The organism is Mycobacterium sp. Root265 (assembly GCF_001428895.1).
Classification (GTDB): domain Bacteria; phylum Actinomycetota; class Actinomycetes; order Mycobacteriales; family Mycobacteriaceae; genus Mycobacterium.
This window is the reverse complement of the sequence record NZ_LMJA01000001.1, coordinates 1-57671: the sequence shown is the minus strand read 5'-3', so window position 1 is coordinate 57671 and position 57671 is coordinate 1. Positions and strand designations below refer to the sequence as shown.

The following is a 57671-nucleotide window of genomic DNA, read 5'->3' as shown; positions in this document are numbered from 1 at the left end:
TGAAGCGCTTCAGGTTCGGCAGAGTGGTGCCATGGCCATCAACCTGTCCGAACCGGTGACCGCCGATCTCACCATCCAGCAGGTGGCCCGGCGCACCGGGCTGAGCGAATCCGCGTTGCGCTACTACGAGCGCATCGGGCTGATCGCCCCGGTGCCCCGCGATGACAGCAGCGGCCATCGCCGGTTCCCACCGGACCTGGTGGCCACCGTGGAATCTCTGGCCTGCCTGCGCGGCACCGGAATGTCGGTGCAGGACATGCGGTCCTATGTGGCCAACATGCGGGACGGCGATGCGGTGGATGCGCAGCAGCGCCTTTTCGCCGACCACGCGCAGCGGCTGGGCGACGAGATCGCCCGGCTGCAGGTGCGGCGGCGCTATGTCGCGGCCAAGGCCGCGCTGTGGCAGGCCCGGTGCGACGGCGACGACGCCGAAGAACAACGCCTCATCCCGACCATCGTCGAGTTGGGCAACCGACTACTGAACCAGGAGGCCACCGATGGCCGATGACACTTCCCCCATTCTTGTCACCGGAGGGTCCGGATTCCTTGCCGCGCACACGATTCTGCAGCTTCTCGGGTCGGGTCAGCGGGTACGCACCACGGTGCGGTCGGCAGGCCGGCGCGATGAGCTCACCGAGGCACTGGTCGGGGCCGGTGCCGATGTCTCCGCGCTGAGCTTCGCGATCGCCGATCTGACGGCCGACGACGGCTGGGACGACGCGGTGTCCGGCGCCGAGTACGTGCTGCACATGGCCTCGCCCTTCCCGCCGAAGCAACCCGAGGATGCGGGGGAACTCATCGGACCTGCGCGGGACGGCACGCTGCGGGTGCTGCGCGCCGCGGCCCGGCACGGGGTGCGCAGGGTGGTCCTGACGTCGTCGTTCGCCGCGATCGGCTACAGCCCGAAACCGTCCGGACTGCCCTACGACGAATCGGATTGGACCGACCCGGCCCAGGACAACAGCCCCTACGTGCTGTCGAAGACGCTCGCCGAGCGGGCGGCGTGGGAGTTCGCGGCCGAGCACCCCGGTGCCCCCGAGCTGACGGTCATCAACCCCGTAGGGGTGTTCGGCCCCGCGCTCGGATCGAACCTGTCGAGTTCGGTCGGCATCATCGCGATGCTGCTGTCGGGCCGACCCTCACCGCTGCCGCGCGCCTCGTTCGCGGTCGTCGACGTCCGCGATGTGGCCGACCTGCATATCCGGGCCATGACCTCGCCGGTGGCGGCCGGGCAGCGCTATCTGGCCGCTGCCGGTGCGGCGATGACGCTGCCCGAGATCGCGGCCACCCTGCGCGAGCGCCTCGGTGACGCCGCCGCGCAGGTACCGGTCGCCGAGGCCTCCGACGACGAGATCCGGGCCGCCGCCGCCGAGCGGCCGGAGCTGGAGGTGTTCGCCGGTCTGCTCGGGCCACCCAAACAGGTGTCGGCCGCCAAGGCCGTCGAGCAACTCGGCTGGCGTCCGCGTCCGGCAGCCGATGCGGTGACCGCCACCGCGGCGAGCCTGCTCAGCCGCTGACCGCGGCCAGCTTCGTCGGCGACGAGGTGATCTCGTCGATGACGGTGTGGATGAAGCGCATCTTCTCCAGCACCGCCGCGGGCAGCACGAACGGGTACAGGTCATCGCGGCCCATCGAACGGTTCACCATGTTCAACGCCCAGGACAACGGCAACCACATCTCGATGATGGTGTCGAATCCGCTGGGGCCCAGCGCCCGCCGGTCGAAGGTGGCGCCGGCCGGGGCGAGGCTGAAGGCGGCTGCGGTGTCCAGCGTGTCGCGGATGTGCAGATAGTGCGCGAAGGTCTCGGCCCAGTCCTCGGCGGGGTGCATGGTCGCGTAGGAGGAGACGAAATCGCTCTTCCAGCCCGCCGGTGCACCCTCGGTGTAATGCCGGTCCAGCGCGGCCTGGTAATCGAGGTCGGGATCGCCGAACAGCTCGTTGAAGCGCGTGAGGTAGTCCTGCGACGGGCTGACCAGCCGGTAGAAGTAGTAGTGCCCCAGCTCGTGGCGGAAGTGCCCCAGCAGGGTGCGGTAGGGCTCCTCCATCGCGACGCGCAGCTGCTCGCGGTGCACGTCATCGCCTTCGGCGAGGTCGAGTGTGATCACACCGTCGGCGTGCCCGGTGAAGACCTTCTCCTGCACACTGCTCAGCAGGTCGAAGGCCAGCCCGAACTGTGGGTCCTCATCCCGGCCGATGATCGGCAGCTTCAGCTCGTGCAGCTCGGCGATCACCCGGCGCTTGGCTTTCTCCGCACTGGCGAACTTGGCCAACGCATCTCTGTCGTTGTCGTGCGGCCGGGTACGGGTCAGCGCGCACGATGCGCACAGCTTGACGATGGGCCCCTTCTCCACCAACCAGTTGCATTCGGCCAGATGGAGATTCGCGCACAGCCGGTACTGCTGCTCATCGACCGCACCCGCGTGCTCGCTCTCCTCCTCGGGCGCGATCACCAGCAGGGCCATATCGTCGAGCGAGAAACCCAGCCTGGAACCGCACGACAGGCACTTCGAATTCTCGAACGCCAACCGCTGTCCGCAATTTGGGCAGTTGAAATCCCGCATGTCCGTCTCTTCCCCTATAACGCGGCCAGATCCGCGACCGCTTGAACGTGCCCCGTGCGGCTCGCGGCTAAACCACGCTGGACGGCGGGCCGGTCACATACGGCGCGACGTCGACGGAGACCTCGATCACGCTACTCTCCGAGTCTGTATAGATGATGCCGCGCAGCGGCGGGACGTCGGCGTAGTCGCGGCCGAAACCGACCACGATATAGCGTTCGTCGACCATCTGGTCGTTGGTGGGATCCAGCCCCAGCCACTGGTTCTGCGGGGTCCACACCGAGGCCCAGGCGTGGGTGGCGTCCACCCCGACCATCCGCTCCCGTCCGGGCGGCGGGTCGGTGGCCAGGTAGCCCGACACATAGCTGGCGGCGAGTCCATTGGCACGCAGGCAGGCGATCGCCAGCCGGGCGAAGTCCTGGCAGACACCCTCCCGGGCGGCCAGCACCTCGGACACCCGGGTGGACACCGTGGTCGACCCGGAGCGGTAGGTGAAGTCGTTGTTGATGCGGGAGTTCAGATCGCGCAGCACCTCGATCAGCGGCCGCTCCGGGGTGAAACTCGGTGCCGCATAGTCGCGTACCGCGTCGGTGATCTCCGCGGACGCCAGGTCGAGGGTGAACTCGGTGGCCAGCGCGCCGTCCGCTCCCACCGGCCGGGCGATCTCCCACGGGGCGCGTGCCGAACCGCCGCCGTAGAGCTCGGGGGCCGGCGGGTCGACCTCGACGATCGACCGGCTGGTGACGATCAGCGTGCGGTGCCGCTCGGTGACGTGGAAGTAGGAGCTGAGATTTCCGTAGACGTCGCGGCTGGTGGTGCTGTCCGTGGTGTCCGGGTCGATCACCAGTTCGTGGGACAGGCAGCGTTGGGTGTCGGTTTCCCGCGGCGTCAGGAAGCCCCGGCCGTAGGAGCTGGTGACATCGTCGGAGTACCGGTAGGTGGTGCGGTGGGTGATCTCGTAGGTACGTGTCACGGCAGCAGCCTGCGCTCATCGGGGCCCCACAGCGGCTGGATGCCGGTCGGCAGGGACAGGTGGGCGGCGGTGATCAGGTTGGACAGCTCCCGCAGGTCGGCGTGCAGACGATCGAGCAGTTCCACGAGTTCGGTTCGGCGGCCGTCGGATCCGACGGTTTCCAGATCGGCCGGGTCGACGCGGCGTAAGGTGGCGGCGATCTCGTCGGCCCAGCGTTCCGGCCGTGAGGAACCCGACGACGACGGCAGCCGTTTCAGGTTCGCCCGCAGCCGTTCCAGTTGGAACACCAGCGATCTGGGGTTCTCCTCGTCGAAGAGCACCAGGTCCGCGATCGCCGACACGCTGACCTTGCCCAGCGTGCGGCGCCGGTAGATCACCGAGGATTCACAGGCCACCAGCATGGACTCGGTGACGGTCTGTTCGGCTCCTGGCCGTCGCACCGTGGTCAGCGTGGCCCGCAGCAGTGCGGTCAGCCCGAGTCCACGCTCGATCCGCTTGCCGACGTCCATCATGGTCCAGCCGATGTCCTGCACCATCGACTCGGCGGCCATCCCCGACAGCGCCAACATCCCGGCCAGCGTCTGGGACTGCGCGGTCAGCAGGTAGGCGTCCCCGGCCGCCTGCGATTCCGGTGGGGCGCCGTACCGCTGGACGACGGCGCGTTCCACGGCGGCCAGCACCATCCAGGTGTCGTTGGACATTTGGTCGCGGACACCCCTGGCCGCCAGACCCAGCCGTTCCACCGATTGCGCCAGCGAGCCGGGACGGCGCCGGTCGGCGGTCAGCGCCCAGAGTGTGCTGGGCGCCACCGCGATCGCCTCGTGGTCGTCATCGCTCGCGCCGGTATCGGTTCCGGTGATCGAGCCGATGGCACCCAACAGCACCGGCACGCACTGGCTCTCCTCCATGTCCTGGCGGTACCGGTATTCGTGGTAGCGCTCGCGGGTGACGGTGAGCAGTCGGGCCATGTGCTCGGCACGCTCGGCGTAGCGGCCCAGCCAGAACAGATCGGACAGCACACGCGGCGAGCTCACGGCACGGGTCGGGCTCGGCGTCATGACCGGCAGGTCGACCGCCGGGGTCGGGATCGCCTTGGCCCGGTCCGGGGTGCGCACCCAGACATCCTTGGCGGCAACGGTATCCAGGGTGTAGGCGGCGTTCCCGGGGGCGGGCAGGAACCCCAGCCCGCCGATCAGCGGCGCGTAACCGCCGCGCTGGGCGACGGTGAACAGCCGGATGCCGACATCGGCTGCCGACACCCCGCCGGGATAGTAATCGGTTGGCGCCGAGGAGAATTGCGGGAGTTCCTGGCCCACCCACCGCCACGGATGGGCACTGATCCGGGCGGCCAGCAGTTCACGGTCGGCCACGGTGAGCGTCGGACCGACGATCGTGTGACCACCGGTGGCCGGTTTGATCAGCAGCGTGGACAGGTTGGCCAGCAGATGGGAACGCTCCACATCGGTGCCGCCCCAGTAGGTCTGCGGGGACGCCAATGTCGGGGTCTCCCCCACCAGCATCTCGGTCAGCCGGGGCAGGAAATGAAGCAGCCCCGGGCTTTCCAGGATCCCGCTGCCCAGGGTGTTGACCACGGTGACGGCGCCGCGGCGCAGCACCTCGACGAGTCCGACCACGCCAAGGCGTGAGTCGGCGCGCAGATCGAGGGGGTCGACGTAGGCGGCGTCGACCCGGCGCAGCACCACATCGACGCGCTTCAGGGTGCCCAGCGACCGCATCCACAGGGTGCCGTCGCGCACCACCAGATCAGCGCTCTCCACCAACGGGAAGCCCAGCACATTGGCCAGATAGGCCTGGTCGAACGCGGTCTCGGACTGGGTGCCGGGACTCAGCACCACCACCACCGGCTCCTCGGCAGCCTCGGGCGCGGCATCGATGAGGGCCAGCCGCAGCGCCTGCGCCCACGGGGACACCGGGCGCGGCGCGATGCGCTCGTACAGATCGGGTGCGGCGTGCGCGATGACGCGCCGGCCGGCCAGGGCGTAGCCGGCACCGGAGGGCGCCTGGGTCCAGTCGGCGTTGGCGCGGAAGGTGCCGTCGGAGGCCCGGCTGACATCGCAGCCGTGCAGGAACAGCTGGTGGCGCCCCGGTACCTCGATACCGTGCGCGGCACGCACGTAGGCCGGGTGGGCGAACAGCAGCTGTGCGGGCAGCGCCCCGCTGGTGATCGACTTGCGTTCGCTGTAGAGGTCGGTCAGCACGGCGTCGAGCAGCCGGGAGCGCTGCACCAGGCCGGCTTCCAGGGTGTCCCAGTCTGCGGAGGACAGCAGCAGCGGCAGCCCGTCGAGGCGCCACGGCTCGGCCACCGCGTCATCGGTGAGTGCGTCCTGATCGACGTGTACGAAGGTGATGCCGTCGTCATCGACGAGGTTGCGGACCGTGCCGCGCAGCCGGTCCAGCCCGTCGGGACCCCGGTCCCCGACGCATTCGGCGAGCTCCTGCCACGCCGGGCGGATGGTGCCGGTGGCGTCGATGAACTCGTCGTACCCGGCCCCCCGCATGCCCCGGACATCGAACAGCGCCTGCTGGGTGCGCCTGGCCCGGTAGCCGGCGAGCACGTCGACGGTGCGCGGCGGCGCGCCGGAGAGCCCGGAGTTGGGCTCCATCGAGCCGGTGCGAAGAACCATCAACGCAGAACGGTACGCACCCGGCGCAGGTCCAGGATGCCGGGCGCGCCCGTGTCGGTCGACTGGCGCGCCTGCTTCTCCCGCAGATCCGACATATCCACACGTCCGGGTGTGAATCCCGTCGCCTCGAAGCGGCGCCCACGCCGGGACTCGGCCTCCACCGCGTTGACCGGCGGGCTGTCATAGGCCCGGCCCCCGGGGTGCGCGACGTGATAGGTGCAGCCACCGCGCGATGTGCCGGTCATGGTGTCGACGAGTTCGAAACGCAGCGGACCGTCGACGGTGATGGTCGGGTGCAGCGCGCTGGGCGGCTGCCAGGCCCGGTACCGCACGCCGCCGACCTGGATGTCGGTCTTGTCGGTGGCCAGCAGCGGTATCGGGTGACCGTTCGCGGTGACGATGTAGCGGTGCCGGTCGGCGCCGACGAGGCGCACCTGGATGCGCTCCACCGAGGAATCGACGTAGCGGGCGGTCCCGGTTCCGGCGGACTCCTCACCGAGCACGTTCCAGGGTTCGATGGCACCGCGCAGTTCGATCTCGACGCCGTCGAACACCGCGGTACCGATGCGCGGGAACCGGAACTCGGTGAACGGGTCCAGCCAGCTGGTATCGAACTTCACGCCGTGCGCCCGCAGGTCGGCCGCCACATCGGCGATGTCTTGAATGATGAAGTGCGGCAGAAGGTATCGCCCGTGCAGGTTGTCGCCGTGCCGAATCAGCGGCATCTTGAGCGGCTCGTCCCAGAACCACGAGATCAGCGAACGCACCAGCAGCGACTGCACCATCGCCATTTGATGATGCGGCGGCATCTCGAACCCGCGCAGTTCCAGCAGGCCGAGCCGGCCGGTGGGACTGTCCGGGCTGTAGAGCTTGTCGATGCAGAATTCGGCGCGGTGGGTGTTGCCGGTGATATCGGTGAGCAGATGGCGCAGCGCCCGGTCGGTGATCCAGGCGGTGTCGGCGTCTTCCTCTGCCAGCCGGGCGATCTCGGCGAACGCGATCTCCAACTCGTACAACGATTCCGCGCGACCCTCGTCCACCCGCGGGGCCTGGGAGGTGGTGCCGATGAAGCGGCCGGAGAACAGATACGACAGTGCGGGGTGGCGCTGCCAGTAGGTCAGCATCGACACCAGCAGGTCGGGACGGCGCAGCATCGGCGAATCGGCGGGTGTGACACCGCCCAGGGTGATGTGGTTGCCACCGCCGGTACCGCCGTGGGTGCCGTCCACGTCGAACGCCTCCGTGGACAGCCTGGCTTGCCGGGCCTCCTCGTAGAGCGTCTCCAGCTGCGCCTTCTGCTCGGCGAAGCTGCTGGTGGGCGCCACATTGACCTCGATGACGCCGGGGTCGGGGGTGACGCTCATCGACGTGATCCGCCCGTCGCGCGGCGGTCCGTAGCCCTCGATGACCACCGGCACGGCGATGGCGGCCGCGGCCTGCTCGATCCGGGACACCAGTTCGACGAAATGGTCCAGATCGGTGGTGGGCGGCAGATAGACGTAGAGCACCCCGTCGCGCACCTCGACGACCAGCGCGGTGGTCGGGGCCTCATCGGCGTCCTCCACGGGTGCCGGCGAGTCGGCGACCGCGCCGGTGCGCAGTGCGGCGCGCTGCGCGGTCGGATCGGCATCGAAGTCCGGCCGTGGCGCCCGCCAGCTGATCGAGTTCAGCGGCAGCCGCAGGCCGGCCGGGGAATCACCGGCCAGCAATACGATTCGTCCGCGGCGCAGCTGCCAGTCGGCGCTCGCCCACCCGGACTCGTCGTCCCTGCGGTGCAGCGGCAGGACGTAGGCGGCGGGCTCCTCGGTCGATTCGTCGAGCCGGGCGAGCAGCTTGGCGCGCCGCGCGGTGTCATCCTCGGTGAGGTCGTCGCCGGTGGCGACGGGATCCCCGGCGGGGCGACGCACCGCGGCGGCCAGACGCTCCAGCGGGTCCTCGTAGGCGGCCCGCACCTGGGTGGCGGGCAGTCCCAGCCCATCGGCGATGAACCCGAGCAGGCGGGCGCCGGCATCGGAGGGCGCGTCATCGGCCTTCGCCTCCGCCCAGGGGTCTGCCAGCAACGTCGGATCGTTCCAGAGCGGCTCACCGTCGGTGCGCCAGATCAGGCCGATCTGCCAGCGCGGCAACGGTTCTCCCGGGTACCACTTGCCCTGGCTGCGCTGCACCAGGCCGTTGGGCGCCCACACCTTGCGAAGCCGCTCGGCCAGCACCGAAGCGCGCTCACGCTTGTGCGGGCCATCGGCGGTGGTGAGCCATTCCGGGTCGGTCTGGTTGTCGATCGACACGAAAGTGGGTTCGCCGCCGACGGTCAGGCGTACGTCACCGGCAACCAGACGTTCGTCGATCTGCGCGCCGAGGGCGTTGATGGCCTTCCACGCTTCGGGCGTGTACGGCAGCGTGACCCGAGGATCCTCGTGGATACGGGTCACGATGTTGGCGAAGTCGAGCGTCGATTCGCACGGCCCGACAGCACCGGTGATGGGCGCCGCGGACGCGGGGTGCGGGGTCGCCGACAGCGGGATGTGGCCTTCGCCGGCGAACAGGGCCGACGTGGGATCCAGGCCGATCCAACCGGCGCCGGGAATGTAGACCTCGGTCCACGCGTGCAGGTCGGTGAAGTCGGCGGCCGGCCCGGAGGGGCCGTCGAGCGCCTCGACGTCCGAGGTCAGCTGCACCAGGTAGCCGGAGACGAAGCGCGCCGCCAGGCCGAGCTGGCGCAGGATGGAGACCATCAGCCACGCCGAGTCACGGCAGGAGCCGATCCCGGTCTGCAGCGTGAAATCCGGTGTCTGCACGCCGGGTTCCATCCGGACGCTGTAACCCACGTCGGCCCGGACGGCGGCGTTGAGCTTCACCAGGAAGTCGATCGTGCGGGTGCCCGGCGCGGTGGAGAAATGCTGCACCCAGGACCTGGTGAGGTCACCGGGACCGGACCCGACGCCGTCCTCGTCGACCGGCCGCAGGAAGGGCTCCAGGTCGGCGAGCAGGTCCTCGGGGTATTCGAAGGGGAACTTCTCCGCCCATTCCTCGATGAAGAAGTCGAACGGGTTGATCACCTTCAGGTCGGCGATCAGCCCGACGGTGATGCTGAGGCTGCGGGCGCGGTTCGGGAACACCAGCCGGGCCACGAAGTTACCGAAGGCGTCCTGCTGCCAGTTGACGAAATGGTCGGCCGGTTCGACCTGCAGCGAGTACGCCTCGATCGGGGTCCGTGAGTGCGGGGCCGGACGCAGCCGCACCACGTGCGGGTGCACGTCCACCAACCTGTCGAAGGTATAGGTGGTCCGGTGCTCCAGCGCCACTTTGATTCCCATAGCGTCCGATCCCATCACAGGTAGCGCGGGATCGCATTGTGCGTGGCCGCGGGCGCTACTCCATCTCCGCGGTCAGATCGAAATCATAGAAGGCTTCCTTGACCGATTGCATAAGGGCCTCTTTGGTATTCGGAGCGCCGGGCTCCCAGGACGCCACCGAGATGCATACCGCACCCCCGACGGTGCCCGCGGCGACCAGCATCCGGCCACCCATCCGCTCCAGGTCACCTGCGGTGAGCCCGGGCTCCGGCGAGCCCGCGACGAACAGGTCCGCGGGGGTCCCGTCCGGGCGGTTGACCTCGTCGGGCAGCGGGCCGCTGTTGGAGGACCCGATGGGCTTGCCGACCTTGAGAACCAGCTTCTCCAGGCGGCGCAGCAGGAATTTCGGGGAGTACGGGACCAGCGGCAGCGGGGCCAGCAGCCACTCGCGCTTGCCGGCCAGTTCGGTGAGCGCGGCCTTGATGCCGGCCCGGATCTCGCTGAAATCGTCCGGCGCCCGTCGCCCGTCGGCCATCACCGTGATGGTGTTGAGTGCGTTGCCCCGGGTGTCGCCGTCGACGCGTTCGCTGACCGGCAGCGAGAGCATGGCCTTGCCGTCCGCGTCGACTCGCCCGACGATGGCGCCGACGCGCGCGGCGATGCCGGCCAGCAGCACATTGCTGGACCCACCGAGCGCCTTGGCGCGGGCCTCCCACTCGGCCTGGTCGACGCGCACCGAGATGGTCGGCAGGTGCACCGCCTGCTGCGGGTGCCGTACCGAGGAGACGGGCGCGACGGCCTTCGCCGATTCGGACAGTTCCGCAGACTGCTCACGGGCGATCCGTACCGCTCCCAGCGCCGCGGCCGGAACGTCGCGCAGCGCCCGCACGGTGGTGCGGGCGTCCTGCCGCAGCGCCTGCGCGCGGGTGCGCGACCGCGGAGCGGGGTAGTCGAGATCCCGGCCGGTGCCGTTGACGGCGTGCGTGATCGATTCGATCAGGGCGCCGGCGTCGGCGACGGTGTGCGACACCACCAGGGTGACCACAGCGCCACCTTCCACGAGTGGCTGAACCCCGATATGCCACGGCGGGCCGTACTCGGGGTCCACCGGCACGTCGGCGCGCTCGTTGACGAAATCCCAGACCTCGTCGCGGCGGCGCTCGGCCGCGGAGATGTCGATACCGCCCGGCTCACCGGAGGACACCCAGTGGTGGCGCCCGAACGGGAGCGACGAGCGTTCGACCCGCCTGCCGAGCAGCCCGTTTGCGAGATTGCGGTGGAACCGCCGCAGCCCGTCCATGTCGACGCCGCGCTCGTAGATCCACACGTACTGGATCACCGGCCCGCGGCGAAGCGCCCGCAAACCCAGGTAGGAACCCTGGTCCATATATGCCAGCGTGTTGTCAGCCGGGTACGTCATATTGCCGGGGCCTCTCTTGACACGGAAATATCCGTCGCCATGTGCGGGCCCCCCCGTACACCTGATCGACGTAGCTGACGAATTTTAACGAATCTGTCAATATCGCGGGCGGCAATGCCTGGAAGTCGGCCGACAATAACCCGAAACCGTCGCCGGCGGGCGGCTACACCTGACCCGTCGCGGGTGCCCCGGCCCTGCGGACCAGGCGCATCCCCAACTCGGCAAAACCCACGGAATGCCCTTTTTCGCAAACGATCTCGACGTGGGCCTCGGCATCGCAGCCGAGGTGGGTCAGCTGCAGCCGGCCGTTGTAGGGCAGATGCCTGCGGCCCCATTCGAACATCGAGAAGACCACCGGCATGAAGTCGACGCCGGCCGGGGTGAGCACATACTCCTGGCGCTCCCGCTGCCCGGATTCCCGGTAGGGCCGCTTTTCCAGCAAACCCGCGCTCACGAGCTCGGACAGCCGCGCCGAGGTCGCGGCTTTGGTGATGCCGACCCGCTTGGAGAAATCGTCGAATCGGGTTGTGCCGTAATAGGCCTCCCGCATGATCAGCATCGCCGACTTCTGGCCCGCCACGGTCATCGTCTTCTCGATCGGACACTCCCCGATGGCCGACCACGCGTCACGATCGGCCAGCGGGCCCTGCAGCACTGTCATGTAGATCACTCCGAAGCTGGGTTGTTGTAACTAGACCTAGGTGTTACATCTAAGTATAGAGAGCAGTACTCAGCGACGAGTTATTGAGGAGCAGAAATGTCGGGATTCTCGGATCGTGACGCGGTCATCGTCGGTGCCGTCCGGACACCGGTCGGTAAGGGGAAGGCCAACGGTGCGTTGCACGGAGTGCTGCCCGCCGATCTGCTGGCCCACAGCCTCCGCGAGCTGATCGCACGGACCGGCGTCGACCCGGCCCTGGTCGACGACGTCATCGCAGGCGCGGTCACACAGGTCGGCGATCAGTCGGTGAACATTGCCCGGAATGCCCTGCTGGGCGCCGGATTCCCGGAGTCGGTGCCGGGCACCACGGTGGACCGCCAGTGCGGGAGCAGCCAGCAGGCCATCAGCTTCGCGGCCCAGGGTGTACTCGCCGGGGCCTACGACATCGTGATCGCTTCGGGTGTCGAGTCGATGTCGCGGGTGCCGATGGGCTCCTCGGTACTGCCCGGCAGCGACCCGTTCGGCCTGGACATGGCCGCCCGCTACCCCGACGGCCTGGTACCGCAGGGCATCAGCGCCGAACTGATCGCCGCCAAGTGGAACCTGTCGCGCGTTCAGCTCGACGAGTTCTCGGCGAGCAGCCACGAGAAGGCGGCGGCGGCCACCAAGGCCGGCTTGTTCAACGCCGAACTCGCACCGATCGCCGGGCTGAGCACCGATGAGATCATCCGTCCCGGCACCACCGTGGAGACCCTGGCCGGGCTGCGGCCGGCGTTCTACAACGAGGCGTACGCGGCTCGCTTCCCGCAGATCAACTGGGAGATCACCCCGGGCAACTCGTCGCCGCTGTCCGACGGCAGCGCCGCGGTGATGATCACCAGCGGCGCGACCGCCAAACGGCTGGGTCTGCGTCCGCTGGCCCGGATCCACACCACCACCGTGGTGGGCTCCGATCCGCTCTACATGCTGACCGGCGTCATCCCGGCCACCGAGAAGGTGCTGCGGCGTGCAGGCCTGACGCTGGCCGATATCGACCTGTTCGAGGTGAACGAGGCCTTCGCGCCGGTCGTGCTGAGCTGGGCCGCCGATACCGGTGCCGATCTGGCGAAGGTGAACGTCAACGGCGGCGCCATCGCCATCGGCCACCCGCTGGGGGCGAGCGGCGCGCGCATCATGACCACCTTGGTCAATGCACTGGAGCAGCGCGGGGCCCGCTACGGCCTGCAGACGATGTGTGAGGGCGGCGGCATGGCCAACGCCACCATCATCGAACGGCTCGGCTGACCCCGAGCGCCAGTCCATGTCGGCGATCGGCTGACCCAGTGCCCCCCGCCGGTCGATACTGAGCCCACACACCGGATCGGGGTTCAGGGAGATGGCACCGACAACGCAGAGCCACGAGCGTACGACGTCCACGTCGGCCGATCCCGATGTGGACGTCGTCATCGTGGGCGCCGGCGCCGCGGGAATATGCGCGGTGCACAGACTCCGGAACTGCGGGTTGTCCGTGCGGGTCCTCGACTCCGCCGACGATATCGGCGGCACCTGGTACTGGAATCGCTATCCGGGCGCACGAGTCGACATCCCGAGCGTGGACTACATGTACACCTTCGACCCCGACTGGCAGCACGACTGGCAGTGGTCGGAGAAGTACGCCACCCAGCCCGAGATCCTGCGGTACCTCCATCACGTCGCCAACAAGTTCGACCTCCGTCGCGACCTGCAGTTCAACACCCGTGTCGAGGCCGCGCGCTGGGATGAGCAGGCCGCGCTGTGGCACGTCCGCACCGACCGCGGCAGCATCTCCTGCCGCTTCCTGGTGATGGCTACGGGGTGTCTGTCGGTCCCGAAACAACCCGACATCGACGGCATCGACCGATTCCGCGGTGAGGTTCTGTTCACCCATCGGTGGCCGCATGACAACGTCGACTTCACCGACAAGCGGGTGGCAGTGATCGGCACCGGGTCCTCTGGCGTCCAGACCATCCCCCGCATTGCGGCTCAGGCCCGGGAATTGGTGGTTTTCCAGCGCACGCCGAATTTCTCGATGCCGGCACACAACGGTCCGCTGTCGTTCGAGAAGCTCAATCAACTCGCCGACGAGACGACCTACCGCGAAGCGGCCAGATTCTCACGCGGCGGGGTTCCCCAAGAGCGCAGCATCACCCCGACGTTCAGCGTGTCCGTCGAGGAGCGCGAGCAGCGCTACGAGCGAGCCTGGCAGATCGGCGAACTACTCGAGACACTCAACGTGTACGCCGACGTGATGAGTGATCCCGCGGCCAATCGCGAACTCGCCGAGTTCGTCCGAAACAAGATCCGGGCCGCCGTCGCCGACCCGCAGATCGCCGAGCTGCTGTGCCCCACGACGTATCCGATCGGCGCGAAACGGATGTGCCTGGACACCGGCTACTATGCCACGTTCAACCAGCCCAACGTGACGCTGGTGGACCTGCGGCAACAACCGCTACGCGGCCTCACCGAGAGCGGTATCGAAACGGCCACAACATCATTCGACTTCGACGTGATCGTCTTCGCCACGGGATTCGATGCAGTGACGGGCGCGATCGTGGCAGTGGATATCACCGGACGGGGCGGTCGGTCGCTGAGGGAAAAATGGTCCGCGGGGCCGTTGACCTATCTGGGGCTGACCACCGCCGGGTTTCCGAACCTGTTCCTGATCACCGGACCCGGCAGCCCATCGGTGTTGTCGAACATGATGGTCTCCATCGAGCAGCACGTGGACATGGTGACCGAACTGCTCTCCGGCTTGCGGGCGCAAGGTTTCGACACCATCGAACCCACCGAACTCGCCGAGGCTGGATGGATGCAGCACGTCCAGGACTGCGCGGACATCACGCTGTTTCCGCACGCCGACTCCTGGTACATGGGCGCGAACATCCCCGGCAAACCACGCACCTTTCTGCCATACGCGGCCGGAGTCGATTTCTATCGCACCGCCTGCGACGAGGTGCTTTCCCGAGACCTCTTGGGGTTCAACCGATCCGGACTGGTCGGCGAAGTCTGTGTGGATGGCGTGGTGCGGCGGTTGCAGCCCGACGTCCAGATGGTCCTCGAGGAGGTGGGCGCACTGAACGCGCCGGCGTTGGAGTCGCTGACCCCCGCACAGGCGCGCGCCGCAATCGCCGAGGCTGCGTCGGTGCGTCCGCCGGGTCCCGAGGTCGGTGAGATCGTCGACGGTCTGTTCCCCGGAGCAACAGGCGATTTGAGCTACCGGCTTTACCGACCCCCGACTCCTGGCCCACACCCGGTTCTGGTCTATTTCCACGGCGGCGGATGGGTGCTCGGCGGTGCGCAATCCGACGATCCGCTGTGCCGGGACCTGTGTGTGCGCACCGACGCGGTCATCGTCTCGGTGGACTATCGCCACGCGCCCGAGCACCCCTTCCCCGCCCCGGTCGAGGACGGCTTGGCCGCGGTGCGCTGGGTCGCCGACAGCGCAGCTCAACTCGGCGGCATCGCGGACCGTGTGATGGTCGGCGGCTGGAGCGCAGGTGCCGGGATAGCCGCCGTGGTGTGCCGGCTCGCGCACGAGGCGGCCGCACCTGCCATCCTCGGCCAGGTCCTGCTGGCGCCGGTGACCGACACCGACACCGACCGCGCCTCCTACTCCGACAACGGCCACGGTTACGACCTGGACGGGTCACTGATGCGGTGGTTCCTCGACCAGTACTCGGATCCATCGGACCGCAACGACCCGCGCATCTCGCCGCTGCGCGCGGTGGATCTGACCGGGCTTCCACCGGCGGTGGTGTTGACATGCGAGTTCGACGTATTGCGTGATGAGGGTGCCGCCTACGCCGCCGCCCTTGCTGCGGCGGGAGTGCCCACCGAACACATCCGCGCCCGAGGTCACACGCACTGCTCGCTGACCATGGTCGACATCGTGCTCTCCGGGGCCCCGGTACGCGAAGAACTCGCCGCCGCCGTGCGCCGGTTGATCACCGAGCCCGTACCCGCGTCGCGTTAACGCGCCACCGCCATCGACCGCCGATGTCGATGTTGACTGATCATGATCACCACTCGATCTTCGGCGCCAGCCCGAAATCGCCGAATGCCGCGGTGACGGCATCCGCCAGGGCAGGCGCCGAGTTCGGACCGCCGACCTTCCACGACGCGATGCTGATGGCGACGACGCCGTTGGTGATGGTGACCCCTAGTGCCAGGTGTCCACCGCGGCGTGCGAAAGCCGTTTCGGTGACCCCGTTCTCGATCATCCGACCGATGAAGAAGTCCGCCTCGGTACCGTCGATCCGGCTCAACGCGGGCGGCATGTCACCGGCATTCGAACAGCCGATCGGCTGACCTTCCTGCAACACCGCCTTTTCCACCTGTGCCATCAGGAACTTGGGCACGAACGGGATCAGCGGCAGCGGCGCCATCATGGCGTCCCGGGTCGCCTGCATCTCGACGAGGGCGTCCTTGACGGCCTTACGCATCGGCCCGAGATCGGTCACCACGGTGTTCGGATCCACGGTCATGACGTTCAGCGCGTTACCGCGGGTGTCCACACGGACTGCCCGACGGGGCCGCGCCGCAGGGCCCGCAGCGCGATGTACGACGCGTGGTCCATGTAGTCGACCATGTTCCGCGCGCCGGGTTTCCCGGCAAGACGGTTCCGCACAACAGCCCCCGCAAAGAGTCCGGCCGTCTGCGGTCTGGCAAGCGGCGCTCAGCAATATCGCAGGTGAGCGTACTGCACTACACAGCGGACACTCAGGGTTTGGCAAACTCCCCGATGCGCCGGATCAGGCGCGCACGAGCTCGAACAGCGGGATGGCCCGCGAGGTCTTGGCCTGGTACTCGGCGAACACCGGCGCCTTTTCGACGATCTTGGGATAGGTCGCGTCGCGCTCGTCGTCGGGCAGTTCCCGGGCGGTCACGTCGTAGGCGTCGGTGCCGATCTCGATGTGCGCCTTCGGATCGGCCCGCAGGTTGTGCACCCACGCCGGGTTGCTCGGGGCACCGGCGTAGGACCCGACGATGAGCACCTTGCCGTCGATCTCCAGGTAGGCCAGCGGCGAGAGCCGGGGCTGACCCGACTTGGCGCCGACGGTGTGCAGCAGGATCAGGGTGCCGCCCTCGAACGGTCCGCCCACCTTGCCGGCGTTCGCGCGGAACTCCTCGACCACGCCGCGGTTGAAGTCGTCGAGCACCGATGCGTCGGCGATCAGCTTTTCCTTGTCGAAGCCGTTTTCAGGTTCGGTCATGCCTTGTCCAGCTTCTCCGGCTTGGCGTCTATTCCCGCTTCTTTACGCTGCTGCGCGGTGATCGGGGCGGGCGCGTCGGTCAGCGGGTCCACCCCACCGCCGGACTTCGGGAACGCGATGACCTCGCGAATCGAGTCGACCCCGGCCAGTAGCGCGGTGATGCGGTCCCAGCCGAAGGCGATGCCGCCGTGCGGTGGCGCGCCGAAGGTGAAGGCGTCCAAGAGGAATCCGAACTTGTCCTGGGCTTCATCGTGATCGATGCCCATCATCGCGAAGACCCGCTCCTGGACGTCGCGGCGGTGGATACGGATCGACCCGCCGCCGATCTCGTTGCCGTTGCACACGATGTCGTAGGCATTGGCCAGAGCGGTGCCGGGCTCGGTGTCGAAGGTGGCCTCGTACTGCGGCTGGGGCGCAGTGAATGCGTGGTGCACGGCGGTCCAGGCACCGGAGCCGACGGCGACGTCACCGGAGGCCGTCGCGTCGTCGGCGGGCTCGAACAGCGGCCAGTCCACCACCCAGGTGAACGCCCAGGCGGCGGGATCGATCAGATCCAGCCGCTTGGCGATCTCGATGCGGGTCGCACCGAGCAGCGCCCGGCCCGCCTTCGCCGAACCCGCCGAGAAGAAGATGCAGTCCCCCGGCCGGGCGCCGACGTGAGCCGCCAGCCCGGCGCGCTCGGCGTCGGTCAGGTTCTTGGCGACCGGGCCGGCCAGTTCACCGTCCTCGCCGACCAGCACATAGGCCAGGCCCTTGTGTCCGCGCTGCTTGGCGAACTCCTGCCAGCCGTCCAGGGTGCGGCGCGGCTGGGACGCCCCGCCTGCCATCACGACGGCGCCGACGTAGTCGGCCTGGAACACCCGGAAGGTGGTGTCCTTGAAGTACTCGGTGCACTCCACGAGTTCCACCTCGAAGCGCAGATCGGGCTTGTCCGAGCCGAACCGGCGCATGGCGTCGGCGTAACTGATCCGCGGCAGCGGCGTCGGCAGGTCGTAGCCCACCAGCGCCCACAGCGCCTTGAGGATCTCTTCGGAGACCGCGATGACGTCATCGGCCTCGACGAAGCTCAGCTCCATGTCGAGCTGGGTGAACTCGGGCTGGCGGTCGGCCCGGAAGTCCTCGTCGCGGTAACAGCGCGCGATCTGGTAGTAACGCTCCATGCCCGCGACCATCAGCAACTGCTTGAACAGCTGCGGGCTCTGCGGCAGCGCGTAGAACGAGCCGGGCTGCAGGCGCGCGGGCACCAGGAAGTCGCGGGCGCCTTCGGGAGTCGACCGGGTGAGCGTCGGGGTCTCGATCTCCACGAAGTCATGCGCGGCCAGCACGCCGCGGGCGGCGGCATTCACCTTGGAGCGCAACCGGATTGCGTTACCCGGCCCCTCGCGGCGCAGATCCAGATAGCGGTAGCGCAGGCGAGCTTCCTCACCGGCGGTCTCATCGAGCTGGAACGGCAGCGGTGCGCTCTCCCCTAGCACCGTCAGCTCGGTGGCGTTGACCTCGATGTCACCGGTGGCGATATCGGTGTTCGCGTTGCCCTCGGGGCGCACCTCGACGACGCCCGTCACCGCGACGCAGAATTCGGCCCGCAACCGGTGCGCCTGCTCCAGCACCGCCGCGTCCCGGAAGACGACCTGAGCTGTCCCCTGCCAACTCCCCGAGTCGCTTCTCTCCTGCCCGCCGGCAGCGTCGCGCAGGTCGATGAAGATGACACCGCCGTGGTCGCGCCGGCGCGCCACCCAGCCCGCCAGGGTCACCGTCTGACCGGCGTCGGTGGACCGCAACGATCCGGCGGCATGGCTGCGCAGCACAAAAACTCCTCATGACGATGGGTGGAACGACAGCTCAGTCTAATGGGGTGGCTGCGGCGCCCGACGACCGCAGTCCGCGGCTGGTCACGGGCCCGGCTAGGGTCAGCGGGTGGCGAAAATGTACCCGTGCGAGCGCGTCGACCTGGATTTCATCTCCGATGCCCCGTTCCGCTTCGTCAGCACCGTCGACCTGGCCGTCACGCCCGAGCAGCTGTTCGAGGTGCTCTCCGATGCCGGGTCGTGGCCGCAGTGGGCCAGTGTCATCACCGACGTGGCCTGGACCAGTCCGCAGCCCTATGACATCGGCACCACCCGCACCGTCACGATGCGCGGCGGGATCATCGGTCACGAGGAGTTTCTCGCCTGGGAGCCCTACAGCCACATGGCTTTTTGCTTCAACGATGCGTCGACGACCAGCATCGCCGCCTTCGCCGAGGATTACTGGATCGTGCCGACCGACGAAGGTTGCCACCTGACCTGGGTGATGGCGATGAAGCCGAACGGCACCGCCGCGCGGCTGGGTATGTCAGCGGGAAAACCGTTGATGGCGTGGATGTTTCAGCGGTTCCTGAACAACCTCCGCCGATACACCGACACGCACTACGGCTAGTACACCCCGTCCCAGGCCGCGCGCCGGATCGCATCGGGATCCTCGACGGTGACATCGCGGGACGAGCGGATCACCAGGGTGCGCCGGTCCTTCGCGTCATAGCGCGGCCACTCGCTGAGTCCATCGGTGGCGAAGTCCAGCCAGGTGCGCTGCATCCGCCTGCCCACCGAGGGTTGCACCCGACGACCCAGTGGATGCAGCTTGCGACCGAGGTAGGAGCTATAGCTGTGCTGGATGTGCACGATCTCACTGCCGTGGGTCGCGCCGAGACCGAGCGCCTTCAGCGTCCACGTGGTGTGGTCGAAGCGGTACACGTGGGTGGGCGCATCGGCGCTGTAGGCATCGGCGAACGCCCAGGTGGGCGCGCCGAACATGGCGTCGGAACCGAAATCGACCAGCGCCCGCCTGCGCGGGAAACCCGGGTATGCGGCCAGTACCCGATCCCTGGCCTGCGGCGCCCGGCGCGCGAAGAAGCCGTCGATGCCTGCGGCCGTGGTGGGCAGCATGGGGGGCTTGCCCCAGGCGAACATCGACGCCTCATGGCTGTTGGTCCCGATGATCAATGGGATTGTGGCCACCCGCCCCAAACGCGCCGCGTCGATCGGATGGTGCGGTAGCAGGTCGACACCGTGGGTCAGTCCGTACGCCAGGGTGGGTGTCTGGGCCGCGCTCTCCAACTGGATCTGACCGGCGGCGCGGCGCAGCTTGCGCTGCGGCAGCGCCTTGATCTCGTCGATCCCGACGCCGAGTTCGGCGAGGAACGCATGCGACTGGCGGGCCCTGCTCTCCCGGTCGGCGATCAGCGGGAGCGCCGGACTCTGCGCGATGGCCCGGTCGAACAGGCCCTCGGCGGCCGGGCTGGCCAGCAACGCGAGCACCGACGTCGCACCCGCCGATTCACCGAACACCGTCACCTGTCCGGCATCTCCGCCGAACGCTCCGATGTTCTCCCTGATCCAGCGCAGCGCCGCGAGCTGATCACGCAGACACAGGTTGTCATCGAAACCGGGCCCGAGATCGCCGAGCTCGAATCCGCCGAAGACGCCGAGCCGATAGGTCACGTTGACCACGACGACGTTGCCGTTGGCCGCCAGCCGGGAGCCGTTGTAGAGCTGAAGTTGGCCGGCGCCGTATACGAACGCGCCACCGGGAATCCACACCATCACGGGCAACGATGCGGACACATCGGGTGACCAGATGGTGACGGTCAGGCAGGCCTCGTCGCGCATCTTCGGGTCGTCGCGGCCACCACCGACAAAGGAGCGACCCTGCGGCGGCAGCGGGCCGTGATCGATCGCGTCCCGCACCCCCGACCACGGCTGCAGCGGACGGGGCGCCATGAAGCGCAGATCGTCCACGGGTTGTTCGGCGTAAGCGACGCCGCGCCAGACGCCCACCCCGCCGTCGGTGGCACCTCGGAGCAGTCCATGGGTCGTCTCCACGATCGTCGTCAGTTCGGCGACAGGGGGCACCCCTGAATCGTAGTGTGGAAAGCTGAGCCCGGCTCGGACCAGGCGGCGGGTGCCGACACGCAGATGGGGTTGGTGGGGACGATGACCTTCAACGAAGGTATGCAGATCGACACGAGCACCACGTCGAGCAGTGGCGGCGGGCGGCGCGGCGGAGGCGGACGTGGCATCGCCGTCGGCGGCGGCCTCGGCGGACTGTTGCTCATCGTGGTCGCCCTCTTCCTGGGGGTGGATCCGGGCAGCGTGATGCCGCAGACCCAGGGCGGGGGCTATGACACCGAAGGGGTTTCCGCTCCGGGATTCGATCTGAGCCAGTGCAAGACCGGCGCGGACGCCAACGCGATCGTGCAGTGCCGGGTGATCGCCACCGGGAACTCGGTGGATGCCGTGTGGGCACAGCAGCTACAGGGTTATCAGCGGCCGCAGGTGCAATTGTTCACCGGATCGGCGGACACCGGTTGCGGCCCGGCCACCAGCGAGGTGGGCCCGTTCTACTGCCCGGCGGACCGCACGGCCTATTTCGACACCGACTTCTTCGATGTGCTGCGAGATCAATTCGGTTCCAGCGGTGGCCCGTTGGCCCAGGAGTACGTCGTCGCCCACGAGTTCGGCCACCACGTCCAGAATCTGCTCGGGGTACTCGGGCGTGCGCAGCAGGACCCGCAGGGCCCGACCGGCGGCGGGGTGCGCACCGAGCTGCAGGCCGACTGCTATGCCGGGGTGTGGGCGCACTACGCGGCGATCACCAAGCAGGAGGGCACCGACGTGACGTTCCTGGAACCGTTGAGCGACAAGGATATCGCCGATGCGCTCTCGGCCGCGTCGTCGGTCGGCGATGACCGTATCCAGAAGCAGGCCACCGGCCGGGTGAATCCCGAGGCCTGGACGCACGGCTCCTCCGAGCAGCGGCAGAAGTGGTTCACGCAGGGTTACCGGACCGGTGACCCGAACAAGTGCGACACCTTCGCCCCCGGCGCATTGTGACCGAGGAAATCGTCCCCGACGACAAGGACTGGACCTGGGTGCTGACCCGGGCCTGCCCGGACTGCGGTTTCGACCCCGCAACCGTGCGACCTACCGGTGTCGCCGGCCGCATCCGCCGCGACGCCGCGGCCTGGGTGACCAGACTGGCGCAGCCGGATGTCCGGGTCCGCCCGGCACCCGGGGTGTGGTCGCACCTGGAGTACGGCTGCCACATCCGGGATGTGCACCGCATCTTCGATCACCGCGTGCAGTTGATGTTGACCGAAGTGGAGCCGAAGTTCCCGAACTGGGACCAGGACGCCACCGCGATCGCCGATGACTACGCGTCCCAGGATCCTGGCGCCGTCGCCGGTGAACTGTGCGCTGCGGCGACAACCGTCGCCGACCGCTATGACCGGGTCCCCGATGACGGCTGGAATCGGCGCGGATTGCGCAGCAATGGAAGTGAATTCACCGTCGCCACCATCGCGGTCTACCACCTGCACGATATCGTCCACCACGCCTGGGACGTGTCTGGGACAGTTTCGCTGATTCACTGACCACGTTGCACACATCTGGTTAATGTGTTCAACATGGCGCGTCCCGGTTCCCGCTCACCGGCTCTGCTCGCCGCCACCGCGGACACCCTGCGCAGGCTGGGTCCCCGGCAGTTCAGCCTGACCGCCGTGGCCGAGGCCGCCGGAGTGTCACGCGGCACGGTGCACAACGCATACGGCAGCCGCGACCACGCTATCAAGGTCGCCCTCGACCACCTGGCAGCCGGTTTCGTCGATGCGATGGCCACCGAGGTGGACCGCCACGATCACCTGGCCGATCAGGTGGCGGCCGCGGCGGTACTCATCTGCGCACACCGCAGGCACTCGGATTCCATTGTCTCCAGCGGCATCAACGAGAGCATCCTGGTACTGCTGCTGCGCAATATCGGCGACGACCTGGTGACCCGCGCCGTGGCGCTGTGGCGGCAACGGGTCAAGGCTGCCCAGAGCTGCGGCGAGGTCGGCGCCGGAGTGGATCCCACCCGCGCCGGCGAATGGATCGTGCGGGTGCTCTTCAGTTTCGAGCTGCTTCCCCCGATGGGCGTCAATCTGGACAGCCCCCGGGCGGTGCGCACATTCGCGGCCGGCTTCATCATCGACGGACTGAACGGGAGACCCAGGTGAACGAGCCCGATCACGAGGTGGCCATCATCGGCGCCGGCCCCGGCGGGATCGCCTCGGCGCACTATCTGCGCCGCCAGGGCATCGATGACTTCGTCATCATCGAGCGCGGGGCAGATTTCGGCGGGACCTGGCGTGACAACCACTACCCCGGTCTGGCGGTCGACATCCCCAGCCTCTGGTATCAACTGTCCTTCGCACCGAACCCCGACTGGTCGCGCCTCTTCGCACCCGGACCCGAGCTCTACCGATACCTGCGCGACACCGCCACCCGGCTCGGTCTCTACGATCACCTGATCGCCGATGCCGAAGTCCTGCAACAACGCTGGGATGACACGGCCGGGTATTGGCGCCTCACCATCCGCGGTCGGCCCGAGCTCACCGCGCGCTTCCTGATCAGCTCGGTGGGCGGTTACGTCAACGCCAAACAGCGTGTCGACATCGACGGCACGGAGGACTTCGCGGGAACCATCCTGCGCCCCAATGCCTGGGACGACTCCTATGTCACCGCGGGTAAACGCATCGCGGTGATCGGCACCGGCTCCAGCGGGGTGCAGATCTCAGCCGCCCTGTCCGCCGAGGCCGGACAGCTGGACATCTACCAGCGCACCCCGGCATGGGTGCTGCCCAAGATCGACTTCGATCTGCCGCCGATACTGCGGCGGATCCTGCGGCTCCCCGGCGTGCTGGCGGGCGTGAACGCCGCCGGACGTCTGTTGATGGACATCGCGATGGTCGCGCCGATCGTGCACGTCTTCTCCCGGCTCCCGGACCGGATCCTGGTGCGGCTGATCCCGCTGTATGACGCCTACTGCCGGGGGCTGTACCGGCTGCTGTTGCGCTGCACCGTGCGTGACCCGGCGACCCGGGCGGCGCTGGTGCCCCGCTACGGCATCGTGGCCAAACGGCCGGTGATCTCCAGCGCGTTCTTCCGCGCGCTGAACAACCCGAACACCCGGTTGATCACCACCCCCATCGAGCGGATCACCCGCGACGGCGTGCAGACCGCCGACGGGGTGCACCGGCCCGCCGACCTGCTGGTGGCGGCCACCGGTTACGAACTGTGGACCGACCCCGAAACCTACCGTCCAGGAACGATTCTGGGCACCGACGGTTTCGACCTGGCCGAGTACTACCGCACCCACGGGATGGCCAGCTACGCAGGCACCGCCCATCCCCGGCTGCCCAACCGGTGGGAGATCGTCGGCCCGCACGGGTTCGTCGGCTTCGCCTGGTGCGATTTCGTCGAGACCATGGCCCGGCACGCGGCGCGGGTGATCGGGCAGACCCGGAGCCAGGGCTCCCAGGTCGCCGCGGTCACCCAGGAGGCGTTCACCCGCTGGAACGCCGATATGGCCCGGCGCGGCAAGACCGCGCACCTGTACTTCACCGACTGCAACCCGGGTTTGCGCACCTACTTCGTCAACTCCCGCCGCGAAACGGTCTATCACCGCCCGCAGACCATCACCGCGGCACGGCGGTTCGCCCGCCGCGGGCCGCTGGACGACTACCGATTCAGCCGGCGCAGTGCGCAGGCATTGACCGAGGAGCAGCCCGCATGACCGAATTGCCGCTGGCCGGACGCGTTGCCTATGTCACCGGAGCCGCGCGCGGGCAAGGCCGTTCGCACTGTGTCCGGCTGGCCCGGGCCGGCGCCGACATCGTCGCGATCGACGCGTGCGGGCCGGTCGCGACCGGCAATGGATATCCCCCGGCGACCGCCGCCGATCTCGCCGAGACCGTCGCCCTGGTCGAGGGCGAGGGCCGCAAGATCCTGGCTCGCGAAGTCGACGTCCGCGATTCCGACGGGCAGCAGCGGGTCGTGGCCGACGCCGTCGAGCAGTTCGGCCGGCTCGACATCGTGGTGGCCAATGCGGGTGTGCTGAATTGGGGCCGGCTGTGGGAGATCTCGCCGCAGCAGTGGCAGGACACCCTGGACATCAACCTCACCGGAGTGTGGAACACCATCCGGGCGGTCGTCCCACCGATGATCGAGGCCGGCAACGGCGGCTCGATCATCAACATCAGCTCGGCGGCCGGCATCAAGGCGGTACCCGGCTGCGGGCATTACTGCGCCACCAAGTTCGGGGTGGTGGCGCTGACCAACTCGCTGGCGATCGAACTCGGCCCGTACGGCATCCGGGTGAATTCGGTGCATCCCTATGGCACCGACACCCCGATGGGCAATGACGTGGCGATGTACCAGATGTTCGCCGACCACCAGACCTACATCCACAGCTTCTCGCCGGGCGCACTGCCGACCGATTCGCTGGCCGCACCCGACCTGGTGTCCGATATCGTGCTGTGGCTGGCCGGTGACGGCGCGTCACTGGTGACCGCGGCCCAGATCCCGGCGGACAAGGGCTATCTGAAGATCTGAGGCCTACTGGCGCGCCATCGCCAGGTTGAAACGCTGTTCGGCGGTGATGAGGTGGTCATGGTTGTCCTCGCCGATATCGAGTTGCACCCAGTCGATCTGACCGGTGAAGCGGTTGCCGGTCGGCCCGTAATCCGGTGAGGCCGGCGATCCGGTGTCCGATCCGACGTCGCAGGCTTCATCGGCGGAATAACCCATCGGGATGGTCTGCTCGACGCGCCCGGTGCCGACGGGCTTCCCGTCGTAGTACAGCGCCACGTCGCCACCCTTGGCCAGGCCGCCGCCGTCATAGGTGAACTCCATGCGCACCTGATGTTTTCCGGCCGGGATCGGTTCGTCGGCGGTCGTGATGTAATGCTCGATACCGAAGAAGTTGAAGCAGTACTTGAGCTTTCCCTCATGGGCGTACAGCGACCAGCCGCCCACGCTGCCGCCCTGGGTGATGATGACACCGTCGGCCCCGGACTCGGGAACCACGATGTTGGCCGTCACCGAGTACGACTTGTTCTTCAGGGTCAGCACCGCCCACTCGCTGACGCGCATGCCCTGGAACAACAATTGGGTGTTGCCGCGGATCAGCTGCGGGCGGCCGGCAATATCTGGGTTGATGCGTTCGAAGCCCCGGTCATCCAGTGGTACCACGTTGTACTTCACCGCTTCGATGAGCCAGAGACGTTGCAGTTCGGCAAGTTTCTGCGGATTCTCGGCGGCGAGATCGCGCGACTGCGTCCAGTCATCGGGCGCGTAGAGTTCCCACACGTCATCGTCGAACGGCGGCGGGGTGTCGGCCTTCCACGGTGTGCGGTGTTTTGTCACCGCGGTCCAGCCCTGGAAGTAGATGCCGCGGTTACCCATCATCTCGAAGTACTGGACCTCGTGGGTCTCTGGCGCCTCGGCGGACTGCAGCGTGCCCAACATGCTGACACCTTCCAGCGGCGCCTGCGCGATCCCGTTCACCTGCGTCGGCGCCGGAAGGCCCGCCGCCTCCAGGATGGTCGGCGCCACATCGATCACATGGTGGAACTGGGAACGGACCTGACCGGTGTCGGTGATCCCGTTGGGCCAGTGCACGATGGTGCCGTTGCGGGTGCCGCCCCAGTGCGAGGCCACCTGCTTGGTCCACTGGTACGGCGTGCACAGCCCGTGCGCCCAGCCCACCGCGTAGTGGTTGTAGGCCTCCGGGGTGCCGAAATCGTCGATCTTGGACAGCAGGAACTCGGGTGTCTCGATGCCGGGCATGCCGTTGAGCGTCGTCATCTCGTTGAAGCAACCGTTGATCGTGCCTTCGGCCGAGGCCCCGTTGTCGCCGATGATGTAGTAGATCAACGTGTCGTCGAGGAAGCCGAGTTCCTCGATGGCATCGACGACGCGGCCGACCTCGTGATCGGTCTGCTCCAGGAAGCCGGCGTAGATCTCCATCTGGCGCGCCAGCACCGGTTTCAGTTCCTCGGGCATGTCATCCCAGGCCGGGATCTCATCGTGCCGGGCGGTGAGCACGGCATCCCCGGGTACCACCCCTAGCTCCTTTTGTTCGGCGATGATTCGCTCCCGCAGCACATCCCAGCCGTCATCGAACTGGCCCTGGTACTTGTCCGACCACTCCTTGGACACCTGGTGCGGGGCATGCGTGGCGCCCGGTGCGAAGTACATGAAAAACGGTTTGTCGGGCAGCAGCGCCTTCTGCTGCCGCACCCAGGTGATCGCGCGGTCGGCGAGATCCTCGGTGAGCGTGTAGCCCTCCTCCGGCGAGCGGGGCGGCTCGACCGCTGTGGTGCCTTCGTAGAGTCCCGGGTAGTACTGGTTGGCCTCGCCGCCGACGAAACCGTAGAAGTACTCGAAACCCGAGCCGGTAGGCCACTGATGGAACGGGCCGACGGGGGTCACCTCCCAGCCGGGCACCTCATGACACTTGCCGAACTGCGCCGTCGAATACCCGTTGAGTTTCAGGGTTTCGGCGATCGGCGCCTTGTCCTTGGGCCGGATGCTGTTGTTACCCGGCGCCGAGGTCGCCATCTCGGTGATGGCCCCCATCCCCACCGAGTGGTGGTTACGTCCGGTCAGCAGCGCCTGACGCGTCGGCGAGCACAAGGCGGTGGTGTGGAAGCGGTTGAGCTTCACCCCACCGGCGGCCAGCCGCTCGGCCACCGGGGTGTGGCACGGGCCGCCGAATGCCGAGGACGCGCCGAATCCGACATCGTCGATGAGCACGATGAGCACATTCGGTGCCCCCGCCGGCGGCCGCAGCTCCCGGATGGGTGGGTACTTGGTGTTGGGATCCTTGGCGTCATAGGTGGTCAGCCCGACGTGCTTGGCGTCCGGGATGGGTAGTTGTTCGCGCGCCAGACTCATATCACCCATCCCATCAGCCGAACAGAACTGATGGGAACCCTACGTCCGTGACGCTCCGGCGTCTGCCGAAAGTCGCGCGCACCTACAGCCGGGACTGCTCCTTGATGCCGGTGTCGGTGGTACGGAGCGGGCGGATCAACCCGTCCTGGCTGAACGAGGCGAGCAGCTCGCCCTCTTCGGTGTGCACGGTGCCGCGCACATAGGACATCCCGGCACCGACCTGGGTGCTCTCATGGCCGTAGAGCAGCCAGCCCTGCCACTGCACGGGCTCGTGGAAGCTGACCGAGACGGCCATCGGTGCGGTCGACACCGTCAGGTGTGCCTGTGCGGTGCCGATGCCTTCGTGGGCGCGCATGGTGGTTGAAATCCCCAGGTGTCCGGTGAAATACGCAATCAGTGCCTTGGCCAGATCATCACGGGCCGGAATCGGATCGTAGTGCAACCAGGCGAACAACTCGGGTGGACCGACCTCGTCGGGGCTGTTGACGTCGACGACGTCCACCAGCCGCACCTGACGACCGTTCATCGCCATGATGCCCGGCTGGGCGTCGGCCGGAGCGACCACGTCCGCCTTGGGCAGCTGGTGGCGGATCACGTCACCGGAGGGCACATCGGTCAGCACGGTGATGGTGATGCACCGCTTGCCGTGCTGCGAGGCGGTCACCACCGCGGTCGCCGTCGAACGGCCCTCGGAGATGACGTCGATCTCGAGTTCCACCGGCGGGCCGACCAGCACGACGCGGGCGAAGACGGCAGATGCCGACCGCACCGACTTGTCCGGAAACCGTTTCGCCACCGCGACGATGGCCTGGGCCAGCACCTGGGTGCCTTCCACCACTTGACGATCGTCGGCACCGGCGAGGCCGGTCTGCGCGATGAAGCGGTTCTCGCCGTCGGGCTGCGGCTCTAAGAGCTCGAGCAGTCCCTCCAGCGTCCACAGCACCTGCTCCTGCGCCAGATCCGAAGTGGTCTTGTCCGATGTCGTCATGCGTCCCTTCCTGGTGGCTCTGCAAAAACGGTAACGTCATTCTCACGGGTTGCACAATGGTTCCGGTCCAGAGGGGGTCTGTAGATGGCCAAGTCGACGGCACGCACACCGGCAACCGCCGAGGAAGCCGAGTCGCGGCCCGCCCGGTTCATGAAATCGGCCCTGGAGATCCTCGGCGAGACCGGCCGTACCGATTTCACCGTGCTGGCCGTCGTCGAACGCTCCAAGACGTCGTTGCGGTCGTTCTACCAGCACTACTCCACCAAGGATGAGCTGCTGCTGGCGCTTGTCGACAGGATCATGTCGGAGTCGGCGGCCCGCTGGCGCACCGACGTGGCGGACCTGGACGCGATCGCGGCGTTGCGCACCCTGGTCACCCGGATCAGCGCACCGGCCGCGTCGACCAAGCAGGACAGCATCAACCGCGGTCTGACCTTCTACAACGACCACCTCGCCGAGACGCTGCCGCGCGAGTACGCCCGCGTGCTGTCTCCCTTGCACCTGCTGATCAGGGACATCATCGCCGCGGGTATCACCGAGGGGGTGTTCCGCGAAGCCTCGTCCACCGAGATCGACACCGCGTCCGCGCTGATCATGCAGACCGTGCTCGGCGCGTTGCGATTGCGGGTGCTCGGCGCCGAACTCAACGGCGCTCCCGTCGAGGGCAGCCATATCTACGAGTTCTGCGTGCGAAGTCTGCTGCGCGACCCCGGCCAGCTCATCTGACGATCGTGGTAACGTCATTACCACTCCACGGAAACCAGCCTTTCAGGAGATGGAAATGCCCTCACGCACTTTGTCGTATCCGGTGTTCGACGCCGACAATCACTTCTACGAGCCCAAGGAAGCGCTGACGCAGTTCCTCCCGGACCACCGCAAGGGCGTCATCGACTACATCGAGGTGCGCGGCCGCACCAAGATCATGGTCCGTAACCAGGTCAGCGACTACATTCCCAATCCGACCTTCGAGGTGGTCGCCCGGCCCGGCGCCCAGGAGGACTACTTCCGGCACGGCAGCGGCGGCAAGAGCTACCGCGAGGTGATGGGCAAGCCGATGAAGGCCATCCCCGCGTTCCGCAACCCGGCGGCCCGCGTGGAGGTGTTGGACAGCCTGGGCCTGGACTACACGTTGATGTTCCCGACACTCGCCAGCCTGGTCGAAGAGCGCCTCAAGGATGACCCGGATCTGATCCTCGACATCGTGCACGCGCTCAACCAGTGGATGTACGAGACGTGGCAGTTCAACTACGAGGACCGCATCTTCTCCACCCCGGTGATCAACCTCGGCAACGTCGACCGCGCCCTGGAGGAACTCGAGTGGTGTCTGGAGCGCGGCGCCAAGACCGTCCTGGTCCGGCCCGCCCCGGTGCCGGGTTACCGCGGCAGCCGCTCGATGGGCGTGGAGGAGTTCGATCCGTTCTGGGACGCCTGCGTCAAGGCCGGCATCCCGGTGGCGATGCACGCCTCCGACAGCGGGTACTCGAACTACCTCAACGACTGGGAGCCCGCGACCGAGTTCAAGCCGTTCTCCCCCACGTCTTTCCGGATGGTCGCGATGGGCAAGCGCCCCATCGAGGACACCATGGCCGCGTTGGTGTGCCACGGCGCGCTGACCCGCAACCCGGACCTGCGCATCCTGTCGGTCGAGAACGGCGCCTCCTGGGTGCCCTACCTGCACTACCAGTTCAAGGACGTCTACTCGAAGATGCCGGACTCCTTCCCCGAGGATCCGATCCAGGCGTTCCGGCGCTGCGTGTACGTGGCACCGTTCTGGGAGGACAACTTCAAGGACATGGCCGATCTGTGCGGTATCGACCGCGTCATCTTCGGCTCCGACTGGCCGCATCCGGAGGGCCTTGCCGATCCGATCAACCTGGTGAGCGACCTGGAAGCCAATGGCCTCGACGAAGAGGGCGTGCGAAAGGTGATGGGCGCCAACTTGATCGACCTGTTCAAAGTTCCCAACCAGATCGTGCACAAGCCGGACGTGCCCGCCATGACGTTCGCCTGAGGAAGAGATCACCATGACCGCTGCGGCCAATCCGGAACAGATGCTGTTCGCCTCCACCGCGCAGGCCTTCCTGGAGAAGGAGGCGTCACTGAGCAAGGTGCGCGAAATCCAGGGCGCTGGAGGTTCTTTCGACGCCACATGGTGGCAGCGTGCAGCCGAACTGGGCTGGGCGAGCCTGCTGGTACCCGAGGAACTCGGCGGCGGCAGCGTCTCCGGTGACGGCGTGGCCGACCTCACCCTGCTCGCCGAGCAGGCCGGGCGCACCGTCGCTCCCGGTCCGCTGCATCCGGTCAGCGTGGTGCTGGCCGGACTGGTCGAGGCCCCGGACGGCCATGAGGCGACGATCGAGTCGCTGGTGTCCGGTGAAGCGGTGGCGAGCTGGGCGGTCTATGAACCCGGGAAGCCGTTCTCTCCGTTGACGGCGGAGCTGACGGCCACGGCCACCGATGGTGGCTACCGGCTCAACGGCGTCAAGGACCGGGTCGAATCCGGCGATGCGGCCGACGTGCTGCTGGTCACCGCGACCCTGGACGGCGCGGTGCGGCAGTTCGTGGTGCCCGCCGACGCGGCAGGTGTGAGCGTGGAGACCCAGCGCTCGGTGGACATGGTGAAGCGTTACGCGCGAATCGCTTTCGACGGTGTCCAGATCGACGCCGCCGCAGTGGTCGGCACGGCCGAGCAGACCGCCGAGGTGATCGAACGCCAGCGCCAGGTTGCGCTGGTTCTGCAGTGCGCCGAGACCGTCGGCATCCTGGATGCGGTGCTGGCGATGACCAATCAGTGGCTGCTCGACAGGCACAGCTTCGGCAGGCCACTGGCCTCCTATCAAGCCCTCAAGCACCGCTTCGCGGATATGAAGCTGTGGTTCGAGGCCGCCCGGGCCACCACCGCCGGTGCCGCCGAAGCCGTCGGCGCACGGTCCCCGGAGGCACGTAAGTTCGTCAGCGTCGCAAAGGCCTACGTCGGCGAACGTGCCCCGGTGATGCTGCAGGACTGCGTGCAGTTGCACGGCGGTATCGGCGTGACCTGGGAGCACGACCTGCACCTGTATCTGCGGCGGGCAGCCCTCAACCGGGCGATGTTCGGCTCGCCGGAGGACCACCACCGAGTCATCTTCGAACTGAGCCGAAAGGTTCCCGCATGACCGACACCGCGATCTCCACCCAGACCGATGAGTCCGTCGCCGATTTCAGTGCCAGGGCCCGGACGTGGCTGGCGGAGAACATGCCGCCGATCGACCCGGAGAATCCGCCGTTCATGGTGCGCGCTGACCAGCAGTCCTGGGATCGCGCCAAGGAACTGCAGCAGAAGTTGCACGCGGGCGGTTTCGCCGGCATCTGCTTTCCCCGCGAATACGGCGGGCTCGGACTGGATCTGGCCTACCAGAAGGCGTTCAACGCCGAATGCCGCTCCTACGAGATGCCGCTGATCCTGAACACCCCGTCGTTCACCATCTGCTCGGCGACCATCCTGGATGTCGGCAGCGAGGACCAGAAGCGCGAGCGCATCTCGGCGGCCATCCGCGGCGAAGAGATCCTGTGCCAGCTGCTGTCCGAGCCCAGCGGCGGATCCGATCTGGCCGGGGTGATCACCCGGGCCGACCGGGTCGGCGACAAGTGGATCATCAACGGCGCCAAGACCTGGAGCACCAGCGCATTCGCGGCCGACTACGGCTTGATGCTGGCCCGCACCGACTGGACGGTGCCCAAACACGAGGGCCTCACCATGTTCCTGGTGCCCCTTTCCGCGCCCGGCATCACGATGCGCCGGATCACCGAGGTCAACGGCAACGAGGAGTTCTGCGAAGAGTTCTTCGACGGTCTCGAACTCGGCGATGATGCCGTCGTCGGTGCGGTCAACGACGGCTGGACCGTGGCGTCACGTCAGCTGCATCACGAGCGGCGCGCCGTCGGCGGCGGATCCGAGTTCGCCAGTGGCACAGGCGCGGAGAACGCCAGCGAGATGCCGCCCGATCACGTCGGGCTGGCGGAGGCCACCGGTCAGGGCAGCGACGCCCGGGTACAGGACCTGGCCGGTCGCGCGCTGGCGCGCCGTATCGTCAAAGATCAGCTCATCGACCACGTGTCCCGGTGCATCGCGGACGGCTCATTGCCGCCCAATGCCGGCACCTTGATCCGGTTGTTCCATGCCGAGACCACCGAACTCGAGGTCGACACCGCGCTGGCCATCGCCGGCACCGCGGGCGTCATCGACGAGGGCAGCGGTCTACAGGAGATCGGTGTGCGCTACCTGTCCCGGCAGACCGGCTCACTGGGCGGCGGCAGCTCCGAGATGGCCCGCAACGTCATCAGTGAGCGGGTGCTCGGTTTCCCGCGTGAACCCGCCGCCGACCGTGGTGTGCCGTTCAATCAGGTCAAGCGCAACAAGACCTAAATCGTTTGCCCGTGCAGGGATGCCGCCAACATCATGGGTCCCATGCTCGATATCGATCGATTCATCAGCGATGGCTTCGTCAAGCTCGACGGGGCCTTTGACCGCGACCTCGGCCTGCGCTGCCAGGAACAGCTGTGGCGGACCACCGGTCTGGACCCGGCAGATCCCGCGCGCTGGACGGAGTCACTGGTCCGGGTGACCGCCATGGCGACCCCGGAGTTCACCGCCTCGGCCAACACCGAGGTCCTCACCGCGGCGTTCGACGCCCTGGTCGGCGCCGGCGGCTGGCGGCCCCGGCTGGGGATGGGCACCTTCCCCTTGCGCTTTCCCAGCACCGAAGCGCCGCGCGAGGCCGGCTGGCATGTCGAGGCGTCGTTCTACGACGCCGAGGGGCCGCGGCTGAGCCTGCGGTCCCGCGGCCGCGCGCTGCTGATGCTGTTCCTGTACTCCGATGTCGGACCCGATGACGCGCCCACCGCGATCCGGATCGGGTCTCATCGCGCCGTACCGAAGGTGTTGGCTCAGTACGGGTCCGAGGGCGCTCCGTGGATGTCGGTGTGTGAGCGGGTGGTGCCGGCGACCGAGGGCTGCGAGGTCGTGGCCGCCACCGGACGCATCGGCGACGTCTATCTGTGCCACCCGTTCGTGGTGCATACCGCGACCGCACACCGTGGCGCGGTCCCGCGGTTCATGGCGCAGCCGCCGCTGGAACCCACCGGTGAGCTCGATCTGGAGGCCGCGCACCCCAGTCCGGTGGCCCGCGCGGTGCTGGACGGCCTCGACCGGACCGCCGCGTTCTAGAACAGGGTGGGGTGCGCCGGTGCCGTGACTTCGGAGGAAACGGCACCGGCGCGCGCCATGGGCCCACGCCCAGTCAATCGGTACCGGGTGAGCAGCGGCGCGACCCGGGCGCGCAGCTCATCGCGGTACTCCGGCGGGAGATAGGCCCCGCGCCGGTACAGACTCCGGTATTGGAAGACGAGTTCGGGATGTGCACGCTGCAGCCACTGCATGAACCACCCGCGCGTCGACCCGCGCAGGTGCAACCCGAACACGGTGGCGCCGGTCGCGCCGGCCTCGGCGATCGCTGCCAGCAGCGCGTCGAGATGCTCGGTGGAATCGGTCAGGCCGGGCAGCACGGGTGCGACCATCACGTGGCAGTTCAGGCCGGCATCGCGGATCGCGGAGATCAACGCCAGCCGCGCCTGCGGCGACGGTGTGCCGGGTTCGATGTCGCGCTGCAGGTCTGCATCGATGACCGCCAGCGAAATCGACACACTGGCGCCCGCGCCCTCGTGTTCGGCCTCGGCGATCATCGGCAGATCGCGGCGCAGCAGGGTGCCCTTGGTCAGGATCGAGTAGGAGGTGCCGGATTCGGCGAGCGCGGTCAGGATGCCCGGCATCAGCCGGTACCGGCCCTCGGCCCGCTGATAGGGATCGGTGTTGGTACCGAGGGCCACCGTCTCGCGCGTCCACGAGGGCCGACGCAGCTCACGGGAAAGCACCTCGGCCACATTGGTTTTCACCACGACCTGGGTGTCGAAGTCCGCACCGGGGTCGAAGTCCAGATACTCATGGGTCGGCCGGGCAAAGCAGTACCGGCAGGCATGCGAGCAGCCGCGGTAGCCGTTGACGGTGTAGCGGAATGGCAGCATCGCCGCATTGGGCACCTTGTTCAGCGCAGATTTGCACAGGATCTCGTGGAAGGTGATCCCGTCGAACTCCGGGGTGCGCACGCTGCGGACGAAACCGAGCCGGGCCAGACCCGGCAGAGCGCCGTCGTCGGCGCGCACACTCTGACCGTCCCATCGCATGTCCTCATCGAACAATTGTTCGATGGCGTTGTCAAGCGCCGGTCAGGGGCGCGCTTCGAACACCAGGTTGAACGGGGTCTCGGCGACGCGCCGGAACAGGCTGAAGCCGCCGTCGTCGACCATCACCTCGGCCAGGCGGCGCTCGCCGGCCTGCGCCCCGAGCGCCGGCCCCTGCTGAGCCAGTGAGACCGGCACGCAGATCAGTGAGGACGCCCCGTAGAACACCCGGCTCACCGGATTGAGGTTGTCCGCCAGACTCTCCCCGGCGAACGGCTCCACGAGCAGGCAGTGACCATCGGGTTTCAGCGACCGCCGTGCATGTGCCGCCGCGCCGCCCGGGTCGGCCATATCGTGCAGGCAGTCGAAGAAGGCGATCAGGTCGTAGTCGCCACCTCGGTAACCGGTCGCATCGGCCACCTCGAAGGACGCGTTGGCGACACCCGCCTGCGCGGCGTGCTCACGCGCGGTGGCGATCGACTCATCGTGATAGTCGATCCCGACGAATTGTGAGTCCGGAAAGGCCTGCGCCATAAGGATTGTGGTGACACCGTGCCCACAGCCGATATCGGCCGCCTTCGCCCCGGCCGCGAGTTTGTCGACCACACCGTCGAGGGCGGGCAGCCAGGAATCCAGCAGATGTGCCCGGTAACCGGCCCGGAAGAACCGCTCCGTGCCGCGGAACAGGCACGGGTGGTGCTCGCCCCACTCCATGCCGGCGCCGGTCCGGAAGTTCTCCACCGCGCGCGATTTGACGTGGAACAGGTCCTCGACCACCGAGTAGCCGCCGGGCAGATCCACCGGCCCGTCCGGATCGGCCAGGCACAGCGCCTGCTCCTCGTTGAGGAAGTAGGTCCCGGTGGCGCTGTCGTATTCGACGTAACCGCCGGCGGCCTGATTGGCCAGCCACTCCCGCACATAGCGCTCGACCGTGCCGGTGCGCTCGGCCAGTTCCGCCGAGGTCCAGCGTCCCTCGGCCAGTGCCGCATACAGGCCGAGCTCATCGCCGATCAGCACCAGCATGGCGCTCATCGACGCCCCGAGATCACCGACCGCCTTGTTCAGAAATGCCTGGAGTTTGGCTTCGTCGACGGCCATGACAGGCTCCTTCGCCCGCGGCACCCGGGCGGATGCCCGCACAGTGCGAACTTACTCCGCGCCGGGGGCGGCCACGGTGAAATGCGCAAGCGGGTCCCGCAGGCAGCAAACCGATGTCAGGCGGCGCCGATCACCACTGGGTGCCCTGGCAGGTGACGCTGTACGGGTTGTCCTGCGCGGCGATGATCTGGTCGCCCGCGGCAACCTCACAATGGGCGTTCGGAGGGCCGACCGACCCCTTCGTCGTGCTGCTGACCTGCAGGATGGCCCACTGCGGATCGGCCAGCGTGGTCTCGAACACCCACGGCGCCTCGGGACCGACGGTGATGGTCTCGCGTTTGGCGTATGCATACGCATCGGCGTTGTAGGCGTCCTTGCTCGGCGGCTGCGCCGTCACGTAGAACACCTGGAACTGGTAGGGCGCTCCCGAGGTCAGCGTGTAGCGCACCACCTGACCGTCCGGCTCGGCACTGGCCGTCGCGGTACCGAAGGCGAGCGCCGCGCCCGCCACCATCGCTGCCGCGCCGGCGGCTGCTCCTACCCTGCTCGTGGTTTTTCGCATGCCCATCACATCGCCGGACGCTACCGGATCGTTACAACAAGCGGTCCGGCACCGTCCGAACCCCGTCCGGACGGCGCCTTGTACCCGTTAATCGCCGAAGAACACCGATTGAGCAACAGGTTAATTTGTTCGTCACATAGAGAAATTTCACAGAAACCTAGGCGTCCTAACGTGCCGATTCGACACCCACTCGGGTTCCGAAAGTTCTGACGATGCAGTGAAATCGAAGGAAAGGCCTTAGATGCGACTCCCCCGACCGATGTTCAACAGATCAGCATTGATAGCGGGGAGTGTCGTGGTCACCGCCTCGATGGTGCTCTCCGCGTGCGGTAGCAAGGCCAGCGACGAAGAGGGCGCTGCTGCTGCCTCCTGCGTGGACACCTCGGGCTCCACCGTCAAGGTCGGCTCGCTGAACTCACTGTCGGGCACCATGGCCATCTCCGAGGTCACCGTGCGCGATGCCATCAAGCTCGCCGTCGACGAGATCAACGCCGCCGGCGGAGTGCTGGACAAGCAGATCCAGATCGTCGGCGAGGACGGCGCGTCCGAACCCACCGTGTTCGCCGAGAAGGCCGAGAAGCTGATCAGCAGTGACTGTGTCGCCGCCGTTTTCGGTGGCTGGACCTCGTCGAGCCGCAAGGCCATGCTGCCGGTGTTCGAGAGCAACAACTCGCTGCTCTACTACCCGGTGCAGTACGAGGGCCTGGAGTCGAGCAAGAACATCTTCTACACCGGCGCGACCACCAACCAGCAGATCGTGCCTGCGCTGGACTACCTCAAGGAAAAGGGCACCAAGTCGCTCTACCTGGTGGGCAGTGACTACGTCTTCCCGCAGACCGCCAACCGGATCATCAAGGCGTACGCGCAGGCCAACGGTATCGAGATCAAGGGCGAGGACTACACGCCGCTGGGCTCCACCGATTTCTCCACCATCATCAACAAGGTCCGCACGGCCGACGCCGACGCGGTGTTCAACACCCTCAACGGTGACTCCAACGTGGCGTTCTTCCGCGAGTACAAGAACGTGGGCCTGACCCCGCAGGCGATGCCGGTGGTCTCGGTGTCGATCGCCGAAGAAGAGGTCGGCGGTATCGGCGTGCAGAACATCACCGATCAGCTGACCGCGTGGAATTACTACCAGACCATCGACACCCCGGTGAACAACGCGTTCGTCGCCGCCTACAAGAAGGCCTACGGCGCGAACAAGCCCACCTCGGATCCGATGGAAGCCGCCTACGTCTCGGTGTACTTGTGGAAGAACACCGTCGAGAAGGCAGGCTCGTTCGACGTCAAGGCAATTCAGGACAATGCCGGCGGGGTCAGCTTCGACGCCCCCGAGGGCAAGGTGACCATCGACGGCGAGAACAACCACATCACCAAGACCGCGCGTATCGGCGAGATCAAGCCCGATGGACTCATCTACACGGTGTGGGAGTCCCCCGGCCCGATCGAGCCGGACCCGTACCTGAAGTCCTACCCGTGGGCCGCCGGACTCTCCGGTTAACACATGGATGTCCTGATCGGACAGCTGGCAACAGGATTGAGCCTCGGCTCGATCCTGTTGCTCGCTGCACTAGGCCTCTCACTGACATTCGGTCAGATGGGCGTCATCAACATGGCGCACGGCGAGTTCATCATGGCCGGCTGCTACACCGCCTATGTGGTACAGCAGGTCATTTCGAACACCGGGGCCTCACTGTTGATCTCACTGGTCGTCGGCTTCCTCGTCGGCGGCGCGATGGGTGTACTGCTGGAAGTCACGCTGATCCAGCGGATGTATGACCGGCCCCTGGACACCCTGCTGGTGACCTTCGGTGTCGGCCTGATCCTGCAGCAGATCGCCCGCGACATCTTCGGCGCACCGGCGGTCAACGTCGTTGCACCGGAATGGCTTTCCGGCGGTGTGGAGATCCTGGGCGCGGTGGTACCCAAGACCCGCATCTTCATCCTGGTGCTGGCCGCGGTGGCCGTCGTGGCACTGGCGACGGCGCTGAAGGCCAGCCCGATGGGCCGGCGGATCCGGGCGGTCGTGCAGAACCGGGATCTGGCGGAGACCAGCGGCATCTCGTCACGGCGCACCGACATCACCACGTTCTTCATCGGTTCCGGGCTGGCCGGGGTGGCCGGGGTGGCGTTGACGCTGATCGGCTCGACAAGCCCCACCACCGGGCAGAGCTATCTGATCGACGCCTTCCTGGTCGTGGTGGTCGGTGGTCTGGGACAGATCAAGGGCACCGTCATCGCCGCACTGGGCCTCGGTTTCCTGAATTCGTTCATCGAGTACAGCACCACGGCCTCGCTGGCCAAGGTGATTCTGTTCGTGATCATCGTGTTCTTCCTGCAGGTTCGCCCACAGGGCCTGTTCACGGTTCGAACGAGGAGTCTGGTGTGAAACAACTCATCGGTCGTTGGCAGACATGGGCCGGCTTCGGTGTCGGCGCCATCGTGTTGTTCGGTCTGGCCCCCGCCATCCTCTCCGATTTCCGGCTGGGTCTGTTCGCGAAGTTCCTGTGCTTCGCGATCGTCGCCGTCGGGATCGGATTGGCTTGGGGCCGTGGCGGAATGCTGGTGCTGGGCCAGGGCGTGTTCTTCGGCCTGGGTGGCTACATCATGGGCATGCACCTGAAGATCTCGGATGCGGCGCTGACCGATCAGGACGTGCCGGACTTCATGCAGATCGCCGGCGTGCGGGAACTGCCCGGCTACTGGCAGCCGTTCGCCTCACCGGTGGTCACCCTGGTGGCCATTGTGGTGATCCCCACCGGGATCGCCGCCCTGCTCGGCTTCGGCGTCTTCAAACGGCGGGTCAAGGGTGCCTATTTCGCGATCCTGTCCCAGGCGCTGGCGGCCGCGCTGGCCATCTTGCTGATCGGGCAGACCAGTGTGGGTGGCAGTAACGGACTGACCAACTTCCGCACCTTCTTCGGGTTCTCCCTCAAGGATCCGGTGAACAAGCAGATGCTCTACTTCATCGCGGCAGCGGTGCTGCTGCTGTCGGTGGCAGTGGTCCGGCAGCTCATGCAGAGCCGGTACGGGGAACTGCTGGTCGCGGTGCGCGATGGCGAGGAGCGGGTGCGCTTCCTGGGCTACGACCCGGCGAATATCAAGGTGGTGGCCTATGTGGTCGCCGCGCTGTTCGCCAGCATCGCCGGCGCACTGTTCGCGCCGATCGTCGGGTTCATCGCGCCGTCGCAGGTGGGTGTTCTGCCCTCGATCGCCTTCCTGATCGGGGTGGCCATCGGCGGACGCACCACCCTGCTCGGGCCGGTGCTCGGCGCAATCGGTGTGGCATGGGCGCAAACCCTGCTGTCGGAACGCTTCCCGTCGGAGTGGACCTACGCGCAGGGCCTGCTGTTCATCGTCGTGGTCGGCTTCTTCCCGGCCGGGCTGGCCGGTCTTGGCGTGTTCCTGCGGCGCCGGCGCAAGGGCAAACCCGATGCCGAGCCAGAACCGGTCCCCCTGCCCGATCCCGACCCGGAACCAGAGAAGGCCGGAGCCAACGTATGAGCGCAGTAGAAACCGAAGTGCACCCCGAACCCGCCGCCGGCGGCAACGTCGGCATGGGTACCCAGTACCTGGAAGTACGCGGGCTCACCGTCGATTTCGACGGATTCAAGGCCGTCACCGATGTGGACCTGACGCTGTTCCAGGGCGATCTACGCTTCCTCATCGGACCCAACGGCGCCGGCAAGACCACCGTGATCGACGCGATCACCGGTCTGGTGTCGGGCACCGGGTCGGTCAGCAAGTCGGGCGTGGAGCTGCTCGGCAAGAAGGTGCACCAGATCGCGCGGCGCGGGGTCGGGCGAACCTTCCAGACGGCCAGCGTCTTCGAGCAGCTGACGGTCTTGCAGAACCTGGACATCGCGGCGGGAGCCGGACGCTCGGCTTGGAGCCTGCTGCGCAGGCGGTCGGGAATCCTGCCCTCCATCGAAGAGGCTTTGGAGACAACGGGATTAGCCGACCTGGCCGACAAGCCGGCCGGCGTGCTGGCGCACGGCCAGAAGCAGTGGCTGGAGATCGGCATGCTGCTGGTGCAGAACGCCGATGTGCTGCTGCTCGACGAACCGGTCGCCGGGATGAGTCACGAGGAACGCGAGGAAACCGGAAACCTGCTGCGCCGCATCGGCGGTGAGCGCACCGTGGTGGTCGTCGAGCACGATATGGACTTCATGCGGGCGTTCGCGACGTCGGTGACGGTGCTGGCCCGCGGTCAGGTGATCGCCGAGGGTTCGGTGGCCGAGGTGCAGGCCAACCCCCGCGTGCAGGAGGTCTATCTCGGCACGGCGGCGGCGGGCACCGAGGGTGTTCCCGATGAACTCAAGGAGGAGTCCTGATGCTCGAACTCGTCGACGTCAGGACCGGTTACGGCCGCTCCGAGGTCATTCACGGGGTCACCCTCGAAGTGCCCTCCGACGGGGTGGCCGCGGTGATGGGCCACAACGGGGCGGGCAAGACCACCCTGCTGCGCGCCGCGGTCGGATTGCTGAAATGCAGTGCGGGCAAGGTGCTCTTCGACGGTCAGGACATCACCAAGCTGCGGCCCAGTGCCCGGGTGGCCAGGGGCCTGGCCTATGTGCCGCAAGGTCAGCAGTCCTTCGGCCAGCTGACCACCGCCGAGAACCTCCAGGTGGTGGCCGACGGACGCAAGAATGGCAAGAAGCTGATCGACGAGCAGCTCGACCTGTTCCCGGCCCTGAAGGAACTACTGACCCGTCGCGCCGGCCTGCTCTCCGGTGGTCAGCGCCAGCAACTGGCCATCGCCCGGGCTCTGATCACCACGCCGAAGTGCCTGATCCTCGACGAACCGACCGAGGGCATCCAGCCGTCGGTGGTGGCCGAGATCGAGGCCGCGATCACCGCATTGACGGCCCGCGGCGATCTCGGTGTGCTGCTGGTCGAGCAGCACATCGGTTTCGCCCTGGAGTCCGCGCAGCGCTACTACATCCTGGAGGCCGGCCGGGTGACCTCCAGCGGTACCGGCGGATCCGCCTCGGAGGCCGAGGTGCGTGCGGCCATGGCCATCTAGAGCTCGAGCAGCACCGTCACCGGCCCGTCGTTGACGAGTTCGACGCTCATGTGCGCCCCGAACACGCCGGTCTGCACCGGCGCACCGAGTGCACGCAGGGCATCGGCGAACGCATCGACGAGCGGTTCGGCGACCGGGCGTGGTGCGGCGGCGTTCCATGACGGTCGGCGGCCCTTGACGGTGTTGGCGTACAGAGTGAACTGGCTGACCACCAGGATCGGCGCACCGGTATCCGCGGCGGCCTGCTCATCGTCGAGAACGCGCAGCCGCCATAGCTTTTCGGCCATCTTGGCGGCCAGGGCTGCGTCATCGGTGTGGGTGATGCCGACCAGGGCGAGCAGACCCTGACCGGACGGCTCGATCTGCCCGACGGTCGCGCCGTCCACCACCACCCGCGCCGAAGTCACGCGTTGCACCAGAACTCGCATGCACCGACCCTAGAGTGTTCCCATGACGTCACCGGGCGGGCCACGCATCATTGCCGAACAGGGCGGCCTGGTGGTCGCCGAGGACGGCGCGCACGTACTGGTCATCGACCGCGGCAGCGGCCTCACCCAGATCGGGGCGTTCGTGCTGCTGGTGATCACCCTGGTGTTCGGCGGCTTCGGCATCGTGTCGACGTCGATGGCCCTGCGTGGCGGCGAGAGCAACCCGCCGTTGGTCCTGGGCCTGGTGATTCTCGCGGTCGGCATCCTCGCCGCGGCGGCCCTGGCCTTCACCGTCCGCTCACTGCGCCGCATCCGGTCGGCGCCGTTGAGTGCCTTCGTGCCGGTGGCCGTCTTCGACCGCAGCGACGGCACGTACCGGGACGGGGTGGGACAGGTCGTCGGCAGCCTGGAACAGGTGCGCTTCGAGAAGCGGATGCAGATCGGTTCCAGCTCACCGAAGCTGGTGGCCGTCACACCGCACGGCGCCTATGTGCTCAAGCGCGGGAACCCGTTCGGCGGACGCATCCACGGTATGGACGCGGTGCTGTCCACCGCGATCTTCGGCCCGGAGCGCTAACTCAGGCGGCGCAGCACCTCCGCGGCCACCGCATTGATCGCGATGTCGACCTGCTCGCCGGTGCCGAGGTCCTTCACCCCGATGGTGCCCGCCTCGATATCGCGGTCCCCGGCCACCAGTGCGATGGCGGCACCGGAGCGGTCCGCACCGCGCATCGAGGCCTTGAGGCTGCGGTCACCATAGGCAAGATCGACACGAATGCCGTTGGCGCGCAGAGCTGAAGCCAGCTTCGCCAGTTCGAGCTTGGCCGTCTCCCCCAGCGGCACGCCGTACACGTCCACCCGGTTGGCGGCGCCGACGGACTTGCCCTCGGCCTTGAGCGCCAGCACCGTGCGGTCCACGCCGAGCCCGAACCCGATACCGGACAGATCCTGCCCACCGAGCTGACCCATCAGGCCGTCGTAGCGGCCGCCGCCGCCGATACCGGATTGGGCGCCCAACCCGTCGTGCACGAATTCGAAGGTCGTCTTGGTGTAGTAATCCAGCCCGCGCACCATCCGCGGGTTCACCACATAGGGCACCCCGAGCGCGTCCAGATGGGCCAGCACAGTCTCGAAGTGCGCCTTGGCGACATCGGAGAGGTGATCGAGCATCAATGGCGCACCGGCCGTCATCTCCCGGACCGCGGGACGCTTGTCGTCGAGCACCCGCAGCGGGTTGATCTCGGCGCGGCGCCGGGTCTCCTCATCGAGGTCGAGCGTGAACAGGAACTCCTGCAACAACTCCCGGTACTGCGGCCGGCAGGTCTCGTCGCCGAGTGAGGTGATCTCCAGGCGGAAGCCGTCCAGCCCGAGGGACCGGAAGCCACCGTCGGCCACCGCGATCACCTCGGCGTCCAGCGCCGGGTCGTCGACGCCGATGGCCTCCACGCCGACCTGTTGGAGCTGGCGGTAGCGTCCGGCCTGCGGGCGCTCGTACCGGAAGAACGGGCCCGCGTAGCAGAGTTTGACCGGCAGCTGCCCGCGGTCCAAACCGTGTTCGATGACCGCGCGCATGACACCGGCGGTGCCCTCCGGCCGCAGTGTCACCGAACGCTCCCCGCGGTCGGCGAAGGTGTACATCTCCTTGCTGACCACATCGGTGGACTCGCCGACGCCCCGGGCGAACAACGCGGTGTCCTCGAAGATCGGCAGCTCGACATCGCCGTATCCGGCGCGCCGGGCCGCTTCCAGCAGGCCGTCGCGCACCGCCACGAATGCCGCGGAGTCGGGCGGCAGATAGTCGGGCACCCCTTTGGGAGCCTTGAAATCAGTCACAGAGTCAGACCTTCGAGGAACGGGTTGGTTCGGCGTTCGATGCCGATGGTGGATTTTTCGCCGTGGCCCGGTAGTACCACGGTGTCGTCGTCGAGCACCAACAGTTTTGTCACGATCGACGTCAGCAGTTGACGCCCGCTACCGCCCAGCAGATCACTTCGGCCGATCGCACCCTTGAACAAGGTGTCGCCGGTGAAGGCATGCTGCACGATCCCCGCGTCGGCGAGCTCACCCCCGATCCGGAACACCACCGACCCGGGCGTGTGACCGGGCGTGTGGTCCACCGTCACGGTGATATCGCCGAGGTCCAGCTGCATACCGTCGTCGACCAGCTCGATGACCTGGCGCGGTTCGGAGAAGAACGCGGACACCGCGCGCTTACCGAATCCCAGCATCAGCGACTGTGCCCGGCCTGACGCAGTGAGATCCATGATCGGATCGGTGAGCATCGCGCGGTCCTCGGGATGGATGTAGACCGGGCACCCGTAGGTGTCGGCCACCTTCTGGGCCGACCACATGTGATCGATGTGGCCGTGGGTCAGCAGTACCGCCGCCGGGGTGAGCCGGTGTTCGTCCAGGATCGTGCGCAGCCTGCCGAACGCCGACTGACCGGGGTCGACGATGACGGCGTCGGCTCCCGCGTGCGGTGCCAGCACGTAGCAGTTGCACGCCAGCACCCCCGCAGGGAATCCGGTGATCAACACCGGGCAAGTTTCCCACGTCCAGTTTCCCGACCGGTATTCGCGCGGGTCGCACGGCCCGCACTCAGAATCGCCTGGCACACTCGGTGCCGATGTGAACGCGCAGCCGACGCTGCGCAGACCCGAGGAGGACAGCGGCGGTGCCGACCAACGAACAGCGACGGGCAGCGGCCAAGCGCAAGCTCGAGCGCCAACTCGAACGCCGGGAGCAGCGCGCCAAGAGGCAGCGTCTGATCACCATCATCGCCTCGGTGACCGGCGTGCTCGTGGTGGTCGGCGCGGTGGCCGCCACCGTCATCATCACCAACAAGGACTCCGCGACCACCGCCTCGGCCTCCACCACCACCAGCGTCGATCCCGGCGCCCCGCAGCCCGCCGCAGACGGCAAGCTGCCCGCGTTCGTGGCACCGGCCGGTCTCGGCCAGGACTGCCAGTACCCGGCGGCCGCCGAGGCCAGCAGGAAGGTCAACCCGCCGCGAACCGGCGCGATCCCGATGGACGAGGCCGAGATCAGCGTCAGCATGGCCACCGATCAGGGCAACATCGGCCTGATCCTCAACAACGCCCAGGCGCCGTGCACCTCGAACAGCTTCGCCAGCCTGGCCGGGCAGGGCTACTTCAACGACACCCCGTGCCACCGACTGACCACCAGTGACAGCCTGTCGGTCCTGCAGTGCGGTGACCCGACCGGGCAGGGCACCGGCGGTCCGGGCTACGAATTCGCCAACGAGTACCCGACCAACCAGTACCAGCCGGACAACCCGGCGCTGCAGCAGCCGGTGCTCTACCCGCGCGGCACGTTGGCCATGGCCAACGCCGGCGCCGGCACCAACGGCAGCCAGTTCTTCCTGGTCTACAAGGATTCGCAGCTGCCGCCGAACTACACCGTGTTCGGCACCATCGACGAGACCGGCCTGGCCACCCTGGACAAGATCGCCGGCGCCGGGGTGGAGGGTGGCGGCCAGGATGGTCCGCCGGCCACCAAGGTCCAGGTGAAGACGATCCAGCTGGACTGAGTCGATGAGCGTCCCGCCGTACGGGTCCCACCCGCCCGGCTACCCACCGGCCTACGGCTATGCGCCTCCGCCGAGGCCGACCAATGCACTGGCCATCGCCTCGCTCATCTGCGCCTTTTTGCTGGCGCCGCTGGGCATCGTGTTCGGCCACATCTCGCTGTCGCAGATCAAGCGCACCGGGGAGGACGGACGCGGGCTGGCCATCGCCGGCCTGGTGATCGGCTATCTGCTCACGGTGCTGGGGGCGCTGGTCCTGGTCTTCACGTTCGTGGTGACGCGGGCGATCGTCGAGGACATCCGTCAGTACAACCCGAACGCGCCGGGCTACACCGCCCAGCCGGGTATCCCCGCCGAGGCGCTGCCGCCGTTCAAGCCGCCGGCCACCCTGGGCTCCAACTGCCAGTACCTGAAGACCTCGGAGCCGGCCGCCAAGCCGGTGCAGCCGCCGAGGATGGGTCGGGTGCCGACGACCCCGGCGACCGTGACCGGCGTGATCACCACCGACCAGGGGGCGATCGGTGTGCGGTTGAACAACGCGCAGGCGCCGTGCACGGTGAACAACTTCGCCAGCCTGGCCCAGAAGGGCTACTTCAGCGGCACCGACTGTCACCGGCTGACCACGTCTGCCGAGCTCGGGGTACTGCAGTGCGGTGACCCGCTGGGAACCGGCAAGGGCGGACCGGGCTACCAGTTCCCCAACGAGTACCCGACCAACCAGTACCGGCTGACCGACCCCGCGGTGAAGATCCCGGTGATCTATCCCCGGGGCACGCTGGCCATGGCCAATGCCGGCCCCGGCACCAACGGCAGCCAGTTCTTCCTGGTGTACCAGGACTCCGAGTTACCGCCCACCTACACGGTATTCGGCACAATCGACGGTCCCGGACTCGAGGTGCTGGATCGGATCGCCGCCGACGGCGTCGGCGACGGCAGCGATGACGGTAAGCCGGCCACCCCGGTCACCATCGAGAGGGTGCAGGTGCAGTGAACGTGGTGCGTCAGCTGTCCACGAGCTTGGACTGGATGTAGAACTCGACGTTCTCGCCCTCGACCTTGGTGACCTTGACGTTGGCGACGTAATCACCGTCCGGGCCGGTGAACGTGCATTCGAACTCGGTGCCCGCCTCGGCCTTGACGCCGTCCGGGCAGGTGACGTCCTTCGGGGTGAAGCCGGTTTCCTTGGAGACCAGGTCGGTCACCGATTGCGCGGCGCCCTCGGGCTTGATGGTGGACCCGCAGCCGGTGACGACCAGGGCCAGCGACGCAAGAACGATCATGAACGCTGTACGCATCCGCGCAGTATTGCACCTAGGCCGCTGACGTGACCCGATACACGTCGTAGACGCCTTCGACATTGCGCACCACGTTCAGCACATGCCCGAGATGTTTGGGGTCACCCATCTCGAAGGTGAACCGGCTGATCGCCACCCGGTCATTGGAGGTGGTCACCGACGCCGAGAGGATGTTGACCTTCTCGTCGGCGAGCACCCGGGTGACATCGGAGAGCAGACGATGCCGGTCCAGAGCCTCCACCTGGATTGCGACCAGGAACACCGAGGACGGCGACGGGGCCCACTGCACCTCGATGATGCGCTCGGACTGGTCTTGCAGCGACTGCGCATTCGTACAGTCGGTGCGGTGCACGCTGACACCGCCGCCGCGGGTGACGAACCCCATGATGACGTCGCCAGGTACCGGGGTACAGCACTTGGCCAGCTTGGTCAGCACTCCCGCCGCACCCGGCACCGAGACGCCGACGTCATCGCTGGTGCGTTGGCGCACCGGCATGGTCGCCGGGGTCGAGCGTTCGGCGATCTCGTCCTCGGCCTCTTCGTCACCGCCGAGTTGAGCCAGCAGCCGCTGCACCACGTGGCGCGCCGAGGTGTGCCCCTCACCGACCGCGGTGTAGAGCGCGGAGACGTCGGCGTAGTGCAACTCGCGCGCCAGCGCGCTCATCGAATCGCCGTTCATCAACCGCTGCAACGGAAGTCCGCCGCGGCGCACCTCCTTGACGATGGCGTCCTTGCCGGCTTCCAGTGCCTCTTCGCGGCGCTCCTTGGCGAACCACTGCCGGATCTTGGCCTTGGCGCGCGGTGACACCACGAAGGTCTGCCAGTCCCGTGACGGCCCGGCGTTGGCGGCCTTGGAAGTGAAAACCTCGACCTGGTCCCCGTTTTCGAGTTTGCGTTCCAGCGCCACCAACCGGTGGTTCACCCGGGCTCCGATACAGCGGTGGCCCACCTCGGTGTGCACGGCGTAGGCGAAGTCCACCGGCGTGGAACCGGTGGGCAGGGTGACCACGTCGCCCTTGGGGGTGAAGACGAAGATCTCCTGCACGGCAAGGTCGTAACGCAGCGATTCCAGGAACTCGCCGGGGTCCGCGGCTTCCCGCTGCCAGTCCAGCAGTTGGCGCATCCAGGCCATCTCGTCGATCTCGGACGATGTGCTTCCCGCCGGTAAGCCGTTGCGCCCCTTGGCTTCCTTGTAGCGCCAGTGCGCGGCGATACCAAACTCGGCGGTGTCGTGCATCTCGTTGGTGCGGATCTGCACTTCCAGGGGTTTGCCCTCCGGGCCGATCACCGTGGTGTGCAGCGACTGGTATACGCCGTAACGCGGCTGGGCGATGTAATCCTTGAAACGGCCCGCCATCGGCTGCCACAGCGAGTGCACCACACCCACGGCGGCATAGCAGTCACGCATGTCGTGGCACAGGATCCGCACGCCGACCAGGTCATGGATATCGTCGAAGTCGCGGCCCTTGACGATCATCTTCTGATAGATGGACCAGTAATGCTTGGGCCGGCCCTCCACCGAGGCGTTGATCTTCATGGCGGCCAGCGAGGAACCGATCTCGGCCCGCACCCGGGCCAGGTAGGTGTCGCGCGACGGGGCGCGATCGGCCACCAGTCGGACGATCTCCTCGTACCGTTTGGGGTGCAGGATCGCGAACGACAGATCCTCCAGCTCCCATTTGACGGTCGCCATCCCCAGCCGATGGGCCAGGGGCGCAATGACTTCCAGGGTTTCACGAGCCTTGCGGGCCTGCTTCTCCGGCGGCAGGAAACGCATGGTGCGCATGTTGTGCAGCCGGTCGGCGACCTTGATCACCAGCACCCGCGGGTCACGCGCCATCGCGATGATCATCTTGCGGATGGTCTCGCCCTCGGCGGCACTGCCCAACGCGACCTTGTCGAGTTTGGTCACGCCGTCGACGAGGTGGCCGACCTCGCTGCCGAAGTCGTCGGTGAGGGCCTCCAGCGAGTACCCGGTGTCCTCGACGGTGTCGTGCAGCAGCGCAGCGACCAGCGTGGTGGTGTCCATGCCCAACTCGGCCAGGATGTTCGCCACGGCGAGCGGATGAGTGATGTAGGGATCACCGGAGCGGCGCAACTGGTCGGCGTGGCGCTCCTCGGCGACGTCGTAGGCGCGCTGCAGGATCGCCAGATCGGCCTTGGGGTGGAACTGCCGGTGCACCGCGACCAGCGGTTCGAGCACCGGGTTGACCAGGCTGCGCTGCGACGTCATCCGCCGCGCCAGCCGCGCGCGCACGCGTCGCGACGCGCTGATCTTCGAGGTGTCCGGCGGGGTGGTCTCGCCCGCAGGCGCGGGCGCGACGACCTGTCCGCTACCGGAATCGTCCGCCACGTTCACCTCCCAGCCGGTTGGAGTTCTGCGCCTGAAATCCGACAATAGTCCTCAGTCGGTGATGAGGCTGGTGACCTGTAGTGGTTGCACTGCGGCGCGTCCGTTCAGAGCGGACAGTTCGAGCACCACCGCCGCGCCTGCCACCCGGGCACCGCCCTTTTCCAGCAGCCGCGCCGCCGCGGCCAGCGTGCCGCCGGTCGCCAGCACATCGTCGATCACCAGAACGCTGCGGCCGGCCAGATCGATACCGTCGGCGGGGATCTCCAGCGTGGCCGACCCGTACTCCAGGTCATATTGCACGGTGTGCACCGGGGGCGGCAGCTTGCCACCCTTGCGGACCGCGAGCACTCCGGTGCCCATCTTGAGTGCGACCGCGGCGCCCAGCAGGAATCCGCGGGCGTCCACCCCGGCGATCAGATCCACCCCGTCGGCGACCTCGGCCAGTGCGTCGGTGACCACGGCCAGTCCACGCGGGTCGGCCAGTACCGGCGTCAGATCCTTGAAATCGACGCCGGGGATCGGGAAATCGGCGACATGACGGGTCAGGGCGCTGATGAGCGCGGCGGCTTCCTGCCGGATGTCGCTCACGTCAGGGGGCCAACGGGCGTCACGTCAGCGACCATCGGTCCATGTTCCATCCTGCTCCCCATCGGGTCGGGTTACTGCTCACGGCGGTCACCTGCTTGGAGGTCAGCAGGGTGCGCTGCTGACGGTACAGCGGCAGCGTCGGGACGTCGGCCCACAGGATCGGCCCGCTCTCCCCCAGCAGACGTGCCTGCTCCTTGGGGTCAGCCGTCACCACCAGCGCGTCGATGATCCCGTCGACCCGCTCATTGCTGTAGCCGGACAGGTTGTTGCCGTTACCGGTGTGCAGGTCGTAGGCGTCCAGGCTGGACGAACCCGTCGAGCCGCTGCCCGGGGCGCCGCCGGTGCTCGCGATGAGCACGTCGATGGTGTTGTCGCGCAAGCTGAGCGGGCCGACGGAATCACCGGCGGCCTCGGTGACGGTGATCCCCGCTGCGGCGCAGGCCTGGGCGATGGCGCCGACGGTGGCGGCCAGCCGCGGGTTGGGGCTCTGATAGCCGATCCGCACGGTCAGCGGCTGGTTGTTCAGCGCCTGGCGGGCACCCTCGATGTTGGCGACGCTGAACTGCCCTGCCTCCCCCGCACTTTCGGCGGCCGACACGGCATCCTCGGTGGTCGGGCTGAGCCGGGCGTTCGCGATCGGCACCTGCGCGTTGCGGGCGATGGTGTCCCGCGGCGTGCACAGCGACAGGGCGCGCCGCGCCGGCGGGGCGGCCATCGGCCCCTGCGCCGAGTAGATCAGCTGCTCGATACCCGCCGAGGCGGTATCGGTGCGGGAGTACCCCGCGGGCAGGTTCAGGGTCCCCGACGATCCGGCCGAGATGTCGACGACATCGAAGGACCCGGAGTTGATCCGGTCCTGGATGTCGGCGCCGCGCGCCCACACCGTGACCCGAGGCGCCGCCGGTTTGGCGCCCCACCACTTGTCATTGGCCACCAGCACGACCGCGCCGTCCTCGGTGACGGAGTCGACCTTGTAGGGGCCCGAGGACGGTAGCCGTTTCACGTCGGTGTCGGTGCTCAGGTCCCAGGTCGAGTTCCAGGCCCGCGCAATACGTTCCAGGGCGCCGACATCACTGGTCTGCACGGCGGTGGTGACCCCGCCGTCGCCGAGGGCCAGCTCATCGGCCAGCACATGGGACGGCAGCATCGCGGTCGCCCCGAACAGCTGGCCGTAGTCGACGACGGCGCGATCCTGGGCGAAGGACACCCGGGCCTTCTTCTGGCCGGGCACACAGTCGATCGTGGCGATATCGCGGTAGCCGGCGGTGCTCGCGGCGTCGAAGGCCGGGAACCGGCCGGACTGCGCGGCCCAGGTGAGCACCATGTCGTCGCAGGTGATCGGTTTGCCGTCGGAGTAGACGGCATTGGCGTTGATCTCGTAGTCGAGCACCAGCGGCGCCCGGCCGACCACCGAGACCGTGCCGTAGTCGCGGTCGCTGACGATCTGACCGTCCGGGCCGCGGTAGGTGAACCCGGTGAGCACCCGCGCGAAAGCCTGCGGGCCACCGGATGCGGCGCCGGCCACCGAGTTGGTGTTGTAGGTGCTCAGCGATCCGTCGACGGCGTAGTCGATGACATCGTCGGACCCGGACGAGCAGCCCGCCAGCACCAGCCCCAACGACAGCGACAGCGCGGCCACCGCCGTGCCGGTCCGCTGGATCACAGGGCGGGACACTACGTCCGCCGTTTGCCCGACGGTCGGGTGGGCCGGTTCGGGCGCGCGCCGGGGGCCGGCTTGTCGGGTGCCGGCGCCGCGGGCGCGGCGGTCGCGCTCACCGTGTCCTCGGCGACGTCGACATCGGATTCGTCGTCGGTGTCGACATCGGCGCCGGTCTTGGCGGCTGCCGCCGCGCGACGGCGCAGCACCCGCTTGGTGTGCTTGCTCACCAGATCGGTGCGTTCCCGCAGGCTCACCAGCAGCGGGGTGGCGAAGTAGATCGACGAGTAGGTACCCACGAGGACGCCGACCAGCTGCACCAGCGCCAGGTCCTGCAGGGTGCCCACGCCGAGCAGCCAGACCGCGATGACCATCAGCGCGATGATCGGCAGCGCCGAGATGAGGCTGGTGTTGATGGAGCGCATGAAGGTCTGGTTCACCGCGAGGTTGGCCTGTTCGGCGAACGTCCGGCGGGTGGTGTGCTCGAACCCGTCGGTGTTCTCCTCCACCTTGTCGAACACGATGACGGTGTCATAGATCGAGAAGCCGAGGATGGTCAGCAGCCCGATGACGGTCGCCGGGGTGACCTCGAAGCCCACCAGCGCGTACACCCCGGCGGTGACTATCAGGTCGAAGAACATGGCGGCCAGCGCGGCCAGCGCCATATATCTCTCGTAGCGCACCGTGATGTAGATGGAGACGAGCACCAGGAACACCACCAGCGCGATGAGCGCCTTCTGGGTGATCTGCCCGCCCCATGTCGAGGACACCGCCGAGTCACTGATGGCGAGCTTGCTGGGTTCGCCGTTGGCGCCCTTGGGCGCGAACGCGTCGAACAGCGCCACCCGCAGCTTCTCGGTGTCCTCGTTGGACAGCGTCTCGGTGCGGATCTGCACGGTGGCCGACGGGCCGTTGCCCACGATGACGACCGTCTCGGGCGGCTTGCCCAGCGCCTCGTTGTAGACCGTCTCGACCTGTTCGGTGGTGGCCTGGGCCTTGGCGCCGTCGACCGGCATCGAGACCTTGGTGCCGCCCTCGAAATCGATACCGAAGGTGAAGCCGCGCAACAGCATCGCCAGCAGTGAGATACCGACGATCACACCACTGATGCCGTACCAGAGCTTGCGCTTGCCGATGACCTCGAAGGCACCGGTACCGGTGTAGAGGCGCACGAAGAAGCTGTGCTTGACCTGTCCCGGCGCGGTCGACTCGACGGCGCCGGACTCGGTGATCTCACCGGAGGAATGTTTGGCCGACATCGGCTAACCCCGTCCTGTCGAAGGAACGGCACGCCGCTCGCGGGCGATCTGCTGGACCGCACCGAGCCCGTTGTAGGCCGGCTTGGCCAGCGTGGCCGACTTGGAGGACAGGTACACCAGCGGCCACGTCACCAGGAACACCACCAGCACGTCCAGGATCGTCGTCAGGCCCAGCGTGAACGCGAAGCCCTTCACCTGGCCGACGGCCAGGAAGTACAGCACCGCGGCGGCCAGGAAGGTGACGGCGTTACCGGACAGAATCGTCTTGCGGGCGCGGGCCCAACCGCGCGGCACCGCCGACCGGTACGAGCGGCCCTCACGGATCTCGTCCTTGATGCGCTCGAAGAACACCACGAACGAGTCGGCGGTCGTGCCTATACCGATGATCAGACCCGCGATGCCTGCCAGGTCGAGCGTGTAGTTGATGTATCTGCCCAACAGCACCAGCAGCGCGTAGACCATCGCGCCGGCCAGGATCAGCGACAGCGCGGTCAGCAGTCCGAGCACCCGGTAGTAGAGCAGTGAATAGAGCAGCACCAGCGCCAGGCCCACCGCACCGGCGATCAAACCTGCCTTGAGCGAGGTCAAACCCAATGTGGCCGAGACGGTTTCGGCTTCGGAGGACTCGAAGGACAGCGGCAGCGAACCGTATTTGAGGACGTTGGCCAGCTCACGCGCCGAGGAGTCGGTGAACTGTCCGGTGATCTGGGTGCGGCCGCCGGGGATCGCCTCCTGGATCTCCGGGGCACTGACCACCTGCGAGTCGAGAGTGAAGGCGGTCTGGGTGCCGACGTTCGCGGCGGTGAAGTCGGCCCACGTCTTGGAGCCACCGCTCTTGAACTCGACGTCGACGACGTAATCGCCGCGCTGCTGGTCCAGTCCGGATCCGGCGGTCTTGATCTCTTCACCGCTCATGATCGACTTGTCGAGCAGATACACGGTGTTGTGATCGACCGAGCAGGTGACCAGCGGCAGGTTGGGATCGTCGTTGCCGGCGAGCACATCCTCTTCGTTGCAGCGGGTGGCCTGGAATTGGAGCGCCAACAACTGAATGCTCTGGTCGGTGCTCTGCCGCAGCTGCTTCTCATCGGCGATGCGCTGCGCCAGATCGGCCTTCTCATCCGGCGCGCCAGGGGCGGCCGGAGGCTGACCGGGAGCCGGAGGCTGACCGGGCGCGGGGGCCGGTGCGGGCGACGGCGTCGGTGACGGCGCAGGCTCCAGCGGGTAGGGCCGCGGCTGCGCCGCAGGCGGCGCGGGGGCGCCCGGCTCGGCGGCGGGCCCGCCGGGAGTGCGGATGGGAGCCTCGGGTTCGGCCGGCGCCAGCAGCGGCGGCATCCCGGGATCGCCGCCCGGCGGCATGCCGGGCACACCCGGTGCCCCGCCGGGTGGTTGCGCGGCCGGATCGCCGGGAGCCTGCGCCGGCATGGCGTGGATCACCGGTCGGATGTAGAGCCGCGCGGTCTGTCCGAGGCTGCGCGCCTCGGAGCCGTCATCGCCCGGAACGGTGATGACCAGGTTGTCGCCGTCGATGATGACTTCCGAGCCCGAGACGCCGAGCCCGTCCACGCGTGAGCTGATGATCTCCTGCGCCTGCAACAACGAGTCCCGGCTGGGCTGGGATCCGTCCGGTGTGCGCGCGGTGAGGGTCACACGGGTGCCGCCCTGCAGATCGATACCCAGCTTCGGTTCGGCCTGCTTGTTCCCGGTCAGGAAGACCAGCAGGTAGACGCCGACGAGGAGGACCAGGAAGAGCGACAGATAGCGGGCAGGGTGGACCGGCGCCGAAGACGAAGCCACGGTTCTTGGGTCTCCTTGAAACGATCAGGGGCGGGGATACGCAGCACTGCTCGACTACACGATTGTGCAGCGCTACCGGGAGGGTACGCGGTGAAGCTGAGTCAGTTGCTGTCAGTCTTCGGTGTCGGCCTGTCGGTCAACTCGACGGCGCCGGACTCTTCTTCGTAGCTGTCGGTCTCGTCGTCTTCGTACTCGTCGTCGTCGGCATCCTCGATGCGGTCCCGCACGGCGAGCTTCATCCAGGTGGTGACGACGCCGGGGGCGATCTCGATGTCGACGTGGTCATCGGTGATGCCGGCGATGGTGCCCTGCAGACCCGAGGTGGTGTGCACGCGATCGCCGATGGTCAGCGACTCGTGCAGATCGATGGTGGCCTGCATGGCCTTCTTCTGCCGACGCGACGCGAAGAACATGAATGCGCCCATGATCAGGATGAGGGGCAGGAATACGACGAGATCCATGAAACTGCTGTCCTTCGCGGTTGTTCAGCGGGTACGGCACACCAGTGTGCCATTACCGCTGCTCCCCTCCGCCCGCTCACCCCTGCAGCCGAGGGCGGCGCAGTGCGGCGCAACACATCCGCCGACGGGTGCTGAGCCAACCGAATTCGTGGCACAATACGTGTCAATACACGCATTCCGTAGGTGTATCCCTTACCAGCAGTGGTTTTCACCCGCATCCGCGGCCAGCGGATTAGGGTTTAGCCCCACCCCCCGCATCAGGAGTCAGCCGTGACTGCCGTCGAACAGACCCGCCATCTCGCCACCGCCATCCCAGGACCGAAGTCGTCGGCCCTGATCGACCGCAAGGCCGCCGCGGTGTCCCGCGGGGTCGGTACCACGATGCCGGTCTATGCCGCCCGCGCCGGGGGCGGCATCGTCGAGGACGTCGACGGCAACCGGCTCATCGATCTGGGCTCCGGTATCGCGGTCACCACCATCGGCAACGCCGCACCCCGGGTGGCCGAAGCCGTCGCCGCCCAGGCGGGCGAGTTCACCCACACCTGTTTCATGGTCACGCCCTATGAGCAGTACGTCGACGTCTGCGAGCACCTCAACCGGCTGACACCCGGGGGCGGCGAGAAGCGTTCGGCACTGTTCAACACCGGCTCCGAGGCCGTCGAGAACGCCATCAAGATCGCCCGCTCGTACACCCGCAAGCAGGCGGTGGTGGCCTTCGACCACGCCTACCACGGCCGCACCAACCTCACGATGGCGCTGACCGCGAAGTCGATGCCCTACAAGAACGGGTTCGGCCCGTTCGCGCCCGAGATCTACCGGGCGCCGCTGTCCTATCCCTTCCGGGACGCGGAGTTCGGCAAGGAACTGGCCACCGACGGTGAACTGGCCGCCAAACGCGCCATCAGCGTGATCGACAAGCAGGTCGGTGCCGACAACCTGGCCGCGGTCATCATCGAACCCATCCAGGGCGAAGGCGGATTCATCGTTCCCGCCCAGGGCTTCCTGGCCACCTTGCTGGCCTGGTGCCGGGAGAACGACGTGGTGTTCATCGCCGACGAGGTGCAGACCGGGTTCGCCCGCACCGGCGCCATGTTCGCCTGCGAACACGAGGGCATCGAGCCGGACCTGATCGTCACCGCCAAGGGCATTGCCGGCGGGCTGCCGCTGTCCGCGGTCACCGGGCGCGCCGAGATCATGGACGCCCCGCACGTGTCCGGGCTGGGTGGCACCTACGGCGGCAACCCGGTCGCCTGCGCGGCGGCGCTGGCCACCATCGAGACCATCGAAGCCGACGGGCTGGTGGAGCGGGCGGCTGCGATCGAGACGCTGATGAAGGGTCGGCTGCATCAGCTGCAGGCCGATGACGACCGCATCGGCGATGTGCGCGGCCGCGGCGCGATGATCGCCGTCGAACTCGTCAAGCCCGGTGGCCTGGAGCCCGACGCCGATCTGACCAAGGCGCTGTGCGCGGCCGCCCATGCCCAGGGCGTCATCGTGTTGTCCTGCGGCACCTACGGCAACGTGCTGCGCTTCCTGCCGCCGCTGGCGATCAGCGACGAACTGCTCAACGAGGGACTCGACGTGCTGGCGGCAGCGCTCAAGGAACTGGCCTAGTGTCCTGAGTCATTAATTCGGGTGCAGTAGTTGGCGATGCTGGCCAGGATTTGGTCGGCGGTTTTGGTCCAGACGTAGGGCTTGGGGTTGTCGTNCCCCCGCCACGACGGACTAGTGTCCTGAGTCATTAATTCGGGTGCAGTAGTTGGCGATGCTGGCCAGGATTTGGTCGGCGGTTTTGGTCCAGACGTAGGGCTTGGGGTTGTCGTTCCAGGTATCGATCCACGCGCGGATATCGGCGTTGAGTTGTCGGACCGAGGTGTGGGTGCTGCGGCGCAGTTTCTTGGTGGTCAGTTCGGCGAACCAGCGTTCGWCGAGGTTGAGCCATGAGGAACTGGTCGGGGTGAAGTGCAGGATGAATCTGGGATGGTGTGTCAGCCAACGCTTTACCGCAGGAGTCTTGTGTGTGGAGGCGTTGTCGAGGACCAGATGCACGTCGAGATCATCGGGGACCTCGGCGTCGATCTTCTTGAGGAACGCCAGGAACTCGGTGGCCCGGTGGCGTGAGTGCAGGGCGCCGATCACTTTGCCGCTGGTGAGGTCGAGGGCGGCATACAGGCTCGAGGTGCCGTGGCGGATGTAGTCGTGGCTGGCACGCGCCGGTGTGCCGGGCAACATCGGGAACACCGGTTGGGTCCGGTTCAGGGCCTGGATCTGGGTTTTCTCGTCCACGCAGAGCACCAGCGCCCGCTCCGGCGGGTTCAGGTACAGCCCCACGACATCGCGGACCTTGGCCACGAACAACGGATCCTTGGACAGCTTCCAGGAGTCCTGTTTGTGCGGAGTCAGTCCGAACGCCCGCCACACCCGCGAGACCATCGATTGACTCAGCCCCAGGTGGGCGGCCATCGAGCGGGTCGACCAATGTGTGGCATCCGGTGGCGTGCTCTCCAGCGTCTTGGTGATCAAGGCTTCGATCTGCGCATCGCCCACCACCCGCGGCCGACCCGGGCGCGGCTCATCAACCAGGCCATCGAGGCGCAACTCGGCGAACCGGTTGCGCCAGCGCCGCACCGTCGACAGCGATAGTTCCAACCGATCAGCCAGCTCGGTGTTGGAGCCACCGTCAGCAGCTGCCAACACAATTCGAGCCCGCATCGCCAGGCCGGCGGCACTGGATCGGCGCCGCGCCCAGCCCTCTAATTCGGCACGCTCGGCGGCAGACAACACAATCTCAGCAGCATGAGGGGTCGGCACAACCCAGATTAACAACTAGATCGTAATTAATGACTCAGGACACTAG

At 67.4% G+C, this 57671-nt stretch carries 50 protein-coding genes; 24 read left to right on the top strand and 26 right to left on the bottom strand.

Annotation, left to right across the window (positions count from 1 at the left end; genetic code table 11):
• Positions 1-31: 31 nt before the first annotated feature.
• Complete coding sequence (locus ASE48_RS00250) at positions 32-508, top strand: MerR family transcriptional regulator (protein WP_057165006.1); 477 nt, start codon at positions 32-34, stop codon at positions 506-508.
• Complete coding sequence (locus ASE48_RS00245; protein ID WP_057165005.1) at positions 498-1517, top strand: SDR family oxidoreductase; 1020 nt, start codon at positions 498-500, stop codon at positions 1515-1517. The genes ASE48_RS00250 and ASE48_RS00245 overlap by 11 nt, the downstream gene beginning before the upstream one ends.
• Here the strand turns inward: ASE48_RS00245 and ASE48_RS00240 are convergent.
• From ASE48_RS00240 to ASE48_RS00215, 6 genes are all read right to left on the bottom strand, one after another.
• Positions 1507-2562, bottom strand: a complete 1056-nt coding sequence (locus ASE48_RS00240) for a zinc-binding metallopeptidase family protein (RefSeq protein ID WP_057165004.1) — start codon at positions 2560-2562, stop codon at positions 1507-1509. The two genes, ASE48_RS00245 and ASE48_RS00240, sit on opposite strands and share 11 nt — an antisense overlap.
• Positions 2563-2629: 67 nt before the next feature.
• Positions 2630-3532 carry a transglutaminase family protein gene (locus ASE48_RS00235; protein WP_057165003.1) on the bottom strand — a complete coding sequence of 301 codons (903 nt, stop codon included), beginning with the start codon at positions 3530-3532 and terminating at the stop codon, positions 2630-2632.
• On the bottom strand, positions 3529-6177 hold the full coding sequence (locus ASE48_RS00230) for a circularly permuted type 2 ATP-grasp protein (protein WP_057165002.1): 2649 nt from the start codon (positions 6175-6177) through the stop codon (positions 3529-3531). Before ASE48_RS00230 ends, ASE48_RS00235 begins: the two co-directional genes overlap by 4 nt.
• Complete coding sequence (locus ASE48_RS00225) at positions 6177-9491, bottom strand: transglutaminase family protein (RefSeq protein ID WP_057165001.1); 3315 nt, start codon at positions 9489-9491, stop codon at positions 6177-6179. Before ASE48_RS00225 ends, ASE48_RS00230 begins: the two co-directional genes overlap by 1 nt.
• Before the next feature lie 55 nt (positions 9492-9546).
• Positions 9547-10890, bottom strand: coding sequence for a hypothetical protein (locus ASE48_RS00220; protein ID WP_057165000.1), 1344 nt, complete (start codon positions 10888-10890; stop codon positions 9547-9549).
• A gap of 163 nt (positions 10891-11053) precedes the next feature.
• Positions 11054-11551 carry a winged helix-turn-helix transcriptional regulator gene (locus tag ASE48_RS00215; RefSeq protein ID WP_057165541.1) on the bottom strand — a complete coding sequence of 166 codons (498 nt, stop codon included), beginning with the start codon at positions 11549-11551 and terminating at the stop codon, positions 11054-11056.
• A gap of 96 nt (positions 11552-11647) precedes the next feature.
• Here ASE48_RS00215 and ASE48_RS00210 point away from each other — a divergent pair, with 96 nt between their 5' ends.
• Positions 11648-12835: a thiolase family protein gene (locus ASE48_RS00210; protein WP_057164999.1), complete on the top strand. Its 1188-nt coding sequence runs from the start codon at positions 11648-11650 to the stop codon at positions 12833-12835.
• Positions 12836-12926: 91 nt separating this feature from the next.
• Complete coding sequence (locus tag ASE48_RS00205; protein ID WP_057164998.1) at positions 12927-15542, top strand: flavin-containing monooxygenase; 2616 nt, start codon at positions 12927-12929, stop codon at positions 15540-15542.
• A 46-nt stretch (positions 15543-15588) separates the two neighbouring features.
• Here the strand turns inward: ASE48_RS00205 and ASE48_RS00200 are convergent, their stop codons facing one another.
• The 3 genes from ASE48_RS00200 to aspS form a co-directional block, all read right to left on the bottom strand.
• Positions 15589-16083, bottom strand: coding sequence for a hypothetical protein (locus ASE48_RS00200; RefSeq protein WP_057164997.1), 495 nt, complete (start codon positions 16081-16083; stop codon positions 15589-15591).
• A 237-nt stretch (positions 16084-16320) separates the two neighbouring features.
• Positions 16321-16782, bottom strand: coding sequence for a nitroreductase family deazaflavin-dependent oxidoreductase (locus ASE48_RS00195; RefSeq protein WP_057164996.1), 462 nt, complete (start codon positions 16780-16782; stop codon positions 16321-16323).
• Positions 16779-18590 carry an aspartate--tRNA ligase gene (gene aspS / locus ASE48_RS00190; protein WP_057164995.1) on the bottom strand — a complete coding sequence of 604 codons (1812 nt, stop codon included), beginning with the start codon at positions 18588-18590 and terminating at the stop codon, positions 16779-16781. Before aspS ends, ASE48_RS00195 begins: the two co-directional genes overlap by 4 nt.
• A 118-nt stretch (positions 18591-18708) precedes the next feature.
• On the opposite strand from aspS, the gene ASE48_RS00185 reads away from it, so the two are divergent.
• Positions 18709-19200 carry an SRPBCC family protein gene (locus ASE48_RS00185; protein WP_057164994.1) on the top strand — a complete coding sequence of 164 codons (492 nt, stop codon included), beginning with the start codon at positions 18709-18711 and terminating at the stop codon, positions 19198-19200.
• Here ASE48_RS00185 and ASE48_RS00180 read toward each other — a convergent pair.
• Positions 19197-20672, bottom strand: a complete 1476-nt coding sequence (locus tag ASE48_RS00180; protein ID WP_057164993.1) for a carboxylesterase/lipase family protein — start codon at positions 20670-20672, stop codon at positions 19197-19199. The genes ASE48_RS00185 and ASE48_RS00180 overlap by 4 nt on opposite strands.
• Positions 20673-20753: 81 nt before the next feature.
• Here ASE48_RS00180 and ypfJ point away from each other — a divergent pair, with 81 nt between their 5' ends.
• The 5 genes from ypfJ to ASE48_RS00155 are packed head-to-tail and all read left to right on the top strand — an operon-like array spanning position 20754 to position 25190.
• On the top strand, positions 20754-21653 hold the full coding sequence (gene ypfJ / locus ASE48_RS00175) for a KPN_02809 family neutral zinc metallopeptidase (protein WP_057165540.1): 900 nt from the start codon (positions 20754-20756) through the stop codon (positions 21651-21653).
• Positions 21650-22192, top strand: coding sequence for a DinB family protein (locus tag ASE48_RS00170; RefSeq protein WP_057164992.1), 543 nt, complete (start codon positions 21650-21652; stop codon positions 22190-22192). The genes ypfJ and ASE48_RS00170 overlap by 4 nt, the downstream gene beginning before the upstream one ends.
• Before the next feature lie 33 nt (positions 22193-22225).
• A complete protein-coding gene (locus ASE48_RS00165) occupies positions 22226-22813 on the top strand; it encodes a TetR/AcrR family transcriptional regulator (RefSeq protein WP_057165539.1) in 588 nt (195 codons plus the stop codon).
• On the top strand, positions 22810-24372 hold the full coding sequence (locus tag ASE48_RS00160; protein ID WP_057164991.1) for a flavin-containing monooxygenase: 1563 nt from the start codon (positions 22810-22812) through the stop codon (positions 24370-24372). The genes ASE48_RS00165 and ASE48_RS00160 overlap by 4 nt, the downstream gene beginning before the upstream one ends.
• Positions 24369-25190 carry a mycofactocin-coupled SDR family oxidoreductase gene (locus tag ASE48_RS00155; protein ID WP_057164990.1) on the top strand — a complete coding sequence of 274 codons (822 nt, stop codon included), beginning with the start codon at positions 24369-24371 and terminating at the stop codon, positions 25188-25190. The genes ASE48_RS00160 and ASE48_RS00155 overlap by 4 nt, the downstream gene beginning before the upstream one ends.
• Before the next feature lie 3 nt (positions 25191-25193).
• Here ASE48_RS00155 and ASE48_RS00150 read toward each other — a convergent pair whose 3' ends face one another.
• Both ASE48_RS00150 and ASE48_RS00145 read right to left on the bottom strand, forming a co-directional pair.
• Positions 25194-27536 carry an arylsulfatase gene (locus ASE48_RS00150; RefSeq protein WP_200962028.1) on the bottom strand — a complete coding sequence of 781 codons (2343 nt, stop codon included), beginning with the start codon at positions 27534-27536 and terminating at the stop codon, positions 25194-25196.
• 82 nt (positions 27537-27618) lie between these two features.
• Complete coding sequence (locus ASE48_RS00145) at positions 27619-28524, bottom strand: acyl-CoA thioesterase (protein WP_057164988.1); 906 nt, start codon at positions 28522-28524, stop codon at positions 27619-27621.
• An 84-nt stretch (positions 28525-28608) separates the two neighbouring features.
• Here ASE48_RS00145 and ASE48_RS00140 point away from each other — a divergent pair, with 84 nt between their 5' ends.
• The 5 genes from ASE48_RS00140 to ASE48_RS00120 are packed head-to-tail and all read left to right on the top strand — an operon-like array spanning position 28609 to position 33730.
• Positions 28609-29250 (top strand): TetR/AcrR family transcriptional regulator, encoded by a 642-nt coding sequence (locus ASE48_RS00140; RefSeq protein WP_057164987.1) that lies wholly within the window; start codon positions 28609-28611, stop codon positions 29248-29250.
• 55 nt (positions 29251-29305) lie between these two features.
• Positions 29306-30535, top strand: coding sequence for an amidohydrolase family protein (locus ASE48_RS00135; protein ID WP_057165538.1), 1230 nt, complete (start codon positions 29306-29308; stop codon positions 30533-30535).
• A 13-nt stretch (positions 30536-30548) separates the two neighbouring features.
• On the top strand, positions 30549-31679 hold the full coding sequence (locus ASE48_RS00130; protein ID WP_057164986.1) for an acyl-CoA dehydrogenase family protein: 1131 nt from the start codon (positions 30549-30551) through the stop codon (positions 31677-31679).
• The gene (locus ASE48_RS00125; RefSeq protein WP_057164985.1) at positions 31676-32929 is read left to right on the top strand and encodes an acyl-CoA dehydrogenase family protein; all 1254 of its coding nucleotides are present in this window, start codon (positions 31676-31678) and stop codon (positions 32927-32929) included. Before ASE48_RS00130 ends, ASE48_RS00125 begins: the two co-directional genes overlap by 4 nt.
• 42 nt (positions 32930-32971) lie before the next feature.
• On the top strand, positions 32972-33730 hold the full coding sequence (locus ASE48_RS00120; RefSeq protein ID WP_057165537.1) for a hypothetical protein: 759 nt from the start codon (positions 32972-32974) through the stop codon (positions 33728-33730).
• Here the strand turns inward: ASE48_RS00120 and ASE48_RS00115 are convergent.
• The 3 genes from ASE48_RS00115 to ASE48_RS00105 form a co-directional block, all read right to left on the bottom strand.
• Positions 33727-34743 (bottom strand): Rv2578c family radical SAM protein, encoded by a 1017-nt coding sequence (locus ASE48_RS00115; protein WP_057165536.1) that lies wholly within the window; start codon positions 34741-34743, stop codon positions 33727-33729. The genes ASE48_RS00120 and ASE48_RS00115 overlap by 4 nt on opposite strands.
• 42 nt (positions 34744-34785) lie before the next feature.
• The gene (locus ASE48_RS00110; RefSeq protein ID WP_057164984.1) at positions 34786-35838 is read right to left on the bottom strand and encodes a class I SAM-dependent methyltransferase; all 1053 of its coding nucleotides are present in this window, start codon (positions 35836-35838) and stop codon (positions 34786-34788) included.
• Positions 35839-35968: 130 nt separating this feature from the next.
• Positions 35969-36400 carry a hypothetical protein gene (locus tag ASE48_RS00105; RefSeq protein WP_057165535.1) on the bottom strand — a complete coding sequence of 144 codons (432 nt, stop codon included), beginning with the start codon at positions 36398-36400 and terminating at the stop codon, positions 35969-35971.
• 241 nt (positions 36401-36641) lie between these two features.
• Between ASE48_RS00105 and urtA the strand changes: the two genes are divergently transcribed.
• The 5 genes from urtA to urtE are packed head-to-tail and all read left to right on the top strand — an operon-like array spanning position 36642 to position 41429.
• Positions 36642-37904, top strand: a complete 1263-nt coding sequence (gene urtA, locus ASE48_RS00100) for an urea ABC transporter substrate-binding protein (RefSeq protein ID WP_057164983.1) — start codon at positions 36642-36644, stop codon at positions 37902-37904.
• 3 nt (positions 37905-37907) lie between these two features.
• Entirely contained in the window at positions 37908-38792 is an 885-nt protein-coding gene (gene urtB / locus ASE48_RS00095; protein WP_057164982.1) for an urea ABC transporter permease subunit UrtB, read from the top strand.
• Positions 38789-39907: an urea ABC transporter permease subunit UrtC gene (urtC, locus tag ASE48_RS00090; protein ID WP_057164981.1), complete on the top strand. Its 1119-nt coding sequence runs from the start codon at positions 38789-38791 to the stop codon at positions 39905-39907. The genes urtB and urtC overlap by 4 nt, the downstream gene beginning before the upstream one ends.
• The gene (urtD, locus tag ASE48_RS00085) at positions 39904-40737 is read left to right on the top strand and encodes an urea ABC transporter ATP-binding protein UrtD (protein ID WP_057164980.1); all 834 of its coding nucleotides are present in this window, start codon (positions 39904-39906) and stop codon (positions 40735-40737) included. The genes urtC and urtD overlap by 4 nt, the downstream gene beginning before the upstream one ends.
• Positions 40737-41429: an urea ABC transporter ATP-binding subunit UrtE gene (urtE, locus tag ASE48_RS00080; protein WP_057164979.1), complete on the top strand. Its 693-nt coding sequence runs from the start codon at positions 40737-40739 to the stop codon at positions 41427-41429. The genes urtD and urtE overlap by 1 nt, the downstream gene beginning before the upstream one ends.
• Here the strand turns inward: urtE and dtd are convergent.
• A complete protein-coding gene (gene dtd, locus ASE48_RS00075; protein ID WP_057164978.1) occupies positions 41426-41857 on the bottom strand; it encodes a D-aminoacyl-tRNA deacylase in 432 nt (143 codons plus the stop codon). The two genes, urtE and dtd, sit on opposite strands and share 4 nt — an antisense overlap.
• A 22-nt stretch (positions 41858-41879) precedes the next feature.
• Here dtd and ASE48_RS33050 point away from each other — a divergent pair, with 22 nt between their 5' ends.
• Positions 41880-42434: a hypothetical protein gene (locus tag ASE48_RS33050; protein WP_200962026.1), complete on the top strand. Its 555-nt coding sequence runs from the start codon at positions 41880-41882 to the stop codon at positions 42432-42434.
• On the opposite strand, the gene hisS is transcribed toward ASE48_RS33050, so the two are convergent.
• Both hisS and ASE48_RS00060 read right to left on the bottom strand, forming a co-directional pair.
• Positions 42431-43690 (bottom strand): histidine--tRNA ligase, encoded by a 1260-nt coding sequence (hisS, locus tag ASE48_RS00065; protein ID WP_057164977.1) that lies wholly within the window; start codon positions 43688-43690, stop codon positions 42431-42433. The genes ASE48_RS33050 and hisS overlap by 4 nt on opposite strands.
• Positions 43687-44394, bottom strand: coding sequence for an MBL fold metallo-hydrolase (locus tag ASE48_RS00060; RefSeq protein WP_057164976.1), 708 nt, complete (start codon positions 44392-44394; stop codon positions 43687-43689). Before ASE48_RS00060 ends, hisS begins: the two co-directional genes overlap by 4 nt.
• A gap of 137 nt (positions 44395-44531) precedes the next feature.
• Between ASE48_RS00060 and ASE48_RS00055 the strand changes: the two genes are divergently transcribed.
• Both ASE48_RS00055 and ASE48_RS00050 read left to right on the top strand, forming a co-directional pair.
• Entirely contained in the window at positions 44532-45407 is an 876-nt protein-coding gene (locus ASE48_RS00055; RefSeq protein ID WP_057164975.1) for a peptidylprolyl isomerase, read from the top strand.
• A gap of 4 nt (positions 45408-45411) precedes the next feature.
• The gene (locus ASE48_RS00050) at positions 45412-46395 is read left to right on the top strand and encodes a peptidylprolyl isomerase (RefSeq protein ID WP_057164974.1); all 984 of its coding nucleotides are present in this window, start codon (positions 45412-45414) and stop codon (positions 46393-46395) included.
• A gap of 10 nt (positions 46396-46405) precedes the next feature.
• Here the strand turns inward: ASE48_RS00050 and ASE48_RS00045 are convergent, their stop codons facing one another.
• From ASE48_RS00045 to yajC, 7 genes are all read right to left on the bottom strand, one after another.
• Positions 46406-46699: a DUF4333 domain-containing protein gene (locus ASE48_RS00045; protein ID WP_057164973.1), complete on the bottom strand. Its 294-nt coding sequence runs from the start codon at positions 46697-46699 to the stop codon at positions 46406-46408.
• Positions 46700-46715: 16 nt separating this feature from the next.
• A complete protein-coding gene (locus tag ASE48_RS00040) occupies positions 46716-49052 on the bottom strand; it encodes a RelA/SpoT family protein (RefSeq protein WP_442928651.1) in 2337 nt (778 codons plus the stop codon).
• Positions 49053-49103: 51 nt separating this feature from the next.
• Positions 49104-49631 carry an adenine phosphoribosyltransferase gene (locus ASE48_RS00035; RefSeq protein WP_057165533.1) on the bottom strand — a complete coding sequence of 176 codons (528 nt, stop codon included), beginning with the start codon at positions 49629-49631 and terminating at the stop codon, positions 49104-49106.
• Between the two features lie 28 nt (positions 49632-49659).
• On the bottom strand, positions 49660-51300 hold the full coding sequence (locus ASE48_RS00030) for an ABC transporter substrate-binding protein (RefSeq protein ID WP_057165532.1): 1641 nt from the start codon (positions 51298-51300) through the stop codon (positions 49660-49662).
• A gap of 14 nt (positions 51301-51314) precedes the next feature.
• Positions 51315-52556 (bottom strand): protein translocase subunit SecF, encoded by a 1242-nt coding sequence (gene secF, locus ASE48_RS00025; protein ID WP_057164971.1) that lies wholly within the window; start codon positions 52554-52556, stop codon positions 51315-51317.
• Between the two features lie 3 nt (positions 52557-52559).
• Positions 52560-54353 (bottom strand): protein translocase subunit SecD, encoded by a 1794-nt coding sequence (secD, locus tag ASE48_RS00020; protein WP_057164970.1) that lies wholly within the window; start codon positions 54351-54353, stop codon positions 52560-52562.
• A 101-nt stretch (positions 54354-54454) separates the two neighbouring features.
• Entirely contained in the window at positions 54455-54814 is a 360-nt protein-coding gene (gene yajC, locus ASE48_RS00015) for a preprotein translocase subunit YajC (RefSeq protein ID WP_057164969.1), read from the bottom strand.
• Positions 54815-55084: 270 nt separating this feature from the next.
• On the opposite strand from yajC, the gene gabT reads away from it, so the two are divergent.
• Complete coding sequence (gabT, locus tag ASE48_RS00010; protein WP_057164968.1) at positions 55085-56428, top strand: 4-aminobutyrate--2-oxoglutarate transaminase; 1344 nt, start codon at positions 55085-55087, stop codon at positions 56426-56428.
• Between the two features lie 111 nt (positions 56429-56539).
• Here gabT and ASE48_RS00005 read toward each other — a convergent pair whose 3' ends face one another.
• Positions 56540-57625, bottom strand: a complete 1086-nt coding sequence (locus tag ASE48_RS00005; RefSeq protein WP_057164967.1) for an IS630 family transposase — start codon at positions 57623-57625, stop codon at positions 56540-56542.
• Positions 57626-57671 lie beyond the last annotated feature (46 nt).

Excerpts from the sequence above, each read along its gene's own strand:
- ASE48_RS00210 (WP_057164999.1), top strand. The coding sequence starts at position 11,648 with ATGTCGGGATTCTCGGATCGTGACGCGGTCATCGTCGGTGCCGTCCGG.
- urtD (WP_057164980.1), top strand. The coding sequence starts at position 39,904 with ATGAGCGCAGTAGAAACCGAAGTGCACCCCGAACCCGCCGCCGGCGGC.
- ASE48_RS00155 (WP_057164990.1), top strand. The coding sequence starts at position 24,369 with ATGACCGAATTGCCGCTGGCCGGACGCGTTGCCTATGTCACCGGAGCC.
- ASE48_RS00225 (WP_057165001.1), bottom strand. The coding sequence starts at position 9,491 with ATGGGAATCAAAGTGGCGCTGGAGCACCGGACCACCTATACCTTCGAC.
- ASE48_RS00135 (WP_057165538.1), top strand. The coding sequence starts at position 29,306 with ATGCCCTCACGCACTTTGTCGTATCCGGTGTTCGACGCCGACAATCAC.
- ASE48_RS00195 (WP_057164996.1), bottom strand. The coding sequence starts at position 16,782 with ATGACCGAACCTGAAAACGGCTTCGACAAGGAAAAGCTGATCGCCGAC.
- ASE48_RS00185 (WP_057164994.1), top strand. The coding sequence starts at position 18,709 with ATGTACCCGTGCGAGCGCGTCGACCTGGATTTCATCTCCGATGCCCCG.
- ASE48_RS00050 (WP_057164974.1), top strand. The coding sequence starts at position 45,412 with ATGAGCGTCCCGCCGTACGGGTCCCACCCGCCCGGCTACCCACCGGCC.
- ASE48_RS00220 (WP_057165000.1), bottom strand. The coding sequence starts at position 10,890 with ATGACGTACCCGGCTGACAACACGCTGGCATATATGGACCAGGGTTCC.
- ASE48_RS00130 (WP_057164986.1), top strand. The coding sequence starts at position 30,549 with ATGACCGCTGCGGCCAATCCGGAACAGATGCTGTTCGCCTCCACCGCG.
- secF (WP_057164971.1), bottom strand. The coding sequence starts at position 52,556 with ATGTCGGCCAAACATTCCTCCGGTGAGATCACCGAGTCCGGCGCCGTC.
- urtE (WP_057164979.1), top strand. The coding sequence starts at position 40,737 with ATGCTCGAACTCGTCGACGTCAGGACCGGTTACGGCCGCTCCGAGGTC.
- ASE48_RS00125 (WP_057164985.1), top strand. The coding sequence starts at position 31,676 with ATGACCGACACCGCGATCTCCACCCAGACCGATGAGTCCGTCGCCGAT.
- ASE48_RS00165 (WP_057165539.1), top strand. The coding sequence starts at position 22,226 with ATGGCGCGTCCCGGTTCCCGCTCACCGGCTCTGCTCGCCGCCACCGCG.
- ASE48_RS33050 (WP_200962026.1), top strand. The coding sequence starts at position 41,880 with ATGACGTCACCGGGCGGGCCACGCATCATTGCCGAACAGGGCGGCCTG.
- ASE48_RS00205 (WP_057164998.1), top strand. The coding sequence starts at position 12,927 with ATGGCACCGACAACGCAGAGCCACGAGCGTACGACGTCCACGTCGGCC.
- urtA (WP_057164983.1), top strand. The coding sequence starts at position 36,642 with ATGCGACTCCCCCGACCGATGTTCAACAGATCAGCATTGATAGCGGGG.
- ASE48_RS00110 (WP_057164984.1), bottom strand. The coding sequence starts at position 35,838 with ATGGCCGTCGACGAAGCCAAACTCCAGGCATTTCTGAACAAGGCGGTC.
- ASE48_RS00140 (WP_057164987.1), top strand. The coding sequence starts at position 28,609 with ATGGCCAAGTCGACGGCACGCACACCGGCAACCGCCGAGGAAGCCGAG.
- urtB (WP_057164982.1), top strand. The coding sequence starts at position 37,908 with ATGGATGTCCTGATCGGACAGCTGGCAACAGGATTGAGCCTCGGCTCG.
- ASE48_RS00045 (WP_057164973.1), bottom strand. The coding sequence starts at position 46,699 with ATGCGTACAGCGTTCATGATCGTTCTTGCGTCGCTGGCCCTGGTCGTC.
- ASE48_RS00145 (WP_057164988.1), bottom strand. The coding sequence starts at position 28,524 with ATGACGACATCGGACAAGACCACTTCGGATCTGGCGCAGGAGCAGGTG.
- ASE48_RS00240 (WP_057165004.1), bottom strand. The coding sequence starts at position 2,562 with ATGCGGGATTTCAACTGCCCAAATTGCGGACAGCGGTTGGCGTTCGAG.
- ypfJ (WP_057165540.1), top strand. The coding sequence starts at position 20,754 with ATGACCTTCAACGAAGGTATGCAGATCGACACGAGCACCACGTCGAGC.
- ASE48_RS00105 (WP_057165535.1), bottom strand. The coding sequence starts at position 36,400 with ATGCGAAAAACCACGAGCAGGGTAGGAGCAGCCGCCGGCGCGGCAGCG.
- dtd (WP_057164978.1), bottom strand. The coding sequence starts at position 41,857 with ATGCGAGTTCTGGTGCAACGCGTGACTTCGGCGCGGGTGGTGGTGGAC.
- ASE48_RS00120 (WP_057165537.1), top strand. The coding sequence starts at position 32,972 with ATGCTCGATATCGATCGATTCATCAGCGATGGCTTCGTCAAGCTCGAC.
- ASE48_RS00230 (WP_057165002.1), bottom strand. The coding sequence starts at position 6,177 with ATGGTTCTTCGCACCGGCTCGATGGAGCCCAACTCCGGGCTCTCCGGC.
- ASE48_RS00250 (WP_057165006.1), top strand. The coding sequence starts at position 32 with ATGGCCATCAACCTGTCCGAACCGGTGACCGCCGATCTCACCATCCAG.
- ASE48_RS00115 (WP_057165536.1), bottom strand. The coding sequence starts at position 34,743 with ATGCGATGGGACGGTCAGAGTGTGCGCGCCGACGACGGCGCTCTGCCG.
- ASE48_RS00245 (WP_057165005.1), top strand. The coding sequence starts at position 498 with ATGGCCGATGACACTTCCCCCATTCTTGTCACCGGAGGGTCCGGATTC.
- ASE48_RS00215 (WP_057165541.1), bottom strand. The coding sequence starts at position 11,551 with ATGACAGTGCTGCAGGGCCCGCTGGCCGATCGTGACGCGTGGTCGGCC.
- ASE48_RS00150 (WP_200962028.1), bottom strand. The coding sequence starts at position 27,536 with ATGAGTCTGGCGCGCGAACAACTACCCATCCCGGACGCCAAGCACGTC.
- yajC (WP_057164969.1), bottom strand. The coding sequence starts at position 54,814 with ATGGATCTCGTCGTATTCCTGCCCCTCATCCTGATCATGGGCGCATTC.